Genomic DNA, 45,257 nt, shown 5'->3' with positions numbered 1-45,257 from the left:
AAGAAGGATCAACTCCGCGAAGCCGCTTAGCCAGCCTGCTCGGCCGCCCCGCTTTGCAGAACTTGACGCACACAATCACTTAGATCGAGTGCGACCCTCCGGCAGGTCGCACGCTTTAAATCCAGTAATCGCATAGTAAGCACCAGATGCTGTTTCGATGTTCGTGGACTTTTCGGCCAGTCTGACTCTGATGTACCCAAATTGCCTTTACCTCGGCATCTGCTCGAAGTTGGAGTGAGGTAGCAAATTGTAAAGATCGCCCTCTCACGGCGAAAACAGGGGTTCGAGTCCCCTAGGGAGCGCCAAAGGTTTCAAGGACTTAGCTGATTGCCTAGCTTAGTCGCGGGTTCTATGCCCAACTCCTGCCCAATAAGCGTTGCTGAGGACGCCTGAGTGCTCAAGAAATTTGAGCGCTCTATCCAGTGCGTATCGCAAGTCGATGCTCGAAATTGAGATCCGTTCTTGGCCTGCCAGCGCCGCTCGGGAAGACTTTGGCGATATAAGCATCCCGCAAAGAAAGAGCGCCCATTCTGCTGGCGCTCTAGGTGGGCCGCTGTAGCGACCATTCAGGGAGAACGACCGTGCCAACGAGGCACAAGCATGACGCTGCGCCCGAAAGGTAAACGCGTCCCTAACAGAGCCCGTCGCAGAGAGGCTTATCTGCCGGTGCTGCCAGCCCCGTGAGCCCTCGCGTAGAGTTCCTTTACATTGACCATCATTCGGATCCGCCGCCCTCCGCACTGTGAGCACCGCAGCCTCAAGGCCATGTCGGGCACTGGAAGGTCAGGAGGCCAACCCTTCAGCGGCACCTCAGCGCCGTGACTGCAGTTGTGCGCTTCGCAATAGGCCATCACGGTCCTGTACCCATCGGCGAGGCTCCGTCCGACGGTGACGGGAGGGATCTCGTTGCCGTCCGCATCATAGGCGCGTCGCGGATTGCGAGGGGGGCTCACCTGCGCCTCTTGGGTGGCATGGGCAGGTACTTGAAGGTCAGCCCCTCGGCTGCACTACGGACGGCCTCTCGGCTCACGCCGAACTCACGAGCGAGCTTGCTGTACTCCCGCTCGCCAGAGGCATAGCGCAGCCGCGCCTCAAGCACCTGCTCCACCGTCAGCTTGGTTCTGCTCATCCTCGTGGTACACCTGAATAGAACATAAAGCGAACATCTACTCAGATAAGCAGAGCTGTCGAGAGAGGTTCCTCCCCTGCAAGCAGGTCTATGAACTGTGTGGATAAGAGGCTTCCGAAGCGCGCCTTATTAGTGGAGTTAAGTCGCTAGGTGCCGCATGAGACGGCTCTGGAACGCGGGCCTGCTAGTCAATGAAACCCTTGAGCCATTACCCTATCCCGTTTTGCATTGCAGTCCTGATGCTTGCCGCCGGTTCTGTTGCCAAAAGCCCAGCCCTTGCTGACGACACATGGGCACCTCTGAGCAAGGGATGGGAGGGTTACACGAATGAACGGTTTGGGACCGCCGTGGAGATCCCACGCTACCTGTTCAAGCTTGTCGAACCGCCACCGACCAACGGCGATGGCCGAGAGTTTAAATCTGCTGACGGGGCAAGACTGTGGATCTCAGCAAGCTATGCCCCTTCTGTCGTGACAGATACGTTCCAGGAATACAAAGAGTGGGTGCTCGAACACGCGGAGTTGGACCGCGTGACCTACAAGGCGGAAGGGAAGAACTGGCTCGTGCTTTCCGGACCGAAGGGATCAACTGTCGTCTACAGGAAAGTCTTTGAGGGCTGCGGTGCAGCCCATGAAGTTCATATCGAGTACCCCGCACAGCGAAAGGCACTTTACGACCAAGTCATCGCTCGCCTCTCAAAGTCACTCGGTTGCGCCATGCCTAAGCGATAGGCAACGCTGAGCTGATGATTTCTGAATCGAAATTTCTTGGCCAAAGCCGCTTTATCATTCCCGTCGCAGCCACTGGCTGCACCCCCTAGAACCTCATCGGGCAATCCCGAAACACTCATCTCAATCTCGTGAAGGAATAGTCTAACTGCCGTCCCCGTTTACTGACCGTTCATTGTCGATTCAGATGCAGGGTCGCTATATGAGCGCCCCCAAACTCGGCAGCCATCGAGAGCATCGATCCAAGGCCTAAGCCGGAGGTAAAGATGCAGCACAAAGTCGAGCTGGTGGCGCGGGCCATCCAGAAAGCTGAGCACACAGAATTCTCGTGGGATGGTGAGTCTTCCGCCTCTAAGGAACGCTTCCGGGAATATGCCCGCAATGCCGTTAATCTGCTGGGCAAGGACATCGGCGTACTTCTACTCGCCTTGGAGGAAGCCACAGCAGGAAAGCGGAAGGGAGATCCGAGAGGGGCGTCTAACGCCGTGTCAGTTGCGAACCCTCAGAGGACGTAGCCTCCTCGCGCCGACGGTTTGGAGCTTTGGACCTATCTGACTGCTGGCCTGGGTTGTTAATATCATTTCGCGACGCTTGCTCGCGCTGCTGGCCATGTAGTCTCCGCCGTGTAAAGGCCCTCAGCCAGCGCAAGTCCTCTTGCATTTGTTCAAGGCGCCTCAGCAACTCGGCATCTGATAGGTTGTGTGTAGCAGCGTGACTGGGTGTCTGCGGCGCCTGCGCTTGGATGATGCTTCGGACCATTTCCAGGGAGGTTGTCCCCATACCCGGCAACGTCAGCCAGTGCTTATCCGGGATTTGATCCACTTCTCGGAGGCTGGGACAGCGCCCTTTGAACTCAAGCAACAGTGCATATCTCACTCGCGAGGGTACGGCTTCAAGAGGAAAAGGCTCATCTGAGGGCATGTGCCATCCCGCGAATTCAGCCACGTGTCTTCGACTGGTTTTATTCCGGCGAGCAGAACAGGGCTAATCCAAGGCGGCTTATGAGCGGATTCTTGTTCCAGCTAAGTATAAACCCTTGGGGTACCTATAATCCTCCGAAACGGATTGTGCCTCCCTCACCGACACCGAAAGTAATTGATTGCCGCCGAAACAAGTTCGGGGAGATCCGTGAGGAGAGCCGCTAGAGGTTTTTCGTTGCATCGTAAGTGACAGAGATCCCTATTCGTCGCTTTGGTGTGTCCAAGCACACATCGTACCTACAGGATAGGCGGATATTCTTGGCTCACCTTCAGGGAGGCCACGCGATGAAAACCCTCCTTTCCTACTGCTCGGCAAGAATGTTCTTGAGCGGACTGCTGCCGATGGTCGCCATGAGCCCTCGGCAGTCCGACGGCGCAGAGAACGACAACGATCTTCACCGCCGCATCGAGTTCACAGTTGAGCCATTCAGCCAAAGGGGAAGCACACCCTCTCTTTATTCTAGAAGGGCTGCCTCCGGGCTGACCGGTCACGTCTTTGCAGCCTTAGCCCTTGTCGCTGGCATCCTCGCATTGCCCCTCCTTCAGCGTCTTGCCGTGCCTACCACCACAGCCAGTGAGGCGCGGTCAGACATCATTGAAGGCAGCCCAATCGCACCCACCCTTCTAGAGCCGTAAGAGGACCGGTGAGCTGGTTCAGCTGGTGGGCCGAGCCGGCCTACTTTCTCTTGTCCTGGTTTTGTCCTCCAGCTTCAACTGCGCAGACCAGAACAAAGGCACTGAGTACGACAGCCAACTGAGCGAACGGCTCGACAGCAGCTGGAATGCTGTCGCGAAAGGGTCCACTCGCGAGGACAGCAAAGACCAGAATTGGAAGAGCAGCCCAGACTAACATCTGCTTACCTCCAAGCTGCGGGGCAGTTGGCCCGCGTGAGGCTACCTGAACCCAACTCCCACATACATCGTGCGGAAGCCCAGCCCAGCCCAGTCGCATGGCAGCGTCTCAATGCACCGCCCGCACGCTTCCAGCCGCACGAGAGGGTATTGGATACCCTAGGGCTTTCGACGGCTGGGTAGAGGGCGGTCCTCAGGCTTGTTGGTGAGGTCCTGTTTGTGTTGCAGGATGGTCATTGCACGAGCGACTGTGTCATCGACACGTCTGGCGAAGCCAGTAATAGGCTGTTTCAGCATAGTGTGTTCCTCAGGAAGCGGCGGGGAACGCATACGCTACGCAACTCCGGCGTAACGCTGCTTAAGCGCTCAGGTTCCAAGCCTAGGCCCACTAAGCGAGGATGCGACTTAGCCGAAGCAATTAGCTCAAATGCAAGGCGAAGAACCAACTACAGCTACGCTGAAACCAGTTCACGGGTTCGTGAGTTACGGCTGACATGTGCTGCTTAGTGCTCATCGGATTGCTCAGTGAGGGACATCCATGCTGCCGAACGGTAATCGCGACCGTGCTGGGTCTGTGCTAAACGGCCTGACCTTCCAGCAACAGCAGGTCAATTTCATCCTCGGACATTCAATCCAGAGCCTGTATCAGCATATGGTGAAGGAGCCGATCCCGGAACATCTGCAAGCTCTTGCTGAGCGATTGAATCGAAAAGCATTCCTTGAGAACTCCCCTCAGCCCGAGGCGAGGGTGGATGAGACATGAAGGTCCTAGCTTTCACTTCTGGAGGAGGAATGGCTTATGCCCCGGTACTACTTCAACCTTTATCAAGGAAAACACCTCATTTCCCACGATGACGCGGGCTATGATTGCCCAAATGATGAGGCTGCTCGTCAGTTCGCGCGAATGAGCAATGGGTTTGTCGCTCTCGACCCTATCTTCTCGAGCCCCTCAGGAAACTATCACTTTGTGGTTCTGAATGAAGATAAGCAGAACATCTTTACCATGCCCATATCGCAACGACCCTCATCAGGCGTGTCGCTGCTGTCCTAACCTATCACTGGCACAGGGGAACGGATGCGCCGGTCTGACGGCCAGTGGGATCCCCGATGACGCGCGAGGATTTTGTAGGACAGTGTTTTCTGGATGAGCAGGCGCCCCTGGCTGTTCCTGAGCTCAATCGTGAGCGAGCACTGAAATATTTGGAGTGCTGCTATCAGCATGGAATATCATGGGAGGACGCCAAGCAGCAAATCCAAGCTTTCCTTGAGTAAAGGAGTGTTCCACACCAAGGAATCGTACGACAGTTGCAGATTACCAATCCGCTGTTTCAGCCTTGGCTCGACTAACGCTAAACGAATGTCATAAGCGCTTCATCAGACGTGCCGCTGTCAGGGCGAGTTGCCCATTGAGCATCTCCTCGGCCGCATCGTACTTGGCGACCTACGAGCGATGGGTCGCCCAACGCATGCCCTTTGGCTTGGGCGGCAGATCCCACTCATGGCGATGTCACTTTAACCAAAACCGGACGCCTTGAATCAGATTTCGCCGCTCGAGCCACTCAGGCAGCGAGGTTGGCCGCGCCTTGCCATTCCGCCATGGCGGTGAGGCGGTGAGGCGGTGAAGGTGGGTGGCAAGGGCGGAGCGGCGAGTGCGGGGCGGAACGAAGAGGTTGCGCACAGCGGAGAACACACTGACGTACTGCTGCAGGCCTCCCACAGACCGAAAGCCCTGCATCATTCTCTCCCGCTTTCGCAACGGAACATGCGAGTTCTCGGCCCGGTTATTCAGCCCCTTGTGTGAACGATGCTCGATCCGCGGCATGATCGGTCGTCGGGCGGCCGCATAGGAGCCGAGCTTATCCGTGATCATCCGTTGCGGTGGGCAGCCCTGCCTCTTCAACAGACGCCTCAGCAAGCGTTTGGCCGCCTTGGTGTCGCGCCGCGTCTGGACGATCTCGTCGAGGACGTATCCATCCTGATCGACGGCACGCCACAGCCAGTGCTGCTGACCGGCAATGCTGATCACGACCTCGTCCAAGTGCCAGATGTCACGAGGGCTTGACGTCTTGCGCCTGAGACGGCCTGCGTAAGATGGCCCGAACTTCATCGCCCAGCGCCGCACAGTCTCGTAGGAGACGACGATACCCCGCTCAAGCAGCATTTCCTCGACCAAGCGCAAGCTCAGCGGGAAGCGGAAGTACAACCAGACAGCATGAGCGATGATCTGAGGTGGAAAGCGGTGGCGCTTGTAGCTGACAGCCGGCAGGTTCATGCCGCTCGGCCTACCGTAGGATATCCTGACGCCAAGTTACCGTGACAACACCCAACCACCTGCCCCGCCTTGTCGGCGGGCAGGATCGACAGGAAGAGGGCGTGCACCCAATCACCTTTGGGCTGGCCCGTCAGGACGCTGTCAATCAGGACCGCCAGCGGCCATGTCTCAAGCAGACCCACGCAGATGGACACGCCGATCAGAGCAACGAGGGCGGCGATCCAAACCCGGTCGGCCGCGAAGTACCCCAACGCGCGGCGGTAGACGGACATGGCCTCGGCATCGACCTGGCCGAACTGCTCGGTATCCAGGATCTCCCTCCTACAAAGGGACGGAAAGACTAACACGAATTGCTCCAAACACCACTGTTGTGCCTTTCCAATCGCTCCACACATGGTCTCGGCTGGTGGACTGACGCTAACCCAATGCTGGTCTTTCAGCGGACATTTTTGCCTTAGTTGCCCCTCGGCGACACTGTTCTCTCCACTCGAGACTCGTCAGTTCGGCCAGATGGTTCCGGGCTCGGTTCACACGGCTCTGGATCGTGCCGATCGCACAGCCTAGGGTTTGAGCCGCTGCTTCGTAGCTCATGCCTTCTGCGCCCACGAGCAGGATCGCTTTGCGCTGCCCCTCGGGCAGCTTCGCCAGTGCGGCTGCAAGATCCTTCAGCATGAGCCTGTCATCCTGATCTGGGATGGAGATCAGCGTTGCGGCATAGGATCCATCTGCATCCTCCACCTCACGCTTGCTTCTGCGGCAGGCCGAGCAGAACAGATTGCGCAGGATCGCGAAGAGCCACGCCTGGAGGTTCGTGCCGGGTTGGAACAACTCCTGCTTGCTGATGGCTCTGAGTACCGTCTCCTGCACGAGGTCCTCCGCCTGATCGGCACTCCGCGCGAGCGAGATTGCAAAACAGCGAAGCGAAGGAACGTTCGTCACGATTCCTTCGATGAAGGCTTCGCCGATCGGTATAAGATCAGGGTGGATAAGCCGGTGCTGCGGCTCGATACGCTTGTCGTCGGCAGGCTTGTCATACGAAGCACGGAGTTGCTGAGCATCATTGTCCATTCTGCCGGTCTTGAGGGCAGCCGAGACTGGCAGTTCCAAGCGTCGAGCAAGAGAGGCTCGGTCAAGCCGCATCGTTGGAGTAAGATCCGACGGTCTCATGATGGTTGTTCCCCTGCCGAACCACGGCGTGTTCGGCGCCGAGCCACTCTCTCCACTCGGTGAAAATCACTCCCTACTAACGGGCTTGTTATGCCTGTGCCCATCACACTGGTGCCGCGTCCATCCTCCACGCCAACTGTGGTGCGACGCTCGAAAGCGGAGACGGTTTCGGTGCTCTTCTCAACGTCCTTGAGCATTGCCATCTTCTCCTGTGCATAGCATCCCTCACAGTTCCGAAATATGGGATCTGGCAAGGCCATCCTCGCCGGCGAGCCTCATGAACTCGGCCAGACAATTACGAGCGCGGTTGACCCGGCTCTTGACGGTTCCGACAGCACAACCGAGTGCTTGGGCTGCTTCCTCATAAGACAGCCCGTCCGCACCCACGAGCAGGATCGCCTCACGCTGACCCTCTGGCAGCTTCTGGAGGGCTGCCTCGAGATCATGAATCATGATCCTGTCCTCTTGGTCCGGCAGGGCGATCATGCTTGCTGCATAGGATCCGTCCGCATCCTCGATCTCGCGCAGCGACTTGCGGTGGTCCGAACAGAACTGGTTGCGCAGGATGGTGAAGAGCCAGGCCTGAAGGTTCGTGCCGGCCACAAACTGCTCCCGCTTACTGATGGCTCTCAGCACCGTCTCCTGCACTAGGTCATCGGCCTGAAGGGCATCCCGCGTCAGTGAGATTGCGAAAGCCCGCAGCGACGTCACACTGGCCAGGATTTCGTCGACGAATGCTTGGTCGACCAACTCAGTGCGGGCACGGATAACCTGTGCAACTCGATCAAGAAGCCGGGCGAGGTTGGGCGGGAGTTTCTCCTCGGCAGGATCGCTATAGCAGGCTCGAAGGTGTTGGCCGAGGTGAGCTTGTACGCTGCTGTCCAGGACAGCGCAGACCAACGGACCCATCTGCTGTCGAGGAGGGTGTCGTCCATGCCCTGGATCAGTCTTCAGCTTTGACAGCCTAACCATGGTCACACTCCAGAGATTAGCGCGCGCTGCTGCCTATGCCCGCGGGCAGCCCGCGAGGTTTGGTCTTCATGATCTCGATGTCACCAAGTGGGTATGGTGTTAGCCGAGCTGCGCCGCTTCTGCCGGTGACAGCAGATCTTGGTCAGCGGGGCTTGGTGGCGTCGCGCATCGTGTCCTTGATGCCGCCAACGGCATTCTGCGCCTGGCCTGCCGTCTTCTCGGCAGCCCCATCGGCCTGGGTTTTGCTGTCGCCTGTGACCTTGCCGATGGCTTCCTTGACGGTGCCTTTGGCCTGCTTCGCGCTGCCTGCAACCCGATCCTTGTCCATAGTAGCCTCCGGGGTAGGATGATGTGCCCGTGACAACCAGTCCGCTGACGGTGTTATCACAGCTCCTAACCCATTCAAATCACTAAAGTTCATCGATTTTTCTATTGGTTTTTCTGCACTAGCCGACCCGGTTTTCCTGCACCTCTTTTTGGCGCCTTCGGGAGCTTGGCCACGATACCTTCAGCCCCGATGCCGCGCTCGCGCGCCCACACGATCAGAGCGCTGCGCCGGTTGACCCCAAGCTTCTGGTATAGGGACGCGACGTGGTTGCGCACCGTATTGCGGGCGAGCTTGAGCTCCGTTCCGATCTCAGGGTCGCTCTTGCCCTGGCAGACAAGGGTAAGCACCTCGCGCTCTCGCGGCGTCAAATCAGCCACACTGGCGGCGACTTGTGCCGGTGACTGGCCGGGCCGGGGCGGGTGGCGCAAGGCGGCAAGCTTCTCGACCACGCCGCGGCTGAACCAGGATGCGTCCGCCATCACCGCCTCGATGGCCCTGACGAGTTCCTCCTCCGAACGCCGGCGGGCGGTGATATCCTGGAACGAGCACAGGATGCACTTGCGCTCGCTCAGCATGATGGCCTCGGCTGATATCAGGCACTCGAGCTCTTCGCCGCCCTTTGCCCGCAGGCAAGCCTCGAAGTCCCTGACGACACCGACCTTGGCAAGATCGGCTTCGAAGCGGCAACATTCCTCGTCGTTGACCCAGAGGCCGATGTCACCCGCAGAGTAGCCAACCACGTCTTGAGCACGGTAGCCCAGCACTCGTGAGAAGGCTTCATTGACTTCAATCAGCCGATGATCATCGGCGGTGCTGATGGTGGTGGGCACAGGAGCTAGGCAGAAGGCTTTGGCAAAGCGCTCCTCGGACTGGCGCAGCGCCGCCTCAGCCTTCCTGCGCGGCTCCAGGTCGGCGAAGGTGAACAGCATGCAAGGCACTTCGCCAACCTCGATCGGCTGGCCGGCTACAACCACCTGCCGTCCCCCGCGATCACTGGGCACGGTGAGGCAGGCTTCCATCTGCGGGACGGTCTCGCCCGCCCGCAGCCGCTCAAGCGCGAGGCTGCGGCGCTCGGCGCGCTCCAGCACATCAATCTCGTACACGGTCCGGCCCAATACATCCTCGCGTTTGTAGCCGGTGAGCTCCAGGAAGCCGTCGTTCACCTTGACGAAGCGCAAATCCGTGAGACGGCAAATGGCGGCAGGGGCCGGGTTGGCCGCGAAGGCTCGCTCGAAGCGGTGCTCGGCCTCAATCTGTCCGCTGATGTCATGAACGATGAGCACGAGACAATCGGGATTGCCGCCATGATCGGTGATGACGAGGCTGCGGATGCGATGGGTCCGGTCCCGGTCTTGGTTGGATTGGTGCGCCACTACGACCACCACGTCCTCAAAAGCCTCGCCAGCCACAACGCGGTCGATGGGATAACGGCCGTGGTTGAGGAGATCGCTGCTGTGATGGCGTAGCACGAAGTTCTTGCGGTACTCGTCAACGTTGCGGCCGAGCTCATCGAGGGTGGTGACCCCGTGCATCTCAAGCGCGGCTTCGTTGGCATAGGTGATGGTCTGATCCGGCTCGACCAGGATCACGCCTTCGCTCAGGCCGGCAATGATCTGCTCCAGTTGCGAACGGTCCGGCGCTTGATCGCTCGACCCGTTCTCCATTGTCCGATGGCCTCGATCAGCGGCACTGGTCGCACGTGCCTTCTTCGAGTGGCGGAGATCAACGTGACCTGTGCGTGCACCAGCCTTTGTCATGGGATGGCCCGCTTTGCGCTTCCATGTCTCCAGGTTCAACGGGACCCAGCGCAGCGGGTTTCACGCAGCACGGTCGTGAGTTGCCAGCGCTGCTGGACACATGCTCGACGATCTTGGGGTGCCGGAACGCGGATCCCTGGAAGCGCGACACAGTTCGAATGGCAGGTCGAGCTTATCCATGGGAATCTAACCACATAAAACGATGGAGCGCCGGCATGTTTGTGATGGCAGGGCTCCCGGCCCGAAAGCCGGGAGCTTGGCTGTCAAAGCCCAGCGTGAGGCTCAGGCCGCGCGGTTGAAACGCTGGGCGGTTTTCTCACCCTGCACGGTCACGGTTTTGGTAGCCTCATCGGTCATCTGAAGCGTGAGCTCGGCGAGGCGCCGGCTGTTCTCGACCGTCTGTTCCAAGTTGTCGCGCAGCAGCGAGCTCTGCACCTCGAGGAAGTCCGTCATCGAGCGGCAGCGGGCCAGAGCCTGTAAGCCGTCGAGGTTGCGTTGCAGGCGCTGCTGGCTGCGGGAGACTACTTCGCGCGACACCTCCTGGAGCCCACGGGCCAAGGCCGTGCCGGACTGGGCCACAGCTCGTAGGTTGTGCGCCGCCTCCTCGGTCATCCCTTGGACCTCACCCTCTGGCCGGCTTGCCAACGGCAGCGTCTGCCCCGTGGAGCGGCGGGCCAGCTCCGAGAAGGCGCTGAAGCTGTTGGTCACCGCCTCCTGCATGGCCTGAGCCATGGTCTGAGCACTTTCGACACCTGCGCGCAATGTGTCGGCCACATCCTCGGTGACCCGCTGCACCGCTTCACCCTGCTCACGGGCCCGTCGAGCCTCAGTTCGCTTCATTTCATCAATGTTGGCCATTTCATCCTCCACTGTCTCGGCTATAGCGTTGGCCTCCTCGTCGCTCAGCACCTTGAGCACCGCGGGAAGCAGTTCCTTGCGGTCATCTCGGATATGCTGCTGGAAGGCTCGTCTGAGCTCCGTCACCTTGTCGAAGAACTCAGCGCTGTTCTTCGGCATGCGCTCCAGCTCACCCAGGAGAGCAGCCGTTTGCTGGTTGTCGGTGGTGGCCTCCCACACGAGATCCTGCATCCCATGCCGGGTCAGCACAGGAAACAGGTGTTCCTCCTGCAAGGAGGCGAGAAGCTCCAGCTCTTCCTTCAGGTCGGCGAGGAGCCGCTCACGGGTTTTGACCGCATTGTCGGACGTGGCGAGCAGCCTGTCGAAGAGCTCGTTCGCCTTGTCTGGCGGGGCTTGGGTATATCGTCTGTTGGTCGTCATTGTCCCTCACAATCTGTCGAGTTGAAGGGCCCGAGCTTCAGCTTGGCCCAAAGCGTGTGACACAGTCATATCGCTTGCACCAAAGCATTTACGCATGACACTGAAGCGATCAGGCAGTTACCCGTGCTTGGCAGGCGTTTACTCGTCTGAGACTGATGTTCGAGGGCGCTCGTCCCTAAGTTCGGCCGCGCGAGGCGACCTATTCTTGATCTTGTTGATCCAGGTTAAGCGGCAATGGTGCCAGAGGTTCCGAGATATCCTGGCCCGCACCGCGGACAACACCGCGCGGGCTCATCGCGACACCTATCCTTCGAGCCTGTGGCGGTGCCCGACCCATTACAGATGTGCCGGTCCGACCCTCGCACTGTCCAGTTCTGGCTGAGTTGTCCCAATGGTCGTCACTCAGACCACATGGAGGAAATCTATGCAAAAGCTCGCGCTCGTTGCAGCCCTGTGTCTCCTGGCCGGGGCCTGCGCCACCCGACAACAGGGCACCAGCACGGCAGTCGGTGCCACTGCCGGAGCGGTGGTGGGCGGACCAGTCGGAGCGGTGGTTGGCGCTGGGGCTGGCGCGGTGGCTGGCGCACCCGGCGGCGTCGTGGACGAGGTCCAGGGCGACAACCAACGGCGGCGTGTACGGCGACGCTAATCCATCCGCCTGGGCCGCCCCCCAGTGCTGCGGGCAAGATGAACTAGGCTGGTGGCTGGACGTCAAATGTCTCCAACAAAGATCCTGCGCCGAGGTCTGCATCGGGTCAAACAGTAACTAACTACAAGTGAAATGAAGATCCGCTCAGCGCGTAGGAACAGATAAAGGCGCTTCTTCCGAGATGTGCCAATTTCGAACATTCCTCGTCATCAATCCCGCCAACATCAACCATCAGCCGTCGTAGAATCGTCTGCCCATCGCTCCTGCGAGGGTCGCCCTCATCGTTGGATGAGCCAGTGTGGGCGATCTCGGTGCGCCTGAAACGTCCGTATATATTTCGTGAAGGAATAAGCTCGTGGCTGTCTTCGTTTGTCATTCATGTGACGTCAACCGACGAGGCAGTGTCAGCCATGAACCGCCCCTCCGTAACAGAAGTGCCTCAAACACCGGCGCCCGATTCTGCAAACATCCCAGGCACGGACCCTTCGCTACCGTGCGCAGCGCTCCTCTTTGTCGCCTCCGTCAGCTCCTTCATCGGAGCAGGCCTCCTGCTGGCGAGCATCTGAGAGGAAATGTGCCTCCTTGCTGGCAATGGTTCGCTCAGGGACCCCCATCGAGCAGAGGTGCCGATGAGGCCAATGTGCAATACTCCCAGGCAGATCTCTATAGCCCGGCCGCTTTGTTGGGGCATGGGAGTCATTAGACCGATTATTGCCAAGCTAGGTTCAGGTGCCACAAGCTTTCCCCAGAGTATGGCTTCGCATTCCGGAGGCTCCTTGGCTGAGCCTTGCAGGCAGGCGGGGCCGGTATTCTCAACCTTACAATGGTGAGCACCATGAGGGATGCACAATCCATGATCCAGGATGCTGTTTCTCGCGAGCACGCCCGCCCGCTCGCCCAACAGGCCGCCTCTCATGTCGCGACCGTTCTGGTCTGTCAGAACAACCTCATCCGCAGCGGCATCGAGCGCATCCTTTTAGGTACCCGGTTCGTCATCTCGGCAGAGGCCGATGAACAGACCGCAGCGCCGTCTGCTCTCTGCTTGATCTACACTGACCAAGCTGCGGACGACGTGTGCGGGATCGTCAACCGCCTCAAGATGCGATGGCCTTATGCCCGGACGGCTCTCCTGAGCGACCATTTGGATCCCGCTGCTGTCATCCAAGCCTTCCAAGCGGGTCTCGATGGACTGTGCCCAACCACAATGAGCCATGAAGCTCTCATCCTGGCTCTTGAGCTGGTTGTGCTCGGGGAAAGGTTTGTCCCCGCAGAGGTGGGCTTGGCTCTGCTGAATGCACAGCCCCGAAGCTACGGAGTACCGGCTGCCGCTGTGCCAACCAAAGATGGTCTTAGCGGGAAGAGCTTGTCCAGCCGCGAAGCCCAGATCCTGCATCTCATCACCCAAGGCGCCGCGAACAAGGTAATTGCGCGAGAGCTGGGGCTGGCTGAAGCGACCGTCAAAGTTCATGTCAAAGCGATCTTGAGGAAGGTCAAGGTGTCTAACCGGACCCAAGCCGCCATGTGGGCACAGCAGCATGTGAACGGGCGCTCTCAAGACGCCATCATGGACGCAGCGGAGTGATGCAGTAAATTCCAAACAACAAGGTAGCGGGCCAGATGGTCCCGGCAACAATCACTCACCTGGCAAACGGCCCGCGGACCTTGGCGAGCCGGATCACCGGTGTGTGACTGCCTTCCCAGCGACAGTTGCATGAAGAGCAGCCTAAACATCATTAATTTTAGGGCTAAGACCCCGCCGCCTAGGGCTTCCTACTCATTCCTGTTCAGTGGCCGAAGCTGCCCTCGAACCCGCATCAAATGTCCCTCAACGGCGCGTCTGCGGTCCATCAGTCGGCTCAACTTGGCCAGAAGCGTCTGCTCATCCCTAGCTGCTTGAGCAACCTCTTGGGCGCCGCTCCTAAAGCGCTGCCAGTGCGCAGCATGCCTGACCTCCTGGTTCAGCCTTTCGCACGCGGCTGCGACGCGATGGAGCTCGGCAAGCAGCTCAGGCTCGCTCATATGGTCCAGGCCAACCATCGTAGAATGAAACCCACCGGCACCGCAGGCCCTGTGGCTTTCGCGGGCGGCAGGGGCCTGCAAATATCTACAAGGATGCAGATCAGGTGAGCCCCGACGACCAGTAATCCCGCACCTGCTGCCCGTACTCGGGCCGGGCGAACGGCTCCTCACCAGCGGCATAGTTCGGCGCCCGCATCAGCCGCTCCTTGTCGGCATCGATCACATAGCCCTTCTTGCTCGTGTCATACGTCAGGGCATTCCACGGCAGCGGGTGATACTTCTGGCCGATCCCGAGAAAGCCCCCGAAGCTCATGATGGCATAGGCGACCTCGCCCGAGCGTTTGCCGACCATGAAGTTGTAGACTTCCCCAAGCTTCTCGCCCTGACGGTTGTAAACGGCCGTGCCTTCGACCTTGTTGGAGGCAATCAGGTCTGTCGTTTCGTTCTTCTCAACCGAGCTCTGGGTGCGTGACCGGCTCTGGTGGCCGACAAAGTGGCTGCCGCCACTTCTCTGTGAAGACCTGCGAGTTGAAGGGCTACTCCACGTTGTACGACGCACTGTCGTTGCGGTCATGTACCCAACAGCACCGCCAAGAAGAATGCTGAGCAGCACAATGCTGTCCTCGAAGAACAGCTCAGCCCGCCGGCGCCTGCGGAGTTCATCGTCAATGTTCCGGCGTGCGCCAGTGCGGGCCTCCAGATCATGCGTTGGGTAGCCTGGCCTGCGTGAAGCCTCACCACCATAAGACTGGGGTTCAGCGCCAAACCTGTCCTGAGAGCTTGCGGCTCGATAGGTGTCGACCATTGAGGTTCCCTCCTGAGAATAGATCAGCTCTTCTCAAGCCCTACTGATTAACCCGACGGGCCAGCGATGGTTCAGGTGATCTTGGTGTGCCAGGATGGGCTATTCACGTGATAGGGTCGCCCGTCTGCACCTCCGACAGCTTCTGCCGCTGCGCATGCTGCCTGACCATCATCTGCTTCTCGGGCGGCAACGGCACGGCGGCTGTCTCGACCAGCGTGTCGCCCGTCTGAGCCAAAGCACCGGTGCTATGAGGGTAGCAGCGAGAGCCGTCGCGCGGCGGAGCAGGTTACTGACCTCGCCCTTTGTCTCGGAGCCTATCCTTCAACCCTCCGACGGTGTTCGGGCTCCAATCCGGCTACGGGCCGCACGACACAACGCTCGGATTAGGCTCATCCATTTTAGCCGCCCCGGACCCGTTGCTCTTTCGTTGCCAGGAGCAGAGCTTCAAACGAGCTGGAGCAACCCAAGTCAGGAGGCAAAGCCTCCTCGTCGGGATTATGTCTCCGTGACGGCTTCGGTAGATAGGGAGGGAACGATGGTCCTCGTCAATGTCATGTACCCGAACGAGCCCGGCTCATCGTTCGATCAGGACTATTACCTGCAAACGCATCTTCCGCTGGTTCGGAGTCGTTGGGATCCGATGGGTCTTGAAGACCTGCGACCGGTGCGTGGGGTTGGCACAGCCGATGGCAGTCCTCCACCCTACCAAGTAATGGCCTTGCTCACCTTTCGCTCCTTGCAGGACTTTCAGGCAGCGGGGAAGGCGCATGGCAAAGAGATCTTTGCCGACATCCCGAACTTCACCAGTGTGAAGCCCGTGGTGCAGATCAACGAGAGTCTGGCTTAACCCATGGAGCAACGGCCATTCGACTGGCAGGAGGGGCTCTAATGCGATCTCATCGGATGGCGCTTACGCCAGAACACGTGGCACAGGTTCATCGCGTTCTGGAGGATCCCGGGCCCGATCCGACCTGGACCTACCACACCAATGGGGACTATGACGCCCTTGTGCAGGGCCTCGTCGTTTCGCATCCAGGCGGGCCGGACACATGGCTCTTCGCATATGGCTCCCTGATCTGGAAACCCGAGCTGGAGCACGTCGAGGTGCGGCGGGGCACAGCCCGCGGCTGGCACCGTTCGTTCTGCTTCCGGATTGAGCGGTTCCGCGGCACCAGACAGCAACCTGGGCTGATGATGTCCCTCGACCGTGGCGGCATGTGCCAGGGCGTCGCTTTCAGGTTGCCTTCGGACAGTCTGGAACGGCAGTTGGACAAGCTGGTCCGGCGCGAGATTACCGTGAAGCCACCCAACAACGTCCCGCGGTGGATCGTCGTCCAAACAGAGCAAGGGCCACTACGTGCTATTGCCTTCGTGATGAACCGGCAGTCGCGCTTCTACATGGGCAGGCTGCCGCCGGAGCAGGTTGCCGATGTGCTGGCGACGGCCTGCGGCCATTGGGGTTCCTGCGCCGAGTATCTCCACAACACGGTGGCGCACCTGGAGGAGCAGGGCATCCGTGACCGCAACCTCTGGCGCTTGCAGGCTCTGGTCGCGGAGCGGATCAAGCCCGGTACACCTGATCCCGCAGGCTTCACAGCATCCCAGGCTCCATGAGGTAAAGTGGGTGTCCAATGAGGGTGTAAGCTGTGACGGTCAACCTGCGGAGAAGGGCCGCTAGTGGCAGATACTGTTGAAAAAGTCCGCAAGTGCCAGTTTTCGCGTTGCTGGCATACAGAATGCTGGTCCTGACCTGGTGCTCTGACGCTAGTAATAGAAGGACCCGGCAGCGCCCGGGAGTGTTTCAACGAAATCGGCACACCTCGGTCGTTTGCCTCGTGGCTGCTTAAGCCTCAAGTCCGAACGTTGCTTCGATATGCTTGGTGAACTCTGAGGCGGCTCGTTGACGGGCCGCCTCAGAGTTTAGATTTCAACCTGCTCCGCAATCAGAAGGGCGTCATCGACGTCAATCCCAAGATACCGAACCGTGCTCTCGATCTTCGTGTGGCCGAGCAGAAGCTGGACAGCCCGGAGATTGCCTGTCCTTCGGTAGATCATTGAGGCTTTGGTCCGCCGGAGCGAGTGGGTGCCATAGGCTGAAGGATCGAGCCCAATTGCGCGAAGCCAGGACGCTAGCAGGCGAGCGTACTGGCGTGTCGTCATGGGCCTTCGCCGATTGACTCTACTCGGAAACAGCGGCTCGCCCTTATGCAGGTCCTTTATCTCCAGCCAGCGCCCCACAGCCTCCCGGGTCTGCTCCGTAATCTCGAACTGAACGGGCCGGCCGGTTTTTCTCTGCATAATGGTTGCTCGAGACCGCACCCGCCCATTGAGGACCACATCGTCGACCCGAAGCGCGACCAGGTCACAGGCGCGCAGCTTGCTGTCGAGAGCGAGGTTGAACAGGGCCAAATCCCGAATACGATGAGCAACCTGGAGCCTGACCCGAATGGACCAGATCTCCTTCGCCCTGAGAGGCGGTTTGGGTCCAATCAGCTTGCCCCGTTCCAAGGTGTAGTGGTTCGGCAGGGATGGTCAGCGGTACTGTCTTGCATTGCCGTGCTCCTGAAACGAAGCCCCCGCAATGAAACTTGGCCGTTTATGGCGACAGGGAACCCAGGCTGAGCATACCCAAAAGCCTTCGTCGGCTTACCAGGGCGAGCAAGACGTACCACACCTTGCGCCAATCTCCTGCTCGTGACCCATAAGAGAACTCCACATCGCTCCGCGGGAGAAGAGCATCATGACAGAGGCCCAAGAGAATGGGCTTCTTCGATGGAGGAAGAATACCGATGTAAGTCTACTTGATGCCATTCAAGGCAAGGTAGGATCGGATGACCTGACTGTCGTCCGCCTTGCCGTCTCCGCGCCCCGAGGTCGCAAGAAACATCTGCTGGGCCGCCGCCGCCAAGGGCAGTGCTGCCTTCACGTCCCGGCCGGCATCCAGCACGATGCCGAGATCCTTCACAAAGATGTCGACCGCGCTCGTCACCTCCGGCTCTGTCTCCAGCATGCGCGGTCCGCGGTCCTTGAGCATCCAGCTCGAAGCGGACGACCCGCTCATGATCTCCAGCAGGATCCTGAGATCGACGCCGACCTTCGCCGCCAGGGCGAAAGCCTCCGCCACCACGGCAATGTGCACGCCGCAGAGGAGCTGGTTGACGGTTTTCACCATAGCCCCTTGCCCAGGGCGCTCGCCGACGTGGAACACCTTGTCGCCGAGCGCCTCAAAGACCGGTTTCGCGGCCTCGAACGTGTTCTTCGGCCCTGCGGCCATGATGGTGAGCGTTGCCGCCTTGGCACCCGCAACTCCTCCCGATACCGGGGAGTCGATCAGACGGCGCCCGGCCTTGCGGATGCGGTCATCGATCGCTTCCACTGCGCTTGGCGGGCAGGTCGCCATGAGCGCCACCACGCCATCGGGCCGAAGGGATCCAAGGGCGCCGCCCTCGAAGAGCACCGCCTCGGCCTGGGCGGCGTTCACCACCATCAGGATCAGGACATCCGCCCCGGCCGCGGCCTCGGCGGCCGTGAGCGCCCGTTTGCCTCCGGCGTTTTCGAGGGCGTCGAGGGCCTTGGCATTGAGATCGTACCCGGTGACGGCGAACCCGTTCGCCAGGAGATTGCCGGCCATGGGCAGGCCCATGGCGCCGAGGCCGACGAAAGCGATGCGTGTCATGTCGTCCATTCCATTGCTGCCGATCCTCGGCAGGTCATTCGTGGCAGGCGAAACTCGGGGAAAGGTGCCGCGACCGGACCGGTCTGACACCTCCCGCCTCAATAGAGCGTGAGAGCAGGGATGTAACTCATCGCAAGAAGAACCAGCATGGAGACGGCGAGGAAGGGCCAGAGTTCACGAGTGGTGTCGGCCAGCGACGCTCGGGCGATCGATGAGGAAATGAAGAGCGTGGTTCCGATCGGCGGCGTGTAAAGACCGATACCCAAGTTCAGCACCATGATGATCCCGAGCTGCACCGGATCCAGGCCAATCGACGCCGCCAAGGGGACGAAGATCGGCCCGAGCAGCAGGATCGCCGGCGGAAGATCGAGCGGCATGCCGACGATCAGGAGCAGGACGTTCATAGCCAGGATGACCAGAAGCGGGTTGCTGATCGTGGCTGTGACCCACTCGGCAAAGCGCATCGGAACCTCGTCGAACGTGAGAATCCAGCCCACGATGGCGCTGCCCATAATCACGAGCATGACGACGCCGGTCGCGATGCCTGACTCGATCAGGCTGTGATAGAAGCGCTTCCACGTCAGGTCGCGGTAGAAGAAGGCACTCAGCGCAAGGGCATAGACGACCGCCAGCACCGAGATCTCTGTGGGCGTGGCGATACCAAAGCGCAAGCCCAGCAGGATCAGGATCGGCATCAGGAGGGCAGGGCCGCTCAGCACCGCGAGCTTCAGGAGCTCCATCCGACTGACGGCCGGATCCTCCGAGTGGATGCCACGCCGCCGCGCTATGAGGCTGCACGTCAGGATGAGCCCACCCGCCAGCAGGATACCGGGCAGGATGCCTGCGGTGAACAGGTCGGCGATGCTGACGCCACTCACCAGAGAATAGAGGATGAGCGGGATCGACGGCGGGATCATGATGTCGATGATTGCCGACGTGGCATTGTTGGCTGCGCACAGCCCGGCCGGATAACCCTGCCGCTTCTGCCACGGGATGAGCACCGACCCGAGGGCGCTGGCATTGGCGACGGCGCTGCCCGAGACGCCGCCGAAGACGACGGAGGCCACGACGGTGGTCGAGAGAGGTCCCCCGCGCCAGCGCTGCATCGCCTTGGTGGCGAAGCCCAGGAGTTTCTCCCCGAGCTTTCCGCCCAGCATCAGGCTGCCGGCCATCATGAAGAACGGCAGGGCCAGCATCGGAAAGGATTGCGTCTGCTGATACATCTGCTGCGCGACAATCATCAGCGGCAGATCGCCCTGCCATGCCAAGGTCACGCCTGCGGCAATGATGAGAGCGTGCCCAACGGGGATCGCCAGCAGCATCAAGACCGTGAAGACAACAACGAGAATGATGCTCATATGCCGGTCTCCTCTGGATCGGGGGTTGGCATGGCCTCAGGGCCGAGCTTCCAGACCCGCAGAGCAAGCGCGAAAGTGGTCAGGATAACCGCAAGGCAGCCGAGGGCGAGCGCGTAGTAGCTGTAGCTGCTCGACAGCCCAAGCACGGGGCTTGTCTCAATGGACACGATGTCGGCGACCCCGAGGGCCTCCCAGCCAAGAATGGCGTAGGAGGCAATGATAATCACGAAGCCGACGAGCAGCAGGACGCGTGCGCCGCTGCGGTTGAGGCGAGCGAGCAGTGACTCCACAGCCATGTGGCCGCCCTTCTGCACGGCGAGCGCGACGCCGGCCATGATGAACCAGGGGAAGAGTCGCTCCGGCAGTTCCTGGGAGAAGCGGAATCCGCCGCTCTCCATCACGTAGCGAGCAACGACATTGGCTGTCAGCAGGACGAGGAGTGCAAGACCGGTCAGCAGGATCACCGCACGGCACACGAAGCCTACCGTGCGGTCGATGATGTCGGCCACGGTGAGCGCGCCGCCCCCCATGGCCGGTGCTGGTTCCTCGTGATGAGGCAGGGGGGAGACGCGGGTCATGGCATCAGACCTGAGCAGCTTTGACCAGCTTGTCGACGAAGTCGCCGAAGGGCTTCCCGCGCCAGGTGTCGACGACCTTGGCCGAGGCCTCCCGGAACGCGGGCTTGTCGACCTCGTTGACCGCCAGGTTCGGATCGGCCCTGAACTGGGTGTTGAACTTCGCCTCGTTCTCGGCAAACAGCTTGCGTTGCAGGTCGCCTGCTTCCTTGGCCGCGGTCTTGATGATCTCTCTCTCCGGCGCGGGCAGGCGGGTCCAGGTGATCTGCGACATCAGGAAGGGTGAGCTTTCCCACTTGTGTCCCGACAGGCTGATGAACTTGTTCACCTCGAAAAGCTTCGAGCTTGCGATGTTGGTGAGCGGGTTCTCCTGACCGTCGACCACGCCCTGCTGGAGCGCAATGTAGAGCTCGCCGAAGCTGATCTGCTCGGTTCCGGCGCCGAGCGCCTGGAAGATGTCGATCGTCATCGGGTCGGGCGGCGTGCGGATCTTGAGGCCTTTCAGATCAGCAGGCTTCACGATCGGCCGCTTGCTATTCGTGATATGGCGAATGCCGTTGTCCCACCAGCCGAGAGGCACCATCTGGACCTTGGCGAAGCGCTGGGCGAGTTCCTCGCCGATCGGACCCTCGAGCACCCTGAAGGCAGCCGCGCTGTCTGCGAATAGGAAGGGCAGACCGAGTGCAGCGAGTTCCGGTATGAGCGCCGATGTGGAGCCCTGGCTGTTGACCGTCATGCTGACGGCGCCGGTTCGAAGGCTTGTGAGCAGAGATTGCTCGTTGCCGAGCTGCTCGGACCCGGCGACGCGGACGCTGATGTTGCCGCCGGACCTTTCCTTGACCAACTCGCCGAAGCGCTCGGTCGCGATGCTGCGCGGGTTGCCGGGAGCCGCGTTGTGGCCCAGCGTGAGGTTGGTGGCGGCACTCGCGCCACGGGTCAGCGTGAGGATGGCCGGAGCCGAGATGGCACCGGCAAGGAGGGTACGGCGTGAAATCGTGGTCTTCATAAGCGTTTTCCTTCTGGATGATGCCCGTTGGCCGGGCTTTTTGGTCGTTGTGAGGAATCAGGCTGGTCAGCTACGTCTTGCTCAAAGCCAGCCCTTGATGCTGTCCGTCATGGCCTTGGTGGAGATGCCGTAACGATCATGGAGTGTCGGCAGGGCGCCAGCATCGAGAAATTCGTCGGGCAAGGCAACCTGGCGGAAAGCGGTCGGGAACACGCCCGAGCGCATGAGGAGGCCGGCAACGGCCTCGCCCAATCCGCCGACGATCGTGTGGTTCTCCGCGACAACCACCATGCGTCCAGTCCGCGATGCCTCCTTCAGGATCGTGGCCTCGTCGAGCGGCTTGATCGTGGGCACGTGCAGCACCGCGACGTCGACGTTGTCATCGCCAAGAGCCTTGGCCGCTTCGAGTGCCCGCATGGTCATCAGGCCCGAGGAGATGATCAGCACGTCGTTGCCGTCACGCAGCATCTTGGCCTTCCCAAGCTCGAACGTGTAACCGTACTCGTCGAGTACGAGAGGCACGTTTCCGCGCAGAAGGCGCATGTAGACGGGGCCCTGATGCGCCGCGATGGCTGGTACCACCTGCTCGATCTCGTGCGCGTCGCAGGGGTCGACAATGGTGATGTTGGGCATGCCCCGAAAGATCGCGATGTCCTCCGTCGCCTGATGGCTCGGTCCGTAGCCCGTCGTCAGGCCCGGCAGGGCGCACACGATCTTCACGTTGAGGTTTTCCTCGGCGATCGCCATGCAGATGAAGTCATAGGCCCGCCGTGCCGCGAACACCGCGTAAGTCGTCGCGAACGGCATGAAGCCCTCACGCGCCATCCCGGCGGCGGCACTGATCAGGAGCTGCTCCGCCATGCCCATCTGGTAGAAGCGGTCGGGATGGGCCTTCGCGAAGACGTGCAGGTCTGTGTACTTCGCCAGGTCCGCCGTCAGACCGACGATCTCGGGCCGGGTCTCGGCAAGCTTCGCGAGGGCGTTGCCGAAGGGAGCGGGATTCGTGCGCTGGTCGGCACCTGCGAGCGAGGCGATCATCGCCGAGGTGGTGAGCCGCGGCTTGTCCGCGGTTCCCTGCCCGCCTTCGCCCTGCTCTCCGAGCCAGGCCGGGCGTGTGTACTTTGAGCGCCTCATGATATCCTCCCGGCATCGAGCAGTTCGAGGGCCTTCTGCCATTCCTGTGGCTCGACCCGCAGGAAGTGGTTGCGCTCGCGCTCCTCGAGGAACGGGACGCCCTTAGCCATTTTGGTGTCGCAAATCACGATGCGCGGCTTCGGTTCGGTGGAATTGCGGGCCGCATCGAAGGCCTCGACGAGAGCATCGATGTCGTTGCCGTCGACGCGTTGCACATGCCAGCCGAACGCCTCGAAGCGGGCCGCGAGCGGCTCGAAGCCGGTCACCTCGGAGGCCGGGCCGTCGGCCTGCTGGTTGTTGACGTCGACGATGCCGATCAGGTTGTCGAGCTTCCAGTGGCTGGCCGACCAGGCGGCTTCCCAGACGGAGCCTTCGCCCAGTTCGCCGTCGGAGAACAGGCAGTAGACAAAGGACTTCGATTGCTTGCGCTTCAGGCCAAGACAGAACCCGACGGCAAGGCCGAGGCCATGGCCCAAAGATCCACCGGTGATCTCCATGCCCGGCGTGTAGGCGGCCATACCCGACATGGGCAGGCGGCTGTCGTCGGAACCGTAGCTCTCGAGCTCGTCCTCCGGAATGATTCCGGCCTCGATCAAGGCTGCGTAAAGGGCAATGGCGTAATGGCCGATTGAGAGCAGGAAGCGGTCACGCTCCTCCCATTCGGGGTCCTCGGGCCGATAGTTCATCGCGTGGAAGTAGGACACAGCCAGGACGTCGGCGATGCCGAGGGCCTGCGCGATGTAGCCCTGGCCCTGCACCTCGCCCATGCGAAGGGCATGGCGGCGGATATGATAGGCGCGGTCCGCAAGGGATAGGTTGGACAGGGGAGGCTTTGACGCCTGCCGCCCAGCGTCGCCGGTGCTCGTGGTCATCGATCTCTCCAGGGTTGGTGGGCGCAATCCGGTGGCGCCCAGGCACCGATTAGTGGATCAGCATGCCGCCGTTAACGTCGATCACGGCGCCGGTGATGTAGGACGACAGGTCAGATGCAAGGAACAGGCAGGCGTTGGCCACGTCGTCGGCGACGCCGAGACGGCCGAGCGGAATGCCCTTGGCGATCTCCACCTTGAGCTCGTCGGTCAGCTTGCCGCCCGTGATGTCGGTCTGGATGAGGCCGGGCGTGATCGAATTCACCCGGACGATATCGGGGCCGAGTTCGCGCGCCATGGCCTTGGCCAGGCCGAGCACGCCGCCCTTCGCCGCGCTGTAGTGGGGACCGCCGAAGATGCCGCCGCCGCGCTGCGCTGACACCGACGACATGCACACGATGGAGCCAGAGTGCTGCTCGCGCATCTGCGGGATGACGGCCTGGCTCATGTAGAGCGTGCCGCGCAGGTTGACATCCAGGACAGCGTCGTAGTTGTCGGGCCCAATGTCCATGATCTTGAGCGGCTGCGTGATGCCGGCGTTGTTGACCAGCACGTCGATCCGGCCGAGTTCGCCGACAACCCGCTCAGCGGCGTCCAGACAGGACTGCTTGTCCGTGACGTCGCAGGCGAAGCCGAGATGCCCCTCGCCGAGATCGGCGGCGGCGGCCTTCGCCTGGCCGTCATCGAGATCGACGATCACGACGCGCCCGCCGTGCTGGCTGAAGAGACGTGCCGTCGCGCGACCGATCCCGCGCTGGGAAGCGGCTCCGGTGATGATGCAGACTTTATCGGCGAGTAACATTGGGCCTCCTCCAGGGCGCTCCGGATCGAGCGGAATGACAATGGGAGGGCGGTAGCCTGTGTGGTAACCCGGATGTCGCAGCAACCCCTACACGGTGCTGCACGCACTCCCGCTTCCAAGGGGGAGCAATATTCTATCCGGCTGTTCCAACCTTTCCAGGCACGCGCTTCCTCCAGACATTCTTATTTGTTGAGGCAGTCGTACCACGCTGCTCAATGAGCCAACAAACGAGTTATTTGCAATAAATCTTGAATCTGGCTCATCATTGGTGATGTCCCAGCGCTCAAGGCAGGGGGACGAGTTCGATGCCCAGTTCATGCGCGAGCCACTGCGCGAAGACCTGGATCGGGGCTCGTTGCCTGGACGGCTTCGGGAATGCCAGGTAGTGGCCGACGTAGCGGATGTCCTTGGTCTTGCTTGCGAGCGGCGCCACGAGGCGTCCGCTTACGATCTCCCGTTCGGCCAGGAGTGTGGACTCCAGGGCGATGCCCAGCCCGTCCGCTGCCGCCGCGATGGCCAGGAAGCTGCGGTCGAACCGTGATCCGCGCAGGGACGACGGGAGGTTCGTGCCATTCAAGGCGAACCAGGCGGGCCAACGCACCTGCTTGTTGTCGCTCTGGATCAGTTGATACTGGAGCAGGTCCTCAGGGGACGCGATGGTCTCGGCCAACTGGGGCGCGCAGAGCGGCGTGACCGTTTCCTCGCCCAGGGGCAGGACCACGAGGCCTTCCTGCCGCGGTACGCCATAGATGATGTCGGCGTCGAACTCGTCATTCTCGAAGCGCGTGTAGTTGGTATCCGCCGAGAGCCGGACCTCGATCTTGGAGTTCTCGGAGAGGAAGCGTGCAAGACGCGGACTGAGCCACTGGGTGGCGAAGCTCGGGGCGCAGTGGAGACGCAGCAGGTGAGGGGCCCGCGTGGACACCATCTCGAGCCCGTGGCGCAGTTCCTCAAAGGCCCGTTCGGTGTGACCCATCAGGGCCTCGCCCTCGGGGCTCGGGCGCACCCCGCGGCCATCCCGCTCGAACAGCACGACGCCGAGCGCCTCCTCCATCTTGCGGATGGCGTGGCTCACCGCGCTGGGTGTCAGTCCCAGCTCCGTGGCGGCAGCCTGGAACGACCGCCGCCGAGCGGCAGCCTCGAACACGCGCAGCGAAGATAGGGGCACTTTCAAGGACATAGCACGCTAACATGAGCCGCATTCACGGTTCCTTGTAAAGAATTCATTTGCCTTTCGACGCGCCCCGGGATGGATTTCCACCGTCGCAGAACGGCGGCGCGGGCAAGGTCCGACGGGTGCCGCCCCGGTCTCCCCATCGATCGCGAGCAGCAAAACCATAAAATGGCAGGGAGAAGATGATGCCACATCCTCAGGATAACCCCCATGTCGTGTTTCTCGACCGGGACACGCTCTCGCCTGAGACCCGTCTGAGGGAGATGGCCTTTCCCCATTCCCTGGCGGTCCATCCGCGGACCGCGCCGGATGAGGTCGCCGAGCGCATCCGGGATGCCGAGATTGTCATCACGAACAAGGCGCCGCTCGACCGGGAAGCCATCTTCGGGGCCCCGAAGCTCCGTTTTATAGCCGTGGCCGCCACCGGGACGAACATCGTCGATCTCAAGGCGTGCGCCGAGCGTGGGATCATCGTCTCCAACATCCGCAACTACGCGATCAATACTGTTCCGGAGCACACCTTCGCCCTGATCTTCGCCCTCAGGCGCAGCATCGTCGCGTACCGGGAGGCGGTCATCCGGGGCCGCTGGCAGGAAGCGCAGCAGTTCTGCTTCTTCGATTATCCGATCCGTGATCTCGCGGGGTCGACGCTCGGGATCATGGGGGACGGCGTCCTGGGCCGGGCGGTGGCGGAGATCGGGCGGGCGCTGGGCATGCGCACTCTCTTTTCCACCTACAAGGGCACGGAAGGGATGGGGCCGCTGTACACCCCCTTCGACGAGGTCATCCGCACCAGTGACATCATCACGCTCCACTGCCCGCTGATGCCATCGACCCAGAACATGATCTCGCACCGGGAGTTCGCCATGATGGAGCGTCGCCCGCTGCTCATCAACACTGCGCGGGGCGGACTGGTGGAAGAGGAAGCGTTGGCCGAGGCGCTGGACAGCGGACGGATCGGCGGGGCAGCCTTCGATGTGGTCACGAGCGAGCCGCCACCTGCCGACCATCCTTTGATGAAGCTTGCTGCCCGACCGAACTTCATCCTGACACCGCATGTCGCCTGGGCGAGCCAGGAGGCGATCCAGACGCTGGCGGACCAGCTCATCGACAACGTCGAGGCGTTCCGGTCCGGCTCGCCCCGGAACTGCGTCGCCGCGTGATGAGCGATCCCCGCAGCGTCCTGCATGCCCTCTTCGCAGCGGCCGTGGCATCCGCGGACCCGGCCCAGCGGGTCAGGCCGTTCCTGCCCGATCCGCCGAAGGGCCGCACTATCGTCGTCGGCTGCGGCAAGGCCTCGGCGTCCATGGCGCATGCATTCGAGGAGGCATGGCCCGGCCCGCTGGAGGGCCTGGTCGTGACCCGTTACGGGCACGGCGTTCCAACGACCCGTATTGAGGTCGTCGAGGCGAGCCACCCCGTACCCGACGCCGCGGGCGAGACCGCCGCCCGCCGCATCCTCGAGCGGGTTCAGGGGCTCACGGCCGACGATCTCGTGGTGTGCCTGATCTCGGGCGGGGGCTCCGCGCTTCTGCCCCTGCCCCTGTCTGGCATCACGCTCGAGGACAAGCAGTCCCTCAACAAGGCCCTGCTGAGGAGCGGGGCGACCATCGGCGAGATGAACTGCGTGCGCCGGCACCTCTCCGCCATCAAGGGCGGTCGGTTGGGCGCGGCATGCCATCCAGCCAGGGTGGTGACGCTCCTGATTTCGGACGTCCCGGGAGACGATCCGATCAACATCGCCTCGGGACCTACGGTGCTGGACCCCACCACCTGCGAGGATGCCATCGCGATCCTGGACCGTTACGGGATCGAGGCGGCACCGGCGGTCATGGAAGCCCTGACCAGCGGGCGCGGCGAGTCGATCAAGCCGAACGACGAACGTCTCGATCGCACCGAGGTCAGGATGATCGCAACCCCTCAGATGGCGCTCGAGGCAGCGGCTTCGGTCGCAGCGGAGCATGGACTTCCTGCCTACATCCTCGGCGATGCGATCGAGGGCGAAGCCAGAGACGTCGGAAAGGTCATGGCCGCGCTTGCCCGTCAGGTTGCGGGCAAGGGGCAGCCCTTCGCCACACCGTGCGTCCTGCTGTCCGGTGGCGAGACGACGGTCACGGTTTGGAGACACGGACGAGGCGGACGCAATGTCGAGTTCCTGCTGTCGCTGGGCCTGGGCCTGGAGGGCGCTCCCGGCATCCATGCCCTGGCGGGTGATACCGATGGTGTCGACGGATCGGAAAACGTGGCGGGGGCCTATTGGGGGCCCGACAGCCTGAGACGTGCATGGGCCATGGGAATGAACCCGCATGACAGCCTGACCGCAAACGACGGGCATAGCTTCTTTGAGGCGCTCGGCGACACGGTCGTCACGGGGCCGACGCTCACCAACGTGAATGACTTCCGGGCCGTCCTCATCGCGGCCGACACCGATGCCGGACCAACCCCGCCCTCGAACGGACTGAATCGATAAGAGCTCCCCGGGGAGCCTAGCTTGGAGGAACCAACATCATGAACATGACCGATCCACGCACCATGGCGAATGCCATCCGCTTTCTCTCGATCGACGCCATCGAGCGGGTGGGAGAGGGGCATCCGGGAACCCCACTGGGCGCGGCCGATACGGCGACGGCCCTGTTCACGCGTCACCTCAAGTTCAATCCGAAGGACCCCTTGTGGTTCGACCGCGACCGCGTCGTCCAGTCGAACGGCCACGGATCGATGCTGCTGTATTCCCTCCTGCACCTGAGCGGCTACGAGAAGATCACCCTCGACGACATCAAGCGCTTCCGCGAGCTCGGATCCCACTGCGAGGGCCATCCGGAGTTCGACCCGAGCTGCGGGATTGAGGTCACGACGGGCCCCCTGGGCCAGGGCATCGCCAACGCGGCCGGAATGGCGCTTGCCGAGGCGTTCCTGCGCGAATGGCTCGGACGGGATATCGTCGATCATTACACCTATGCCTTCGTCGGAGACGGCTGCCTCCAGGAAGGCGTGGGGCAGGAGGTCATCTCGCTGACCGGCCACCTGGGGCTTGGAAGGCTTATCTTCCTCTGGGACGACAACCGGATGACAGACGACGGGGTGATCGACCTGGCCCTGAGCGATGACATGGCCGCGCGCTTCCGGCTGAGCGGATGGCATGTCCAGGAGGTCGACGGTCACGACATCGATGCCGTGTCGGCGGCGATCCTCCTCGCCAAGAAAGATCCGCGCCCATCAATGATCCAATGCAGGACGGTCATCGGCCGCGGGTTGCCCCAGGTCGAGGGGACACGCGCGGCGCACAGTGCACGCATCTTCAGGGAAGGGGCCGATGCGGCCCGCCAATACCTCGGCTGGCCGCATGCGCCGTTTGAGATCCCAGAGGAGACGTTGCAGGCCTGGCGCGAGGCCGGTCGGCGGAGCCTGCCGGAGTACGAAGCGTGGCAAAGCCGCGTCGATGCGTTGCCCTCCGAGAAGCGTCGCCTCCTCGATCGACTCCGGGAAGGACGCCTGCCGGACGGCTGGGACGAACCGTTGCGGGCGCTCCGCGAGCGGGCCGCCCGGGAGCCGTCGGCGGAGTTCGGCATCAAGCTGTCCGGCGACATCGTGGACCTTTTGACGGATGCCATCCCAGAACTGATCTCGGGCGCGCCCGACCTGGAGGGCGCGACGAAGCACAAGCGGGCGCTCGCACCGTTCACGGCATCGGACCACGGCGGACGCTACGTCCACTATGGCATCCGCGAGCATGCCATGGGCGCGATGCAGAACGGCATGGCGGCCCATGGCGGAATCGTGCCCGTCGGAGTGACCTACCTCGTGTTCTCCGACTACATGCGCCCGACGCTTCGGCTCGCTGCCATGATGGGCCTGCCGGTTCCGTTCGTGTTCAGTCACGACTCCATCGGCATCGGCCGCAACGGGCCGACGCATCAACCTGTGGAATACCTGGCGTCGCTGAGGGCCATCCCCAACATGCTCGTCCTTCGCCCGGCCGATGCCGTGGAGGCGGCGGAGTGCTGGGAGATCGCGCTTGCCAACAGGGCCGGGCCGTCATCCCTCATCTTCGCCCGCCAGCCCCTGGAGCCAGTGCGCACCGACGGCTCAGGGGAGAACCGATCACGCCGTGGCGCTTACGTGCTGCTGGAAGCCGGGAACGGGCCCAGGCAGGTGACGCTGCTCGCGACCGGATCCGAGGTCGGCATCGCGGTCGAGGCGCGCAGGCAACTGGAGTCGGAAGGGGTCCCGACGGCGGCGGTGTCGATGCCCTCGTGGGAGCTGTTCGAGGCTCAGGACGCGGAGTACCGCAAGGAGGTTCTCGGCAGGGGAACCGTACGCGTGGCGGTAGAGGCGGCCGTCCGCCTGGGATGGGACCGCTACATCGGCGAGGACGGAGGGTTCATCGGGATGAGCGGCTTCGGCGCATCGGGAGCCGAGACTGATCTGTACGAGCACTTCGGCATCACGCCGGGCAAGGTCGTTGAGGAAGTCAGGAAACGGCTCAAGAGCAGGTCGTCCTGAGCCTCGGCGCATCAGCCCCCAGTGCCGTCAACCAAAATCATGAGCCCGTCGAACGGACGGGCTCGGATCGGGTGAGCGACGTCTTCAGTACTGGTAGGTGCCGCCCTTGGAGTTTGCCATGGCGCGGGCTGCGCGACGCTCGCCCGTACGGACCAGGGTGGTCCAAATCTCACGTCCAACGCTTCTGAGGATGGCGACTAACATCTTGCTTGGCCTGTTTCCTATGCACTGCGATAAGACCAATGTATTATGTCACCGTCGCAGATCAACGGGATTCATGGTCCCCAGCCATGCACCGAGGCCATGACACGGCTGCTGCCAAGGCGGAACCCTTCCCGACAGAAATCTTCTGGCGCCTGCAAGTCATGGTCGCGGAGCGGATCAAAACCCGAGCGTCTTCCTCGGAACCTGGCACGCCGTTTGCCGCGCTATAGAAGACCCTCGGAGAATCCTTCGCGGAATTGCAACCGTGAGCCCGGAACGTCTCTTAATGGCACATCTCGGAAGTAGGCCATAGGTCGGATTCTGGCAGGAACAGCGGACGTTCCTGAAAGGCAGGCGAGAGTCTCTGCCTGACCCATTACAGACCTCTGACGAAAGCAGCTTAGCGAAGGTTGCCGCCGCTAAACTGATCGTTTGTGCGAAGAACCTTCAAGCATTCCGCTCTGCATAGGATCGTGCCAAAACTGCACATACCAAGAGTTGGATTTGGTGGAAGAGCATCAGCGGGAGAATGATGGCTCCGATCATGCTTGCGGGGAAGAGAATGCTAGCGATGGGCACGCCGCTGCCAAGGCTCTTCTTGGAGCCGCAGAAGACAAGAGCGATTTCATCCCGTTTACTGAACCCGATGAGCCGGCTGGCCATGGTCGTTATGATGAGAACGGCGGCCAGAAGGCAGCAGTTGAAGAGCACAAGCAGGAAGAGATCTCCCGGCTCCAACTGGGTCCAAAGGTGATTGATGGCTGCTTCGCCGAAGGCATAATACACGACCAGGAGGATCGCCCCGCGATCGACGACCACAGTCAGTGTACGGCGACGCTCCAGCCATTGACCGATCCAGGGTCGCATCAGGTGCCCGGCAACGAACGGGACGAGGATCTGCACGACGATTTGGCCGATGGCACTCACGGAAACGCCGCCCTGCGTCTGCATGAACAGCCCCATGAGAAGCGGGGTGAGGACCACGCCCAGAACATTAGAGGCCGATGCGCTGCACACGGCCGCGGCGACGTTTCCTCCCGCAATCGATGTAAACGTGATGGAGGATTGGATGGTGGAGGGAAGAAGGCAGAGGTAGAGAATTCCCAATCCAATGCCCGGTGCGAGATACGATTGCAGATAGGTCTGCGTGAGCAGACCGAGAATCGGGAACAGGATGAAGGTGGCGGCGAACACCATCAGGTGAAGGCGCCAGTGGATGGCTCCCTGAATGATCGCCTGCCTTGAAAGACGGGCTCCCTGGAGAAAGAACAGGAGTGCGATGGAGCCGACGATGACCATCTTGAGGATAGGAGCCGCTGCACCGGTCGCGGGCAGAGCCGTCGCGGCGATGGCTGTCGCCACGAGGGCAAGGGTAAAGCGGTCGGGATACAGTAGGGAGCGAAAGGCCATCGAATATGAGCTCCGGATGCGTCTCTTAGAGTCGATGGCTGAAGAACCGTGCGTCCTGTCCCCGGCGGAGCTTCATCAGGGCTGATGCCTCCTGCAGTTCAAGATCACTCATCCGGATTTCCTGCCCCTTGGGGATCGAGTTCGCCAGTCGGCAATCGGCAGCAAGGTAGAACGGGGCAGGGGCGATCATTGTGAGAGGCGACGCGGGCCGGAACTCGGCGGTCACCCCGGAAATCGTGTGATGATGGCCTCCCATCGAGAGAACCCGCCCTGCCGGCAGGTCCTCGGTCGCCACGGCGATGAGGTCGTAACGCGGCTGGTAATCAGATCCGTAGCCCGACGTTTGATGGATCGCCGCGTCGAGAACGCTTGTGGCGGCTTCGAGCCCGAGCAGATGCCGTGGCAGGAACACCATGGCGTTTGCTCCTGTCCGGCTGACAATATGCCCCTTCTGAGCCAGCATGTCCCAGCTCTTCGCATCGTCGCAGCGAATGACGACGAAGACGCCGCCCGCGAAGCTGATTTCATCGGGCTTGCGCAGGCAGTGGAACACATCGAGCCGCCGGTCGCCCGTGAGGATGCCGCCATCAGCACGATGTGAGAAGATAGTCGGGACCTCATTGATGCGTGCGAGTGGCGCGTGAAGATCTAGACGGTCGGGCTGCAGACCGGTGGCGTTGGCAACCACCATGAGTTCGCACAGGTCCGGCACGGCCCTTTGCGGGAAACCCGCAATGGCTTTGTCTCGGGCCGCCAGGATCTCGCCGACCTCCCGGTCGCCAAGAGTCCAATGATGTTCCAGGCCCACATTCTCCGCAGAGCCTTCGTTGCTGGCGAGGCGGCCAGAGGAGGGATCGAAGACGAAATCGTATTCGCTGGACTTGCCGGCGGCGACCAGATGAAAGCCCATGACCTCGGCCCAAGTGGCAAGGCCGATGAGGAGGCTTGGTTGGTCGCCGTCAACCGTCGTGACGACGCGGCCGCGTTCGGCGGCCATTGCCTTGAGGCCAGGCCCAACGACGCTGTCGAGTTCCTTCGTCACGAGTGCAAGGTGCTTTTCGGTCTCGACTGCGATCAAGGCGTGGCGGGCTGCTGCCTGGGGCTGACCGGTCGCTTCGACCGCCACGTCAAAGGGTAGGTCGGAAACGCATGCGAGATCATTGGTTGCGATGTAATCACCGCGCTCCCATGCTGTCTTTGCATCGCGAGCCGACTCACACACTTGGATCTTGCGGGAATCGATGCCGGCAGCCCTCAACCCTGCTGCTGCACTCTCAACTGTGAGATCAACGGCAATGCGCGCATTCAATAGGGGGACGCGTTGAGCCTGGGCAAGGAAACTCTGGCCGAAACCGCCGGTGCCTATGACGCAGGTCTCCACGGGGCGATCCGCCGTCGCGTAATAATCGTGATAGTTCATTGCGCATCTCTCCCCTTCCGGCAGCGCCCGCCACCGGTTTGTTGTGCCGCTGAATGTTTAGTTCCTGCGAGCCTCAGCCCTAGCGAAGCATCTTCCAGGCCTTCAGGAAGAAGTCCGGAGTTCCGAAATTGCCTGACTTGAGTGCAAGTGCGAGGTCGTTCCCTGCCAGTGAGCGGGTCCAGGGGACGCCTGGATCGATCTCAGGCCCGATTGCAAGCGCATCGATATCGAGAGCATTCACGACCGCGCCGGAGGTTTCGCCCCCGGCGACGATGAGGCGGGTGAAGCCGAGCGCCGGAAGCGCTTTCGCAATTTCAGCAAGGGTGTTTTCAACGATCTCGCCCGCGTTCATCCGTCCGAGCCTGCTTTGAACGGCCTGAACTTCGTCAGGATTCGCCGTGGAGTAGATCAGAGCTGGCCCGTTTCCCGGCTGCGACTTCAGCCAGTCGAGAGCCATCGGTGCGGTCATGATTCCGGAGGCGAGGTCCAGGGCATCGAGCCGGAGAGCGGGAAGTCCTGCATCGAGGGCCGTTTTGACTTGCTCCCTCGTCGCGCTGGAGCACGATCCGGCAAGGATGATACTGCGGCCGGCGGGGGCCCCGAAGCCTGTCGAGGACGAGGGTGCTGTCAGATCCTCGCTCTGCCGATAGGCCGCAGGCAAGCCCATGGCGACACCCGACCCGCCGGTCATGAGAGGAAGGTCGGCGGCAGCGAGGCCGATGGCGCGAAGGTGCGGATCGCTCAACGCATCGACGATAACGATCCGATGGCCTGCCGCCTTTTCGCGCTCGAAAGCGAGGCGAATGGCGTCTGGCCCGGCTTCCACATCCTCATAGGAAACCAAACCAACCGGGAGCTTCGTCTGCCGTTCCAGAACGCGCACGAGGTTGGAATCCCGCATAGGAGTGAGCGGATGATCCTTCATGCTGCTTTCGTGCAGTGGTACGCCGTTCACGAAGAGGTGGCCCTTGTAGACTGTACGGCCGTTGGCCGGAAAGGCCGGGCAAGCAAGGGTGAAGTCGCTTTCCGTAAAGGCAAGGAGCGCGTCCGTGACCGGCCCGATATTACCCTCGTCTGTGGAGTCGAAGGTCGAGCAGTACTTAAAGAACAGATGCCGCGCTCCGCCCATTCTGAGAGATTTCGCCGCGGCCAAAGACTGCGCAATGGCGTCTTGCGCGGGAAGCGTCCTGGATTTCAGGGCTACGACGACGGCGTCCGCACCGGATAGGTCGAGATCCGCTCGCGGGATGCCAATGGTCTGGATGATCCGGAGCCCTTCGCGGGCCAGCATGAGAGCAAGGTCGGTTGCCCCTGTCAGATCATCGGCGATGCACCCGAGCCTCATACCATGGCTCCCCTGTTGTCGGAGGATTGGTCCTGTGTCCAGACTGAAAGCCAGCCGAGACCTTCTTCCGTCCGCCCACGGGGCTTGTACTCGGCGCCGATCCAGCCGTTATATCCCAGCCGATCAAGGGATCTGCAGATATCGCGATAGTCGATCTCGCCTTCATCCGGCTCGGCCCGGCTCGGGACTGCGGCGATCTGCACATGACCGATCAGATCCAAGAAGTGCTTGAGCCGCCGCGTCAGATCGCCTTGCATGATCTGGGTATGATAGCAGTCGAACATAATCTTCACGTTCCCGCGGCCGACCTGATCAATGACCGACGCGGCTTGCTCGACGGTGTGAAGAAAGTATCCAGGCTTGTCCCGATGGTTGATCGGTTCGATCAGAACCGTCATGTCGGCCCGGGCGGCCGTGTCAGCGGCAAGCTTCAGGTTCGCAACGAAAGTGCGCTCGGCGGCCGAGGCGGCATTGCCGGTGACTAATCCGGACATGCAGTGAACTGCCGTTGCGCCGATAGCGTGCCCGTAGGAGATAGCCTGATCGAGAGCCTGCTGAAACTCGCTTTCGCGGCCTGGCAAAGCTCCAAGCCCGAAATCGCCCGCTGTGGCATTTCCGACCGGGGTGTTCAACCCGAGCATGGTGATCTGACTACGGCTCAGGGCGCTGCGCATCTCGACCGCCGGTACCTGATAAGGCCAGTGCATTTCGACGGCTTCGAAACCTGCTGCGGCTGCGGCCGCAACCCGTTCGATTTCAGAAACCTCAGTGAACAGAAAGCCAAGATTGGCCGAAAAACGGGGCATCGGTTCATCCGCACTTATGGGAATTGTGATGAGGCGCGGAGCAGCATTCCTGAGAGCTTCTGGATGACTCGTCCGCAATCGCCTCATCCAAGTTGAAATGAGTCACCAGATCCCTCACCTGTGCACGGGTCAGCAGGCGAGGGTTGAGGCCGTGAAGGAGAAGATGCAGTTTCGCGGTCTCTTCGAGTTCCTCAGTGGCATAAACCGCAGCCTCCAGATCCTTCCCGGCGACCACCGGGCCGTGATTGGCCAGAAGCACGGCGCTGTATTGTCCTGCGAGACCACGGATCGCATCCGCAACGGCGGCATCCCCTGGCCGATAGTAGGGGACGAGAGCGGTGCGCCCGACCCTCATGACATAGTAGGCCGTCATGGGCGGCAGTGCATTGTCAGGATCAATATCGGGCAGCATCGAGACGGCAACCGAATGGGTGGAGTGCAGATGAACGATCGCGCCTGCATCCCTGCGAGTCGCATAGAGAGCGGTGTGCAGAGACAGCTCCTTTGTCGGCGCATCACCTGAGACAAGACGGCCATCCGCATCGAGCTTGCTCAGACGGGCCGGGTCGAGAAAACCGAGCGAGCTGTTGGTCGGTGTCGTCAACCAACCTCCGTCGTTCATGCGAACCGAGATGTTGCCGGAGGACCCGGCGGTCAGACCACGTTCGAAGAGAGAGCGCCCGAAAAGGCATATCGTCTCGCGAAGCCGGCTCTCATCGTTCATGTCGAGGCCTTTGAAAGTTCTGGTGCTGGAAGGGCAAACTGAATGGACGCGGCGGTCAGATCGCGTTGCTGACACGCTCCCAGGTTTTTTCCATATGGGCGGTCAGGATCTTCGACAGCTGGTCGGCATCGCGTGCTTCCAGGGCATCGATCATCTCTTCGTGATCGGCAACTGCGCCGGCCCATTTTTCAGGTCCCTCATTGCCGATGTAGCGAATACGCTTCAGGCGAGCCTGCAGAACGTTATGCACCGAGACCAGCGCCTCGTTCTTGGAAAGGCGGAGAATGGCCGAGTGGATGCTCTGGTTCAGCTTGAAATAGGGCAGGCGGTCACGTCTCTCGTACATGTCCATCATGCGGTCATGCAGCTGCCGGACCTCGCGGATTTCAGCGTCCGAGGCGTGCTCGCAGGCCAGTCGTCCTGCAAGGCCTTCAAGATTGCCGAGCACGATCAGGCTGTCATGGACGTCCTTCGCGGAGAATTGGCGGACCACAGCACCCCGACCGGGTGACAGTTCCAGCAACCCTTCGCTGACGAGAAACTTGAGAGCTTCCCGTAGCGGTGTTCGGGAAACGCCCAGCATTTTGCCGAGGTTTCCCTCGTGGAGCCGGGTCCCCGGAGTAAGCTCACCTTCAATGATCATGTCACGCACCCGGGCCACGATGGCGTCGTGAAGCGTCGGGCGGGCGATGGGACCGCGCGAATCAAAATCGTCGATCAGCAGGGCTGTTGCCTCAGATGCCATGGCTCATTCCGTTCTTTGCCGTCTTTCACAAAGCCTGACGCGGTTTGTTCCTCCTATACAACCTTTTCCTGAATCGCCGCAAACAAAATTCTGTATGCAGCATACTTGTGTACGAAATTTAGGACTGTTAACGTCCTTACGTCATTCCGAGAAGAGGTTGCCGTGAGCGCTCAATCGCCATCGATCCCGTCAGCAAAGCCGACTGTCGCATTCGCCATGGGCGATCCGGCAGGCATCAGCCCTGAGCTGGCTGCCAAGCTCATCGCGGCCGATGAGTTCCGTTCCAGCGCCGATCTCGTGATTTTTGGCGATCTACGCATTCTGGAGCAGGGCGCCAAAGTCGCAGGCGTTGGGGTTGATGTAGACATCGTTGCGTCGGAGGGCGCGATCCCGGCGCACTCGACCCGCCCAGCCTTCATCGATCTCAAGAACCTCAGTCCGGATCAGGTCGTTCACGCCACGGCCACGCTCGAAGGCGGCGTTTTCGCAACCGAGAACTTCCGGAGCGCCCTGCTGCTGGCCCAATCTGGTTGCGCGGACGCGGTGTTCTTCACGCCCTTCAACAAGAAGGCCATGCGTTTGGCCTATGAGGGATACGACGACGAGATCCGCTTTGTACGCGATGTGCTCAAGACGTCGGTGGCGGCAAGCGAATTCAATGTTCTGGGAAAGACCTGGAATGCCCGCGTCACCTCGCACATTCCGCTGTCACAGGTCGCTTCCGCCATTTCGGAGAAGGCGATCCTGCGGTCACTCACGCTGGCGGATCAGTGCATGCGCGCCGCGGGTTTCAATCCGCCGCGCATCGCAGTCGCAGGTCTGAATCCGCACGCAGGTGACGGCGGCAATTTCGGCACGGAGGAAATCGACGTCATCGAACCGGCCGTCCGTCAGGCGCAGGCGCAGGGCTTCACCGTCGAAGGGCCGTTTCCGTCGGATACTGTCTTCCTGCGGGCCAAGAACGGGGACTTCGATGCGGTTCTCACCATGTACCATGATCAAGGGCAGATCGCGATGAAGCTGATGGGCTTTGATCGTGGTATTACATTGATCGGCGGCTTCGAATTCCCGATCTGCACCCCGGCTCATGGCACCGCCTATGAGATCGCCGGGCGCGGCATAGCCAATCTTGGGGCCAGCCGTGAGGCGCTGTCGCTTGCCATCCGCATGGGGACCGAGGTGCGCGCCCGCCGCTCCGAGGTCGAGCAGCCCAAGTTGTCGGCTGTCAATTCTTAAAATGCCAGTTCCAAGAACCGACGCCATCGGTTGGAAACATCACAGGGAGGAAGAACGATGCTTAAGAAGACTTCATGGTTGATCGCTACTGCCGTCACGATGACACTCGGCGGCGTAGCGCAGGCGGACTGGAAGCCAGCGAAACCCGTTGAGTTCATCGTTACGTCGGCCCCTGGCGGGGGCACGGACAACTTCGCCCGCATCGTGCAGTCGATCATTGCCAAGCACAAGCTGATGGAACAGCCCATCGTCGTGACCAACAAAGGCGGTGGAAGCGGCGCGGAAGGCTTCATCTACACGAAGGTTGCGACCGGCGACAGCCATAAGCTCACCTTCGGCACGAACAACGCCTATCTCCTGCCTTATGTGGCGAAGCTCGCCTATAAGCCAGATGAGTTGACCCCAGTGGCGGCGATGGCCCTCGACGAGTTCCTGCTGTGGGTCAAGGCGGACGCGCCTTACAAGGACGCCAAGAGCTATATCGAAGCGGTCAAGGCAAAGCCCGACACGTTCAAGATGGGTGGCAGTCAGTCCAAGGATACGGATCAGACCCTCACCAGCCTGATCCAGGATGCCACGGGCGCCAAGTTCATTTACGTTCCCTTCCAGGGCGGCGGTGCAGCCGGTGTGCAGCTTGCCGGCGGCCACATCGACTCGAATACTAACAACCCGAACGAGAATGCGGGTCAGTGGAAAGCTGGAGCGATCACCCCGCTCTGCGTGTTCAGCCCGACGCGCCTGCAGGGTGGCGTCAAGGTGACGGCCACCATGGGCTGGTCGGACATCCCGACCTGCAAGGAAGCCGGCATCCCGATCGACCAGTTCCAGATGCCTCGCACCGTATGGCTGCCGGGTGGCGTTCCTGCTGACGCAGTCACGTTCTATGCCGATATCCTCAAGAAGGTGAGCGAGACGCCCGAGTGGAAGGAGTACATCGAGCGCACGTCCCAGACTGACCGCTTTCTGGCCGGGCAGGACCTGAAGACCTTCATCGCCTCCGACGACGCCAAGAACCGCAAGGTCTTCGAACAGGAAGGCTGGATCGCCCGCTAACTGGCGCGAACCCAGGGCTGACGGATTTTCCTCCGTCAGCCTCTTTTCCATGCGCTGCTCATCAGACCGGGATGGACACCATGATTTCTCGTTATACGGCTGAGATCGGAACTGCGACCCTGACTGCAGGCCTGGGACTTGCTGCTGTGGTCGGCGCTCTCGAATTCGGAATCGGCTGGGGTGATGCAGGACCAGAGCCAGGAGCTTTTCCGTTCTATATCGGCCTGCTGGTCGTGGCCACCAGCCTCGGGACTTTGATCCAAGCGACCGTCGGCCGACACGGATTGCAATCGGTCTTCCTTCATAAGGAGGAGGCCAAGCGTGTGGCATCGTTCTTCCTGCCGATGCTGGCCTTCGTGGTGGTGGCGCGGCTCCTCGGCCTGTATGTTGCGACGGCGCTCTATCTCGCTGTCGTTATGTGGGTGCAGGGCAAATACCGGCTCGTCATATCCGTCGCCTCAGGCATTGCTGCGGCTATCATCTTTTATTTCGCGCTCGAAGTCGCCTTCCAGGTTCCTCTCCTGAAGGGGCCGCTCGAAGCTGCTCTGGGCCTCTACTAGGCTCAAATCCTGACGGAGACAGGTCGTGGAAAATTTCGCATCACTCCTTCATGGCTTTGGCGTCGCGCTGACAACCTACCACGTCATGCTAATGATGATTGGAGTGCTTCTGGGAATTCTCGTCGGCGTTCTGCCGGGCCTCGGGGCTCCCAATGGCGTCTCGCTGCTGCTGCCGCTGACCTTCACCATGGATCCGGTCGCTGCAATCATCCTGCTCACCAGCATGTATTGGGGAGCGCTCTTCGGCGGATCGACAACCTCGATCCTCTTCAACATTCCAGGCGAACCGTCATCCGTTGCTACAACGTTCGATGGTTATCCCATGGCCCGGCAAGGGCAGGCGACGCAGGCGTTGACCCTCGCATTCCTGTCGGCCGGCTTCGGCGCTCTGGTGGGCGTGATCCTAATCACCGTGCTGTCGACATGGGTGGCGAAATTCGCCCTTCGCTTCAGCTCGCCGGAATACTTCGCCGTCTATTTCCTGGCCTTCGCTAGCTTCATCGGACTTGGCGCCGCATCTCCGTTCAAAACTGTCGTATCCATGGGCCTCGGATTTGCTTTCGCGGCGGTCGGCATGGACACGGTCTCAGGCGGCCTGCGCCTCACCTACGGATTCAACGAGCTTCTGTCCGGCATCAGCTTCCTCATTGCGGTCATCGGCCTGTTCGGCATCGGCGAGCTCATGCTCACGATGGAGGAGGGGCTGCGCTTCGACGGTATCCGGGCGCGGGTCAAGATCCGTGATGTCTTCAAGACCATCGCAACCCTGCCGCGCTACTGGGTGACGCTCCTCCGCAGCGCCGCTGTGGGGTGCTGGATGGGCGTCACCCCGGGTGGGCCGACGGCCGCTTCGTTCATGAGCTATGGTCTGGCCAAGCGCCTCTCCCGCCGTAAGGAGGGTTTCGGACAGGGTGAGCCGGAGGGCGTCGTGGCTCCGGAGACGGCGGACCACGCTGCCGGAAGCAGCGCGATCCTTCCCATGCTCGCCCTCGGTGTGCCCGGTTCTGCAACGGCAGCCGTGATGATGGGCGGCCTGATGATCTGGGGCCTCAATCCGGGACCAATGCTGTTCGTCGAGCGGCCGGATTTCGTCTGGGGTCTGATTGCCAGCATGTATCTCGGCAACATCGTGGCGGTTCTCATGGTGCTTGCCACCATTCCGCTCTTCGCCTCGATCCTGCGTATTCCTTTCGCCATAATCGGACCCGTGATCGTCGTCGTGTGCTTCATCGGCGCCTACACGGTCGCTGGCCGTCCGTTCGATCTTTGGCTGGCCCTGGCCTTCGGTGTTGTGGGATATCTGTTTAAGAAGCTGGATTATCCGATTGCGCCGCTCGTTCTAGCGATGGTGCTCGGCGATAAGGCAGAGGATGCTTTCCGCCAATCCATGATCATGTCCCGAGGATCGCTCTCGATCTTTTGGTCGAACGGTCTCGTCACGACGCTGATGCTGATCGGATTGGCTCTTGCCTTCGGACCGTTGCTGAGCAGCGCGCTCGGCCGCCTGATGAAGCCGAAGGCCTCATCCGCGGTCGCCTGAGTCCGATGTTCAAATGGTCCGCTCAATATCCGGGCGGGCCACCTTGAAGGAGTTTTCGATGATGGCATCCATCTCTGCCAGTGTAGCGTTCCTTGGCATCGGGCTCATGGGCTCGCGCCAGGCAAAACGATTGCTCGACGCCGGCTATCCGCTGACCGCTTGGAACCGGTCACGCGAGAAAGCTGAGGCTCTTGCGGCTTCTGGTGCTCGCGTGGTGGATGCCGCGTCCGAGGCCGTGAGCAACGCTGACGTTGTGATCCTCATGCTGGAGAATGGCAAGATCGTCACGGATGTGCTCTTCTCACAAGGCGTGGCAGGGACCCTGCGGCCAGGGACCATCGTGGTTGATATGAGTTCCATTAAGCCCGCCGAGGCACAGGAGCATGCGAAGCATCTGAAGGAGCGGGGCGTCCATCATATCGATGCGCCTGTTTCCGGTGGCACACTTGGAGCAGAGCAGGGGACATTGGCTATCATGGCTGGCGGCGAGGCCGAGATCTTCAGCCGTGTCGAGCCGATCCTGAAGTTCATGGGCAGACCTGTTCATGTGGGACCGCACGGAGCAGGGCAACTCGCGAAACTGGCTAACCAGATCATCGTCGGCGTGACCATCGGAGCCGTTGCCGAGGCACTTCTGCTGGCCCAGCGGGGCGGCGCCGATCCGGCCAAGGTGCGTGAGGCTCTTCGTGGGGGATTTGCCGAAAGCCGCATTCTCGAACTTCACGGTCAGCGCATGGTAGAGCGTGATTTTGTCACGAAAGGCCGCTCGGTCACGCATCTCAAGGATCTCGACAATGCTCTGGACGCTGCGGAGCGGATCGAGCTTGATGCTCTGCCTTACACCGCGCTGACGGCGGACCTATTCCGGGGTCTCATCGAGAATGCGGGCGATCTCGATCACAGCGGACTCCTTACAGAGCTGGAACGCCGAAATGCCATCGAAGTCTAAACAATCGTGTGGCTTAGTCCCAGCAGTTCATCAAGCCTCGGCGAGCGGAAGTGCCATTCGAAATACTTGCACTTCATAGCCGCGCAACGTCGGCTCTTTAAGCGATCAGTGGAGGAGTCGGATTGCCGATGGGACTATAGACTTAGGTCTCGTGCAGAACATCGCTAGCATTCAAAGTATCCACGGCGCGAAGGCTGTGAAGGGCGAGTAGCGTCTACTTGGTGCGAGGCTAAGCACGGCGATTGGTCAGCTTATGGCACTCCTGAGACGTAATCGCTTGGTCTGCTTCGGCAGGCATGAGCCGACGTTCGTTGGGCGATCGGAAGGTGAAAGGTTGACCCGAAAGAGACCCTCTTAGCCCGGACCTTGTCACGTTAACCAATATCAGGCGCATTGAGGCCAATTCGGCCATCTCTCCGGCTCATGAAGCGACATTGGTTACAGCTTTCCATTCCGCTATGGCGTTGAGGCGGTGGAGATGGGTGGCGAGAGCGGAGCGGCGGGAGCGGGGTGGGACGAACAGGTTTCTGACGGCAGAGAAGATCGAGGTGAACCTCTGCAGGCTTCCCGGTGATCGAAAGCCCTGCATCATCCGCTCCCGCCGGCGCAGCGGCAGATGCGAATTCTCCGCCCGGTTATTCAGCCCCTTATGCGAGCGATGCTCGATCCTCGGCATGATCTAACGCCGAGCGGCAGCATAGGATCCCAACTTGTCAGTGATCATCCGCCGCGGCGAGGAGCCCTGCTTCTTCAACAGACGCTTCAGCAAACGCTTGGCGCTCTTAGTGTTGCGGCGCGTCTGGACGATCTCATTAAGCACATAGCCGTCCTGATCAACTGCTCGCCAGAGCCAGTGCTTCTTGCCAGCGATGGTGATCACAACCTCATCCAAATGCCAGATGTCGCGGGGGCTTGGCGTCTTGCGCCTGAGGCGGCGCGCATAGGGCGGCCCGAACTTCAAAGCCCAGCGACGGACGGTCTCGTAAGAGACAACGATACCACGCTCAAGCAGCATTTCCTCGACGAGCCGCAGGCTCAATGGGAACCTGAAATAGAGCCACACCGCGTGGGCGATGATCTCGGGTGGGAAGCGGTGGCGCTTGTAGCTGACGGGATTGGTCATGGCGGACCGTCTACGCGGCCCGCTCTCATAGTCGGGTTAATGTGACATCACCCGATACGATGGCAGAAAGCCCGTCCTGGTCGACCAGAAGGCTGCGGACAATCTTCTCGAAGGTGCTGCCCTTGCCGGCGGGAACGATCAGGCCAAAGGTCTTCATGAGGCCTCGGATCTGGTTGGAGAGCTCGGTGCAGATCCGCACCAGCCGGGTGCGGGCCGCCACGAGCGTGCGGGTCAGCATGCTGTCGAAGCCTTTCACCCGCACCTCACGGAAGAACCCGACTTCCGCCAGATGGGCCAAGCCATCGGCATCATTCACGTCGGTTTTGTTCGCTGCCATGTCGAGTGCGGCTTTGGCATGGCGTGCATCGATGCAGATGGCCGGAAGCCCCTCGGCGCTCAGCGCATGATAGAACCACACCGACAAGGGGCCGGTCTCGAAGATCACCCGCTTCGCAGACGGGGCACGTTTGCGGATCAAGTCAGCAATCAGCTTGGGATCGGAAGGGCACTTGCCGCGCCAGACGCGCTTGCCGCCCCGGCGGATCGACACCGCCGTCTCTTTCATCGACACGTCGAGCCCGATATAGTCGTCCATGGCTGTTCTCCATTCGATGCCTGGGCCCGGCTTCCCGTCGTGAGGCCCGTTCTCCATCTTATCGGGAAACAGCCACCGGCTTCCATGAGCGTGACTGGTTTGTGTGGGGCGACTCGCTCCCGCGATTACCCCATGTGGACGCTCCCTGCTCACCGGCATCAAAGTGCCAAAGGCTGGTCGTCATTGAGAGGGCCACAAAGGGAGGGAGCGTCCGCTATGCAGATAACCACGATCGGGCTGGATCTGGCCAAACACATCTTCCAGGTTCACGCCGTTGACGAGACGGGCAAGGTTGCCATTCGCAAACGCCTGCGCCGATCCGAGGTGCTATCGTTCTTTGCGGGCCTGAGCCCTTGCTTGATCGGCATGGAGGCCTGCGCGACCTCCCACCACTGGGCCCGGGAGTTGATCAAGCTCGGCTGCACGGTCAGGCTGATGCCGCCGGCTTACGTCAAAGCTTATGTCAAACGCGGCAAGACCGATGCGGCTGACGCGGAGGCGATCTGCGAGGCGGTCACACGTCCGAGCATGCGCTTCGTGCCGGTCAAGTCGGCCGAGCAGCAGAGCGTGCTGATGCTCCACCGCATGCGGGCTCTGCTGATCCGCCAACGTACCATGCTGGTCAATGCCTTGCGTGGGCACTTGGCCGAACTTGGCATCGTCGTCGCTCAAGGGATCAACCGCGTCCGCGAGCTGATCAAGCTCATGACCGACGACAGCGCCGATGCCGTATTGCCGCCCCTGGCCCGCCGCGCTCTGGCACCGCTGGTGGACCAACTTGTCGATCTGCAGCCGCGGATCCGAGCTCTCGAGGCAGAGTTGCTGGCTTGGCACCGGCAGAGCCAGGAGAGCCGGAGGCTCGAAACAATCCCGGGCGTGGGCTTCATCACCGCCACAGCTCTTGCAGCTACCGTGACAGATCCATCCCAATTCCGCTGTGGTCGGGAGTTTGCCGCCTGGCTGGGACTGACCCCGCGGCCGAACTCATCCGGTGGTAAGGAGCGGCTGGGGCGCATCTCCAAGATGGGTGATGGCTACTTGCGTACACTGCTGGTGGTCGGCGCCACCGCAGTGATCCGTTATGCGCGCACAAAGACCGCGGCGGATACAGCTTGGATCAACAGCCTGCTGGCCAGGAAGCCAGCCCGGCTTGCGTCAGTGGCCTTGGCCAACAAGACAGCCCGCATCGCATGGGCGGTGTTGGCGAAGGGAGAAGTCTACCGGGCTCCCGTGCCTGCTGCTTGAGCACTGGCCCGGGCTGAGATCTTGAGTTTGGAAAGGGTGATGATGGCGTGATGCAAACCGGTCGAGCCGGGATCAGGCAAACCCGAGGTACTGTCAGAGCTTCGAGCTCGTCAACTTGTCAGGAGCCTGATCTGCGGATTTCATCAGGGCCAGCGGTCAGATGGGCCGCACCAACAGGCCGTACACATGACTTATGTGGACGGCCCCCGCCTCGCAAGGGTGTTGGACAGTGTTTTGATCGGATCGCTTGCGGTCATATGTCCGGCCTG

Annotated in this window: 43 protein-coding genes, 1 tRNA gene and 2 pseudogenes; 19 read left to right on the top strand and 27 right to left on the bottom strand. The window is 61.3% G+C overall.

Annotation, left to right across the window (positions count from 1 at the left end; genetic code table 11):
- Window positions 1-221 precede the first annotated feature (221 nt).
- Window positions 222-305: transfer RNA gene (locus tag IC232_RS24810), tRNA-Glu, on the top strand.
- A gap of 644 nt (window positions 306-949) precedes the next feature.
- Here the strand turns inward: IC232_RS24810 and IC232_RS24805 are convergent.
- On the bottom strand, window positions 950-1,129 hold the full coding sequence (locus IC232_RS24805; RefSeq protein ID WP_190847631.1) for a hypothetical protein: 180 nt from the start codon (window positions 1,127-1,129) through the stop codon (window positions 950-952).
- 239 nt (window positions 1,130-1,368) lie between these two features.
- On the opposite strand from IC232_RS24805, the gene IC232_RS24800 reads away from it, so the two are divergent.
- From IC232_RS24800 to IC232_RS24780, 5 genes are all read left to right on the top strand, one after another.
- Window positions 1,369-1,860, top strand: coding sequence for a hypothetical protein (locus IC232_RS24800; RefSeq protein ID WP_190847630.1), 492 nt, complete (start codon window positions 1,369-1,371; stop codon window positions 1,858-1,860).
- A gap of 263 nt (window positions 1,861-2,123) precedes the next feature.
- Window positions 2,124-2,372 carry a hypothetical protein gene (locus IC232_RS24795; RefSeq protein WP_190847629.1) on the top strand — a complete coding sequence of 83 codons (249 nt, stop codon included), beginning with the start codon at window positions 2,124-2,126 and terminating at the stop codon, window positions 2,370-2,372.
- Window positions 2,373-3,122: 750 nt separating this feature from the next.
- Complete coding sequence (locus IC232_RS24790; RefSeq protein WP_190847628.1) at window positions 3,123-3,473, top strand: hypothetical protein; 351 nt, start codon at window positions 3,123-3,125, stop codon at window positions 3,471-3,473.
- Window positions 3,474-4,227: 754 nt separating this feature from the next.
- On the top strand, window positions 4,228-4,452 hold the full coding sequence (locus IC232_RS24785) for a hypothetical protein (protein WP_190847627.1): 225 nt from the start codon (window positions 4,228-4,230) through the stop codon (window positions 4,450-4,452).
- Window positions 4,453-4,488: 36 nt separating this feature from the next.
- Complete coding sequence (locus IC232_RS24780) at window positions 4,489-4,740, top strand: DUF6894 family protein (RefSeq protein WP_190847626.1); 252 nt, start codon at window positions 4,489-4,491, stop codon at window positions 4,738-4,740.
- A gap of 456 nt (window positions 4,741-5,196) precedes the next feature.
- Here the strand turns inward: IC232_RS24780 and IC232_RS24775 are convergent, their stop codons facing one another.
- From IC232_RS24775 to IC232_RS24745, 7 genes are all read right to left on the bottom strand, one after another.
- Complete coding sequence (locus IC232_RS24775; protein WP_246812391.1) at window positions 5,197-5,961, bottom strand: IS6 family transposase; 765 nt, start codon at window positions 5,959-5,961, stop codon at window positions 5,197-5,199.
- Window positions 5,958-6,308: a hypothetical protein gene (locus IC232_RS24770; RefSeq protein ID WP_190847625.1), complete on the bottom strand. Its 351-nt coding sequence runs from the start codon at window positions 6,306-6,308 to the stop codon at window positions 5,958-5,960. The genes IC232_RS24775 and IC232_RS24770 overlap by 4 nt, the downstream gene beginning before the upstream one ends.
- 70 nt (window positions 6,309-6,378) lie before the next feature.
- Window positions 6,379-6,933: a sigma-70 family RNA polymerase sigma factor gene (locus IC232_RS24765; RefSeq protein WP_409564965.1), complete on the bottom strand. Its 555-nt coding sequence runs from the start codon at window positions 6,931-6,933 to the stop codon at window positions 6,379-6,381.
- 420 nt (window positions 6,934-7,353) lie between these two features.
- Window positions 7,354-7,878, bottom strand: coding sequence for a sigma-70 family RNA polymerase sigma factor (locus tag IC232_RS24760; RefSeq protein ID WP_246812390.1), 525 nt, complete (start codon window positions 7,876-7,878; stop codon window positions 7,354-7,356).
- Between the two features lie 364 nt (window positions 7,879-8,242).
- On the bottom strand, window positions 8,243-8,428 hold the full coding sequence (locus IC232_RS24755) for a CsbD family protein (protein WP_190847622.1): 186 nt from the start codon (window positions 8,426-8,428) through the stop codon (window positions 8,243-8,245).
- Window positions 8,429-8,529: 101 nt separating this feature from the next.
- Complete coding sequence (locus IC232_RS24750) at window positions 8,530-10,092, bottom strand: helix-turn-helix transcriptional regulator (protein ID WP_190847621.1); 1,563 nt, start codon at window positions 10,090-10,092, stop codon at window positions 8,530-8,532.
- A gap of 375 nt (window positions 10,093-10,467) precedes the next feature.
- Entirely contained in the window at window positions 10,468-11,463 is a 996-nt protein-coding gene (locus tag IC232_RS24745; protein WP_190847620.1) for a phasin family protein, read from the bottom strand.
- Window positions 11,464-11,887: 424 nt separating this feature from the next.
- Between IC232_RS24745 and IC232_RS24740 the strand changes: the two genes are divergently transcribed.
- Both IC232_RS24740 and IC232_RS32575 read left to right on the top strand, forming a co-directional pair.
- Window positions 11,888-12,112, top strand: coding sequence for a hypothetical protein (locus tag IC232_RS24740; RefSeq protein ID WP_190847619.1), 225 nt, complete (start codon window positions 11,888-11,890; stop codon window positions 12,110-12,112).
- 835 nt (window positions 12,113-12,947) lie between these two features.
- On the top strand, window positions 12,948-13,694 hold the full coding sequence (locus IC232_RS32575; RefSeq protein WP_190847618.1) for a response regulator transcription factor: 747 nt from the start codon (window positions 12,948-12,950) through the stop codon (window positions 13,692-13,694).
- A 537-nt stretch (window positions 13,695-14,231) separates the two neighbouring features.
- Here the strand turns inward: IC232_RS32575 and IC232_RS24730 are convergent.
- Both IC232_RS24730 and IC232_RS32970 read right to left on the bottom strand, forming a co-directional pair.
- Complete coding sequence (locus IC232_RS24730; protein ID WP_246812389.1) at window positions 14,232-14,936, bottom strand: PRC-barrel domain-containing protein; 705 nt, start codon at window positions 14,934-14,936, stop codon at window positions 14,232-14,234.
- A gap of 103 nt (window positions 14,937-15,039) precedes the next feature.
- On the bottom strand, window positions 15,040-15,171 hold the full coding sequence (locus tag IC232_RS32970; RefSeq protein WP_281413428.1) for a hypothetical protein: 132 nt from the start codon (window positions 15,169-15,171) through the stop codon (window positions 15,040-15,042).
- 300 nt (window positions 15,172-15,471) lie between these two features.
- On the opposite strand from IC232_RS32970, the gene IC232_RS24725 reads away from it, so the two are divergent.
- Both IC232_RS24725 and IC232_RS24720 read left to right on the top strand, forming a co-directional pair.
- Window positions 15,472-15,783 carry an EthD family reductase gene (locus tag IC232_RS24725; protein ID WP_190847617.1) on the top strand — a complete coding sequence of 104 codons (312 nt, stop codon included), beginning with the start codon at window positions 15,472-15,474 and terminating at the stop codon, window positions 15,781-15,783.
- A gap of 41 nt (window positions 15,784-15,824) precedes the next feature.
- The gene (locus IC232_RS24720; RefSeq protein WP_190847616.1) at window positions 15,825-16,550 is read left to right on the top strand and encodes a gamma-glutamylcyclotransferase; all 726 of its coding nucleotides are present in this window, start codon (window positions 15,825-15,827) and stop codon (window positions 16,548-16,550) included.
- Between the two features lie 306 nt (window positions 16,551-16,856).
- On the opposite strand, the gene IC232_RS24715 is transcribed toward IC232_RS24720, so the two are convergent.
- From IC232_RS24715 to IC232_RS24675, 9 genes are all read right to left on the bottom strand, one after another.
- Window positions 16,857-17,444: a tyrosine-type recombinase/integrase gene (locus IC232_RS24715; RefSeq protein ID WP_246812388.1), complete on the bottom strand. Its 588-nt coding sequence runs from the start codon at window positions 17,442-17,444 to the stop codon at window positions 16,857-16,859.
- A 289-nt stretch (window positions 17,445-17,733) separates the two neighbouring features.
- Window positions 17,734-18,621, bottom strand: a complete 888-nt coding sequence (locus tag IC232_RS24710; protein ID WP_210335491.1) for an NAD(P)-dependent oxidoreductase — start codon at window positions 18,619-18,621, stop codon at window positions 17,734-17,736.
- An 89-nt stretch (window positions 18,622-18,710) separates the two neighbouring features.
- Window positions 18,711-19,970 (bottom strand): TRAP transporter large permease, encoded by a 1,260-nt coding sequence (locus tag IC232_RS24705; RefSeq protein ID WP_190847614.1) that lies wholly within the window; start codon window positions 19,968-19,970, stop codon window positions 18,711-18,713.
- Complete coding sequence (locus IC232_RS24700) at window positions 19,967-20,548, bottom strand: TRAP transporter small permease (protein ID WP_190847613.1); 582 nt, start codon at window positions 20,546-20,548, stop codon at window positions 19,967-19,969. The genes IC232_RS24705 and IC232_RS24700 overlap by 4 nt, the downstream gene beginning before the upstream one ends.
- Before the next feature lie 4 nt (window positions 20,549-20,552).
- Window positions 20,553-21,551, bottom strand: a complete 999-nt coding sequence (locus tag IC232_RS24695) for a TRAP transporter substrate-binding protein (RefSeq protein WP_190847612.1) — start codon at window positions 21,549-21,551, stop codon at window positions 20,553-20,555.
- A gap of 81 nt (window positions 21,552-21,632) precedes the next feature.
- On the bottom strand, window positions 21,633-22,685 hold the full coding sequence (locus tag IC232_RS24690) for a transketolase family protein (protein ID WP_190847611.1): 1,053 nt from the start codon (window positions 22,683-22,685) through the stop codon (window positions 21,633-21,635).
- Entirely contained in the window at window positions 22,682-23,557 is an 876-nt protein-coding gene (locus IC232_RS24685; protein WP_190847610.1) for a transketolase, read from the bottom strand. Before IC232_RS24685 ends, IC232_RS24690 begins: the two co-directional genes overlap by 4 nt.
- Window positions 23,558-23,606: 49 nt before the next feature.
- Window positions 23,607-24,356 carry an SDR family NAD(P)-dependent oxidoreductase gene (locus tag IC232_RS24680; protein ID WP_190847609.1) on the bottom strand — a complete coding sequence of 250 codons (750 nt, stop codon included), beginning with the start codon at window positions 24,354-24,356 and terminating at the stop codon, window positions 23,607-23,609.
- 283 nt (window positions 24,357-24,639) lie between these two features.
- Window positions 24,640-25,536, bottom strand: coding sequence for a LysR substrate-binding domain-containing protein (locus IC232_RS24675; protein WP_190847608.1), 897 nt, complete (start codon window positions 25,534-25,536; stop codon window positions 24,640-24,642).
- A gap of 179 nt (window positions 25,537-25,715) precedes the next feature.
- On the opposite strand from IC232_RS24675, the gene IC232_RS24670 reads away from it, so the two are divergent.
- From IC232_RS24670 to tkt, 3 genes are read left to right on the top strand one after another with little or no spacing between them, the layout of a single operon-like run.
- Window positions 25,716-26,693 (top strand): D-2-hydroxyacid dehydrogenase, encoded by a 978-nt coding sequence (locus tag IC232_RS24670; protein WP_190847607.1) that lies wholly within the window; start codon window positions 25,716-25,718, stop codon window positions 26,691-26,693.
- The gene (locus IC232_RS24665; RefSeq protein WP_190847606.1) at window positions 26,693-28,000 is read left to right on the top strand and encodes a glycerate kinase; all 1,308 of its coding nucleotides are present in this window, start codon (window positions 26,693-26,695) and stop codon (window positions 27,998-28,000) included. The genes IC232_RS24670 and IC232_RS24665 overlap by 1 nt, the downstream gene beginning before the upstream one ends.
- Before the next feature lie 38 nt (window positions 28,001-28,038).
- Window positions 28,039-30,033, top strand: coding sequence for a transketolase (gene tkt / locus IC232_RS24660; RefSeq protein WP_190847605.1), 1,995 nt, complete (start codon window positions 28,039-28,041; stop codon window positions 30,031-30,033).
- A gap of 651 nt (window positions 30,034-30,684) precedes the next feature.
- Here tkt and IC232_RS24655 read toward each other — a convergent pair.
- The 6 genes from IC232_RS24655 to IC232_RS24630 form a co-directional block, all read right to left on the bottom strand.
- Entirely contained in the window at window positions 30,685-31,647 is a 963-nt protein-coding gene (locus tag IC232_RS24655) for a bile acid:sodium symporter family protein (protein ID WP_190847604.1), read from the bottom strand.
- A gap of 25 nt (window positions 31,648-31,672) precedes the next feature.
- A complete protein-coding gene (locus IC232_RS24650) occupies window positions 31,673-33,067 on the bottom strand; it encodes an NAD(P)H-dependent oxidoreductase (RefSeq protein ID WP_190847603.1) in 1,395 nt (464 codons plus the stop codon).
- A gap of 79 nt (window positions 33,068-33,146) precedes the next feature.
- Window positions 33,147-34,412: a 3-oxo-tetronate kinase gene (gene otnK / locus IC232_RS24645; protein ID WP_190847602.1), complete on the bottom strand. Its 1,266-nt coding sequence runs from the start codon at window positions 34,410-34,412 to the stop codon at window positions 33,147-33,149.
- Window positions 34,409-35,218 carry a hydroxypyruvate isomerase family protein gene (locus tag IC232_RS24640; protein WP_190847601.1) on the bottom strand — a complete coding sequence of 270 codons (810 nt, stop codon included), beginning with the start codon at window positions 35,216-35,218 and terminating at the stop codon, window positions 34,409-34,411. The genes otnK and IC232_RS24640 overlap by 4 nt, the downstream gene beginning before the upstream one ends.
- Window positions 35,219-35,222: 4 nt before the next feature.
- Window positions 35,223-35,942, bottom strand: coding sequence for a 3-oxo-tetronate 4-phosphate decarboxylase (gene otnC, locus IC232_RS24635; protein WP_190847600.1), 720 nt, complete (start codon window positions 35,940-35,942; stop codon window positions 35,223-35,225).
- Window positions 35,943-35,997: 55 nt separating this feature from the next.
- On the bottom strand, window positions 35,998-36,687 hold the full coding sequence (locus tag IC232_RS24630; RefSeq protein ID WP_190847599.1) for a GntR family transcriptional regulator: 690 nt from the start codon (window positions 36,685-36,687) through the stop codon (window positions 35,998-36,000).
- A gap of 216 nt (window positions 36,688-36,903) precedes the next feature.
- Between IC232_RS24630 and IC232_RS24625 the strand changes: the two genes are divergently transcribed.
- The 5 genes from IC232_RS24625 to IC232_RS24605 all read left to right on the top strand — a co-directional run bounded on the left by IC232_RS24625 (window position 36,904) and on the right by IC232_RS24605 (window position 42,025).
- Complete coding sequence (locus tag IC232_RS24625) at window positions 36,904-37,923, top strand: 4-hydroxythreonine-4-phosphate dehydrogenase PdxA (protein ID WP_190847632.1); 1,020 nt, start codon at window positions 36,904-36,906, stop codon at window positions 37,921-37,923.
- 57 nt (window positions 37,924-37,980) lie between these two features.
- On the top strand, window positions 37,981-38,976 hold the full coding sequence (locus IC232_RS24620) for a Bug family tripartite tricarboxylate transporter substrate binding protein (protein WP_190847598.1): 996 nt from the start codon (window positions 37,981-37,983) through the stop codon (window positions 38,974-38,976).
- Window positions 38,977-39,056: 80 nt separating this feature from the next.
- Window positions 39,057-39,536, top strand: a complete 480-nt coding sequence (locus IC232_RS24615) for a tripartite tricarboxylate transporter TctB family protein (protein ID WP_246812387.1) — start codon at window positions 39,057-39,059, stop codon at window positions 39,534-39,536.
- A gap of 25 nt (window positions 39,537-39,561) precedes the next feature.
- Window positions 39,562-41,076 (top strand): tripartite tricarboxylate transporter permease, encoded by a 1,515-nt coding sequence (locus IC232_RS24610; RefSeq protein WP_190847596.1) that lies wholly within the window; start codon window positions 39,562-39,564, stop codon window positions 41,074-41,076.
- 61 nt (window positions 41,077-41,137) lie between these two features.
- Window positions 41,138-42,025: an NAD(P)-dependent oxidoreductase gene (locus tag IC232_RS24605; protein ID WP_210335492.1), complete on the top strand. Its 888-nt coding sequence runs from the start codon at window positions 41,138-41,140 to the stop codon at window positions 42,023-42,025.
- Window positions 42,026-42,446: 421 nt separating this feature from the next.
- Here IC232_RS24605 and IC232_RS24600 read toward each other — a convergent pair.
- A pseudogene (locus IC232_RS24600) lies at window positions 42,447-43,148 on the bottom strand (IS6 family transposase).
- 55 nt (window positions 43,149-43,203) lie between these two features.
- Window positions 43,204-43,743 (bottom strand): annotated as a pseudogene (locus IC232_RS24595) (transposase); the annotation flags it as partial.
- A 216-nt stretch (window positions 43,744-43,959) separates the two neighbouring features.
- On the opposite strand from IC232_RS24595, the gene IC232_RS24590 reads away from it, so the two are divergent.
- The gene (locus tag IC232_RS24590) at window positions 43,960-44,988 is read left to right on the top strand and encodes an IS110 family transposase (RefSeq protein WP_190847594.1); all 1,029 of its coding nucleotides are present in this window, start codon (window positions 43,960-43,962) and stop codon (window positions 44,986-44,988) included.
- Window positions 44,989-45,257 lie beyond the last annotated feature (269 nt).

Source organism: Microvirga sp., assembly GCF_014699075.1.
Taxonomy (GTDB): domain Bacteria; phylum Pseudomonadota; class Alphaproteobacteria; order Rhizobiales; family Beijerinckiaceae; genus Microvirga.
This window is presented reverse-complemented; position numbering and strand designations above follow the sequence as displayed.

What these genes read in the sequence shown, in the direction of transcription:
- IC232_RS24805 (WP_190847631.1), bottom strand. Translation starts at nt 1,129, where the DNA reads ATGAGCAGAACCAAGCTGACGGTGGAGCAGGTGCTTGAGGCGCGGCTG.
- IC232_RS24800 (WP_190847630.1), top strand. Translation starts at nt 1,369, where the DNA reads ATGCTTGCCGCCGGTTCTGTTGCCAAAAGCCCAGCCCTTGCTGACGAC.
- IC232_RS24795 (WP_190847629.1), top strand. Translation starts at nt 2,124, where the DNA reads ATGCAGCACAAAGTCGAGCTGGTGGCGCGGGCCATCCAGAAAGCTGAG.
- IC232_RS24790 (WP_190847628.1), top strand. Translation starts at nt 3,123, where the DNA reads ATGAAAACCCTCCTTTCCTACTGCTCGGCAAGAATGTTCTTGAGCGGA.
- IC232_RS24785 (WP_190847627.1), top strand. Translation starts at nt 4,228, where the DNA reads ATGCTGCCGAACGGTAATCGCGACCGTGCTGGGTCTGTGCTAAACGGC.
- IC232_RS24780 (WP_190847626.1), top strand. Translation starts at nt 4,489, where the DNA reads ATGCCCCGGTACTACTTCAACCTTTATCAAGGAAAACACCTCATTTCC.
- IC232_RS24775 (WP_246812391.1), bottom strand. Translation starts at nt 5,961, where the DNA reads ATGAACCTGCCGGCTGTCAGCTACAAGCGCCACCGCTTTCCACCTCAG.
- IC232_RS24755 (WP_190847622.1), bottom strand. Translation starts at nt 8,428, where the DNA reads ATGGACAAGGATCGGGTTGCAGGCAGCGCGAAGCAGGCCAAAGGCACC.
- IC232_RS24750 (WP_190847621.1), bottom strand. Translation starts at nt 10,092, where the DNA reads ATGGAGAACGGGTCGAGCGATCAAGCGCCGGACCGTTCGCAACTGGAG.
- IC232_RS24745 (WP_190847620.1), bottom strand. Translation starts at nt 11,463, where the DNA reads ATGACGACCAACAGACGATATACCCAAGCCCCGCCAGACAAGGCGAAC.
- IC232_RS24740 (WP_190847619.1), top strand. Translation starts at nt 11,888, where the DNA reads ATGCAAAAGCTCGCGCTCGTTGCAGCCCTGTGTCTCCTGGCCGGGGCC.
- IC232_RS32575 (WP_190847618.1), top strand. Translation starts at nt 12,948, where the DNA reads ATGAGGGATGCACAATCCATGATCCAGGATGCTGTTTCTCGCGAGCAC.
- IC232_RS24730 (WP_246812389.1), bottom strand. Translation starts at nt 14,936, where the DNA reads ATGGTCGACACCTATCGAGCCGCAAGCTCTCAGGACAGGTTTGGCGCT.
- IC232_RS24725 (WP_190847617.1), top strand. Translation starts at nt 15,472, where the DNA reads ATGGTCCTCGTCAATGTCATGTACCCGAACGAGCCCGGCTCATCGTTC.
- IC232_RS24720 (WP_190847616.1), top strand. Translation starts at nt 15,825, where the DNA reads ATGCGATCTCATCGGATGGCGCTTACGCCAGAACACGTGGCACAGGTT.
- IC232_RS24710 (WP_210335491.1), bottom strand. Translation starts at nt 18,621, where the DNA reads ATGGACGACATGACACGCATCGCTTTCGTCGGCCTCGGCGCCATGGGC.
- IC232_RS24705 (WP_190847614.1), bottom strand. Translation starts at nt 19,970, where the DNA reads ATGAGCATCATTCTCGTTGTTGTCTTCACGGTCTTGATGCTGCTGGCG.
- IC232_RS24700 (WP_190847613.1), bottom strand. Translation starts at nt 20,548, where the DNA reads ATGACCCGCGTCTCCCCCCTGCCTCATCACGAGGAACCAGCACCGGCC.
- IC232_RS24695 (WP_190847612.1), bottom strand. Translation starts at nt 21,551, where the DNA reads ATGAAGACCACGATTTCACGCCGTACCCTCCTTGCCGGTGCCATCTCG.
- IC232_RS24690 (WP_190847611.1), bottom strand. Translation starts at nt 22,685, where the DNA reads ATGAGGCGCTCAAAGTACACACGCCCGGCCTGGCTCGGAGAGCAGGGC.
- IC232_RS24685 (WP_190847610.1), bottom strand. Translation starts at nt 23,557, where the DNA reads ATGACCACGAGCACCGGCGACGCTGGGCGGCAGGCGTCAAAGCCTCCC.
- IC232_RS24680 (WP_190847609.1), bottom strand. Translation starts at nt 24,356, where the DNA reads ATGTTACTCGCCGATAAAGTCTGCATCATCACCGGAGCCGCTTCCCAG.
- IC232_RS24675 (WP_190847608.1), bottom strand. Translation starts at nt 25,536, where the DNA reads ATGTCCTTGAAAGTGCCCCTATCTTCGCTGCGCGTGTTCGAGGCTGCC.
- IC232_RS24670 (WP_190847607.1), top strand. Translation starts at nt 25,716, where the DNA reads ATGCCACATCCTCAGGATAACCCCCATGTCGTGTTTCTCGACCGGGAC.
- IC232_RS24665 (WP_190847606.1), top strand. Translation starts at nt 26,693, where the DNA reads ATGAGCGATCCCCGCAGCGTCCTGCATGCCCTCTTCGCAGCGGCCGTG.
- tkt (WP_190847605.1), top strand. Translation starts at nt 28,039, where the DNA reads ATGAACATGACCGATCCACGCACCATGGCGAATGCCATCCGCTTTCTC.
- IC232_RS24655 (WP_190847604.1), bottom strand. Translation starts at nt 31,647, where the DNA reads ATGGCCTTTCGCTCCCTACTGTATCCCGACCGCTTTACCCTTGCCCTC.
- IC232_RS24650 (WP_190847603.1), bottom strand. Translation starts at nt 33,067, where the DNA reads ATGAACTATCACGATTATTACGCGACGGCGGATCGCCCCGTGGAGACC.
- otnK (WP_190847602.1), bottom strand. Translation starts at nt 34,412, where the DNA reads ATGAGGCTCGGGTGCATCGCCGATGATCTGACAGGGGCAACCGACCTT.
- IC232_RS24640 (WP_190847601.1), bottom strand. Translation starts at nt 35,218, where the DNA reads ATGCCCCGTTTTTCGGCCAATCTTGGCTTTCTGTTCACTGAGGTTTCT.
- otnC (WP_190847600.1), bottom strand. Translation starts at nt 35,942, where the DNA reads ATGAACGATGAGAGCCGGCTTCGCGAGACGATATGCCTTTTCGGGCGC.
- IC232_RS24630 (WP_190847599.1), bottom strand. Translation starts at nt 36,687, where the DNA reads ATGGCATCTGAGGCAACAGCCCTGCTGATCGACGATTTTGATTCGCGC.
- IC232_RS24625 (WP_190847632.1), top strand. Translation starts at nt 36,904, where the DNA reads ATGGGCGATCCGGCAGGCATCAGCCCTGAGCTGGCTGCCAAGCTCATC.
- IC232_RS24620 (WP_190847598.1), top strand. Translation starts at nt 37,981, where the DNA reads ATGCTTAAGAAGACTTCATGGTTGATCGCTACTGCCGTCACGATGACA.
- IC232_RS24615 (WP_246812387.1), top strand. Translation starts at nt 39,057, where the DNA reads ATGATTTCTCGTTATACGGCTGAGATCGGAACTGCGACCCTGACTGCA.
- IC232_RS24605 (WP_210335492.1), top strand. Translation starts at nt 41,138, where the DNA reads ATGGCATCCATCTCTGCCAGTGTAGCGTTCCTTGGCATCGGGCTCATG.
- IC232_RS24590 (WP_190847594.1), top strand. Translation starts at nt 43,960, where the DNA reads ATGCAGATAACCACGATCGGGCTGGATCTGGCCAAACACATCTTCCAG.